Source organism: Brevibacillus borstelensis, from assembly GCF_037834415.1.
GTDB classification, from domain to species: domain Bacteria; phylum Bacillota; class Bacilli; order Brevibacillales; family Brevibacillaceae; genus Brevibacillus; species Brevibacillus borstelensis_A.
On sequence record NZ_JAUMSJ010000007.1, the window covers coordinates 1 to 56,821 of the forward strand.

Annotated in this window: 57 protein-coding genes, 1 other RNA gene, 1 riboswitch and 1 other annotated feature (1 of these 60 cut by a window edge); of the genes, 36 read left to right on the forward strand and 22 right to left on the reverse strand. The window is 53.1% G+C overall.

What is annotated here, in order from left to right:
• The 3 genes from Q3F21_RS08465 to Q3F21_RS08475 all read left to right on the forward strand — a co-directional run.
• On the forward strand, positions 1 to 355 hold a 355-nt coding region (locus tag Q3F21_RS08465), incomplete at its 5' end, for a hypothetical protein (RefSeq protein WP_340251320.1).
• 41 nt (positions 356 to 396) lie between these two features.
• Positions 397 to 1,125, forward strand: coding sequence for a DUF3109 family protein (locus Q3F21_RS08470; RefSeq protein ID WP_340251322.1), 729 nt, complete (start codon positions 397 to 399; stop codon positions 1,123 to 1,125).
• Between the two features lie 111 nt (positions 1,126 to 1,236).
• Positions 1,237 to 1,746: an acyl-CoA thioesterase gene (locus Q3F21_RS08475; protein WP_340251324.1), complete on the forward strand. Its 510-nt coding sequence runs from the start codon at positions 1,237 to 1,239 to the stop codon at positions 1,744 to 1,746.
• A 46-nt stretch (positions 1,747 to 1,792) separates the two neighbouring features.
• Here the strand turns inward: Q3F21_RS08475 and Q3F21_RS08480 are convergent, their stop codons facing one another.
• The 4 genes from Q3F21_RS08480 to uvsE form a co-directional block, all read right to left on the reverse strand.
• A complete protein-coding gene (locus tag Q3F21_RS08480) occupies positions 1,793 to 2,209 on the reverse strand; it encodes a thiol-disulfide oxidoreductase DCC family protein (RefSeq protein WP_340251326.1) in 417 nt (138 codons plus the stop codon).
• 103 nt (positions 2,210 to 2,312) lie between these two features.
• Positions 2,313 to 3,818 carry a histidine ammonia-lyase gene (gene hutH, locus Q3F21_RS08485; protein ID WP_340251328.1) on the reverse strand — a complete coding sequence of 502 codons (1,506 nt, stop codon included), beginning with the start codon at positions 3,816 to 3,818 and terminating at the stop codon, positions 2,313 to 2,315.
• Positions 3,819 to 4,158: 340 nt separating this feature from the next.
• The gene (locus Q3F21_RS08490; protein ID WP_340251330.1) at positions 4,159 to 4,554 is read right to left on the reverse strand and encodes a hypothetical protein; all 396 of its coding nucleotides are present in this window, start codon (positions 4,552 to 4,554) and stop codon (positions 4,159 to 4,161) included.
• Positions 4,555 to 5,006: 452 nt separating this feature from the next.
• On the reverse strand, positions 5,007 to 5,927 hold the full coding sequence (gene uvsE, locus Q3F21_RS08495; protein WP_340251332.1) for a UV DNA damage repair endonuclease UvsE: 921 nt from the start codon (positions 5,925 to 5,927) through the stop codon (positions 5,007 to 5,009).
• Positions 5,928 to 6,118: 191 nt separating this feature from the next.
• Between uvsE and Q3F21_RS08500 the strand changes: the two genes are divergently transcribed.
• The 5 genes from Q3F21_RS08500 (at position 6,119) to Q3F21_RS08520 (ending at position 8,869) form a co-directional block, all read left to right on the forward strand.
• The gene (locus Q3F21_RS08500; RefSeq protein WP_340251334.1) at positions 6,119 to 6,445 is read left to right on the forward strand and encodes a FlxA-like family protein; all 327 of its coding nucleotides are present in this window, start codon (positions 6,119 to 6,121) and stop codon (positions 6,443 to 6,445) included.
• A 71-nt stretch (positions 6,446 to 6,516) separates the two neighbouring features.
• Positions 6,517 to 6,861, forward strand: a complete 345-nt coding sequence (locus tag Q3F21_RS08505; protein ID WP_340251335.1) for a carboxymuconolactone decarboxylase family protein — start codon at positions 6,517 to 6,519, stop codon at positions 6,859 to 6,861.
• Positions 6,862 to 6,949: 88 nt separating this feature from the next.
• Positions 6,950 to 7,210: an EAL domain-containing protein gene (locus tag Q3F21_RS08510; RefSeq protein WP_340251651.1), complete on the forward strand. Its 261-nt coding sequence runs from the start codon at positions 6,950 to 6,952 to the stop codon at positions 7,208 to 7,210.
• Between the two features lie 77 nt (positions 7,211 to 7,287).
• Positions 7,288 to 8,091 carry an ABC transporter ATP-binding protein gene (locus Q3F21_RS08515; RefSeq protein ID WP_340251337.1) on the forward strand — a complete coding sequence of 268 codons (804 nt, stop codon included), beginning with the start codon at positions 7,288 to 7,290 and terminating at the stop codon, positions 8,089 to 8,091.
• Between the two features lie 88 nt (positions 8,092 to 8,179).
• Entirely contained in the window at positions 8,180 to 8,869 is a 690-nt protein-coding gene (locus Q3F21_RS08520; RefSeq protein ID WP_340251339.1) for an MBL fold metallo-hydrolase, read from the forward strand.
• Positions 8,870 to 9,006: 137 nt separating this feature from the next.
• On the opposite strand, the gene Q3F21_RS08525 is transcribed toward Q3F21_RS08520, so the two are convergent.
• Entirely contained in the window at positions 9,007 to 9,693 is a 687-nt protein-coding gene (locus tag Q3F21_RS08525; RefSeq protein WP_340251341.1) for a hypothetical protein, read from the reverse strand.
• Between the two features lie 78 nt (positions 9,694 to 9,771).
• Positions 9,772 to 11,790, reverse strand: a complete 2,019-nt coding sequence (locus tag Q3F21_RS08530; RefSeq protein WP_340251343.1) for a beta-propeller domain-containing protein — start codon at positions 11,788 to 11,790, stop codon at positions 9,772 to 9,774.
• Positions 11,791 to 12,030: 240 nt separating this feature from the next.
• On the opposite strand from Q3F21_RS08530, the gene Q3F21_RS08535 reads away from it, so the two are divergent.
• The 7 genes from Q3F21_RS08535 (at position 12,031) to Q3F21_RS08565 (ending at position 18,328) form a co-directional block, all read left to right on the forward strand.
• Positions 12,031 to 13,557: a FumA C-terminus/TtdB family hydratase beta subunit gene (locus Q3F21_RS08535; protein ID WP_340251344.1), complete on the forward strand. Its 1,527-nt coding sequence runs from the start codon at positions 12,031 to 12,033 to the stop codon at positions 13,555 to 13,557.
• Positions 13,558 to 13,678: 121 nt separating this feature from the next.
• Positions 13,679 to 14,218, forward strand: a complete 540-nt coding sequence (locus Q3F21_RS08540; RefSeq protein ID WP_340251346.1) for an RNA polymerase sigma factor — start codon at positions 13,679 to 13,681, stop codon at positions 14,216 to 14,218.
• Positions 14,181 to 15,671, forward strand: a complete 1,491-nt coding sequence (locus Q3F21_RS08545; protein ID WP_340251348.1) for a DUF4179 domain-containing protein — start codon at positions 14,181 to 14,183, stop codon at positions 15,669 to 15,671. The genes Q3F21_RS08540 and Q3F21_RS08545 overlap by 38 nt, the downstream gene beginning before the upstream one ends.
• A 181-nt stretch (positions 15,672 to 15,852) precedes the next feature.
• Complete coding sequence (locus Q3F21_RS08550) at positions 15,853 to 16,629, forward strand: HipA family kinase (protein WP_340251350.1); 777 nt, start codon at positions 15,853 to 15,855, stop codon at positions 16,627 to 16,629.
• A 158-nt stretch (positions 16,630 to 16,787) separates the two neighbouring features.
• Entirely contained in the window at positions 16,788 to 17,099 is a 312-nt protein-coding gene (locus Q3F21_RS08555) for a LysM peptidoglycan-binding domain-containing protein (protein ID WP_340251352.1), read from the forward strand.
• 146 nt (positions 17,100 to 17,245) lie between these two features.
• Complete coding sequence (locus Q3F21_RS08560; protein ID WP_340251355.1) at positions 17,246 to 18,040, forward strand: carbon-nitrogen family hydrolase; 795 nt, start codon at positions 17,246 to 17,248, stop codon at positions 18,038 to 18,040.
• 99 nt (positions 18,041 to 18,139) lie between these two features.
• Complete coding sequence (locus Q3F21_RS08565) at positions 18,140 to 18,328, forward strand: hypothetical protein (RefSeq protein WP_340251357.1); 189 nt, start codon at positions 18,140 to 18,142, stop codon at positions 18,326 to 18,328.
• A gap of 75 nt (positions 18,329 to 18,403) precedes the next feature.
• Here Q3F21_RS08565 and Q3F21_RS08570 read toward each other — a convergent pair whose 3' ends face one another.
• Entirely contained in the window at positions 18,404 to 18,655 is a 252-nt protein-coding gene (locus tag Q3F21_RS08570) for an alpha/beta-type small acid-soluble spore protein (protein ID WP_340251359.1), read from the reverse strand.
• Between the two features lie 29 nt (positions 18,656 to 18,684).
• Positions 18,685 to 19,800: a radical SAM/CxCxxxxC motif protein YfkAB gene (yfkAB, locus tag Q3F21_RS08575; protein WP_340251361.1), complete on the reverse strand. Its 1,116-nt coding sequence runs from the start codon at positions 19,798 to 19,800 to the stop codon at positions 18,685 to 18,687.
• A gap of 76 nt (positions 19,801 to 19,876) precedes the next feature.
• On the opposite strand from yfkAB, the gene Q3F21_RS08580 reads away from it, so the two are divergent.
• Positions 19,877 to 20,563 carry a DUF1385 domain-containing protein gene (locus tag Q3F21_RS08580; protein WP_340251363.1) on the forward strand — a complete coding sequence of 229 codons (687 nt, stop codon included), beginning with the start codon at positions 19,877 to 19,879 and terminating at the stop codon, positions 20,561 to 20,563.
• Between the two features lie 34 nt (positions 20,564 to 20,597).
• On the opposite strand, the gene Q3F21_RS08585 is transcribed toward Q3F21_RS08580, so the two are convergent.
• Entirely contained in the window at positions 20,598 to 21,128 is a 531-nt protein-coding gene (locus Q3F21_RS08585; protein ID WP_340251365.1) for a gamma carbonic anhydrase family protein, read from the reverse strand.
• A gap of 165 nt (positions 21,129 to 21,293) precedes the next feature.
• On the opposite strand from Q3F21_RS08585, the gene rnpB reads away from it, so the two are divergent.
• Positions 21,294 to 21,677: RNase P RNA component class B (rnpB, locus tag Q3F21_RS08590), an RNA gene on the forward strand.
• Positions 21,678 to 21,754: 77 nt separating this feature from the next.
• Here rnpB and asnB read toward each other — a convergent pair.
• On the reverse strand, positions 21,755 to 23,608 hold the full coding sequence (asnB, locus tag Q3F21_RS08595) for an asparagine synthase (glutamine-hydrolyzing) (protein ID WP_340251367.1): 1,854 nt from the start codon (positions 23,606 to 23,608) through the stop codon (positions 21,755 to 21,757).
• Positions 23,609 to 23,746: 138 nt separating this feature from the next.
• Between asnB and Q3F21_RS08600 the strand changes: the two genes are divergently transcribed.
• From Q3F21_RS08600 to Q3F21_RS08635, 8 genes are all read left to right on the forward strand, one after another.
• Positions 23,747 to 25,498: a LytS/YhcK type 5TM receptor domain-containing protein gene (locus tag Q3F21_RS08600; protein ID WP_340251369.1), complete on the forward strand. Its 1,752-nt coding sequence runs from the start codon at positions 23,747 to 23,749 to the stop codon at positions 25,496 to 25,498.
• Positions 25,498 to 26,235, forward strand: a complete 738-nt coding sequence (locus Q3F21_RS08605; RefSeq protein ID WP_340251371.1) for a LytR/AlgR family response regulator transcription factor — start codon at positions 25,498 to 25,500, stop codon at positions 26,233 to 26,235. The genes Q3F21_RS08600 and Q3F21_RS08605 overlap by 1 nt, the downstream gene beginning before the upstream one ends.
• A gap of 152 nt (positions 26,236 to 26,387) precedes the next feature.
• A complete protein-coding gene (locus tag Q3F21_RS08610; protein ID WP_340251374.1) occupies positions 26,388 to 26,738 on the forward strand; it encodes a DUF485 domain-containing protein in 351 nt (116 codons plus the stop codon).
• The gene (locus tag Q3F21_RS08615) at positions 26,735 to 28,261 is read left to right on the forward strand and encodes a solute symporter family protein (RefSeq protein ID WP_340251376.1); all 1,527 of its coding nucleotides are present in this window, start codon (positions 26,735 to 26,737) and stop codon (positions 28,259 to 28,261) included. Before Q3F21_RS08610 ends, Q3F21_RS08615 begins: the two co-directional genes overlap by 4 nt.
• Positions 28,262 to 28,340: 79 nt before the next feature.
• Positions 28,341 to 29,897 (forward strand): solute symporter family protein, encoded by a 1,557-nt coding sequence (locus Q3F21_RS08620; RefSeq protein ID WP_340251378.1) that lies wholly within the window; start codon positions 28,341 to 28,343, stop codon positions 29,895 to 29,897.
• A 45-nt stretch (positions 29,898 to 29,942) separates the two neighbouring features.
• On the forward strand, positions 29,943 to 30,251 hold the full coding sequence (locus Q3F21_RS08625; protein WP_340251381.1) for a hypothetical protein: 309 nt from the start codon (positions 29,943 to 29,945) through the stop codon (positions 30,249 to 30,251).
• A 120-nt stretch (positions 30,252 to 30,371) separates the two neighbouring features.
• Complete coding sequence (locus Q3F21_RS08630; RefSeq protein WP_340251383.1) at positions 30,372 to 31,436, forward strand: HD-GYP domain-containing protein; 1,065 nt, start codon at positions 30,372 to 30,374, stop codon at positions 31,434 to 31,436.
• Positions 31,437 to 31,577: 141 nt separating this feature from the next.
• A complete protein-coding gene (locus tag Q3F21_RS08635) occupies positions 31,578 to 32,432 on the forward strand; it encodes a universal stress protein (protein ID WP_340251385.1) in 855 nt (284 codons plus the stop codon).
• A gap of 94 nt (positions 32,433 to 32,526) precedes the next feature.
• Here Q3F21_RS08635 and Q3F21_RS08640 read toward each other — a convergent pair whose 3' ends face one another.
• Positions 32,527 to 33,801: an MFS transporter gene (locus Q3F21_RS08640; protein ID WP_340251388.1), complete on the reverse strand. Its 1,275-nt coding sequence runs from the start codon at positions 33,799 to 33,801 to the stop codon at positions 32,527 to 32,529.
• A gap of 64 nt (positions 33,802 to 33,865) precedes the next feature.
• Entirely contained in the window at positions 33,866 to 34,459 is a 594-nt protein-coding gene (locus tag Q3F21_RS08645; protein WP_340251390.1) for a TetR/AcrR family transcriptional regulator, read from the reverse strand.
• A gap of 243 nt (positions 34,460 to 34,702) precedes the next feature.
• On the opposite strand from Q3F21_RS08645, the gene Q3F21_RS08650 reads away from it, so the two are divergent.
• Together Q3F21_RS08650 and Q3F21_RS08655 are read left to right on the forward strand one after the other, a co-directional pair.
• Positions 34,703 to 35,563 (forward strand): deoxyribonuclease IV, encoded by an 861-nt coding sequence (locus Q3F21_RS08650; RefSeq protein ID WP_340251392.1) that lies wholly within the window; start codon positions 34,703 to 34,705, stop codon positions 35,561 to 35,563.
• 68 nt (positions 35,564 to 35,631) lie between these two features.
• Positions 35,632 to 36,030: a hypothetical protein gene (locus tag Q3F21_RS08655; protein ID WP_340251394.1), complete on the forward strand. Its 399-nt coding sequence runs from the start codon at positions 35,632 to 35,634 to the stop codon at positions 36,028 to 36,030.
• Positions 36,031 to 36,187: 157 nt separating this feature from the next.
• Here the strand turns inward: Q3F21_RS08655 and argS are convergent, their stop codons facing one another.
• From argS to Q3F21_RS08675, 4 genes are all read right to left on the reverse strand, one after another.
• Complete coding sequence (gene argS, locus Q3F21_RS08660) at positions 36,188 to 37,903, reverse strand: arginine--tRNA ligase (RefSeq protein ID WP_340251396.1); 1,716 nt, start codon at positions 37,901 to 37,903, stop codon at positions 36,188 to 36,190.
• Between the two features lie 57 nt (positions 37,904 to 37,960).
• Positions 37,961 to 38,208, reverse strand: a binding site (T-box leader).
• Positions 38,209 to 38,251: 43 nt separating this feature from the next.
• The gene (locus Q3F21_RS08665; protein WP_340251398.1) at positions 38,252 to 38,731 is read right to left on the reverse strand and encodes a hypothetical protein; all 480 of its coding nucleotides are present in this window, start codon (positions 38,729 to 38,731) and stop codon (positions 38,252 to 38,254) included.
• 95 nt (positions 38,732 to 38,826) lie between these two features.
• Positions 38,827 to 39,687: an effector binding domain-containing protein gene (locus tag Q3F21_RS08670; RefSeq protein WP_340251401.1), complete on the reverse strand. Its 861-nt coding sequence runs from the start codon at positions 39,685 to 39,687 to the stop codon at positions 38,827 to 38,829.
• Between the two features lie 161 nt (positions 39,688 to 39,848).
• On the reverse strand, positions 39,849 to 39,953 hold the full coding sequence (locus Q3F21_RS08675) for a YjcZ family sporulation protein (protein ID WP_340251403.1): 105 nt from the start codon (positions 39,951 to 39,953) through the stop codon (positions 39,849 to 39,851).
• Positions 39,954 to 40,152: 199 nt separating this feature from the next.
• Positions 40,153 to 40,253, forward strand: a riboswitch (SAM riboswitch).
• Between the two features lie 103 nt (positions 40,254 to 40,356).
• On the opposite strand from Q3F21_RS08675, the gene metH reads away from it, so the two are divergent.
• The 3 genes from metH (at position 40,357) to Q3F21_RS08690 (ending at position 46,458) form a co-directional block, all read left to right on the forward strand.
• Positions 40,357 to 43,803, forward strand: coding sequence for a methionine synthase (metH, locus tag Q3F21_RS08680; protein WP_340251405.1), 3,447 nt, complete (start codon positions 40,357 to 40,359; stop codon positions 43,801 to 43,803).
• Positions 43,804 to 43,836: 33 nt separating this feature from the next.
• Positions 43,837 to 45,702 carry a bifunctional homocysteine S-methyltransferase/methylenetetrahydrofolate reductase gene (locus tag Q3F21_RS08685; RefSeq protein WP_340251407.1) on the forward strand — a complete coding sequence of 622 codons (1,866 nt, stop codon included), beginning with the start codon at positions 43,837 to 43,839 and terminating at the stop codon, positions 45,700 to 45,702.
• 234 nt (positions 45,703 to 45,936) lie between these two features.
• Positions 45,937 to 46,458, forward strand: coding sequence for an AAA family ATPase (locus Q3F21_RS08690; RefSeq protein WP_340251409.1), 522 nt, complete (start codon positions 45,937 to 45,939; stop codon positions 46,456 to 46,458).
• A 146-nt stretch (positions 46,459 to 46,604) separates the two neighbouring features.
• On the opposite strand, the gene Q3F21_RS08695 is transcribed toward Q3F21_RS08690, so the two are convergent.
• Together Q3F21_RS08695 and Q3F21_RS08700 are read right to left on the reverse strand one after the other, a co-directional pair.
• Entirely contained in the window at positions 46,605 to 46,868 is a 264-nt protein-coding gene (locus Q3F21_RS08695; protein WP_340251411.1) for a hypothetical protein, read from the reverse strand.
• A 4-nt stretch (positions 46,869 to 46,872) separates the two neighbouring features.
• A complete protein-coding gene (locus Q3F21_RS08700; protein WP_340251413.1) occupies positions 46,873 to 47,376 on the reverse strand; it encodes a hypothetical protein in 504 nt (167 codons plus the stop codon).
• 381 nt (positions 47,377 to 47,757) lie between these two features.
• Here Q3F21_RS08700 and Q3F21_RS08705 point away from each other — a divergent pair, with 381 nt between their 5' ends.
• From Q3F21_RS08705 to Q3F21_RS08715, 3 genes are all read left to right on the forward strand, one after another.
• Entirely contained in the window at positions 47,758 to 48,198 is a 441-nt protein-coding gene (locus Q3F21_RS08705; RefSeq protein WP_340251415.1) for an Rrf2 family transcriptional regulator, read from the forward strand.
• Positions 48,199 to 48,367: 169 nt separating this feature from the next.
• The gene (locus Q3F21_RS08710) at positions 48,368 to 49,009 is read left to right on the forward strand and encodes an NAD(P)-dependent oxidoreductase (protein ID WP_340251417.1); all 642 of its coding nucleotides are present in this window, start codon (positions 48,368 to 48,370) and stop codon (positions 49,007 to 49,009) included.
• A 69-nt stretch (positions 49,010 to 49,078) separates the two neighbouring features.
• On the forward strand, positions 49,079 to 49,630 hold the full coding sequence (locus Q3F21_RS08715) for an NADPH-dependent FMN reductase (RefSeq protein ID WP_340251419.1): 552 nt from the start codon (positions 49,079 to 49,081) through the stop codon (positions 49,628 to 49,630).
• A 172-nt stretch (positions 49,631 to 49,802) separates the two neighbouring features.
• On the opposite strand, the gene Q3F21_RS08720 is transcribed toward Q3F21_RS08715, so the two are convergent.
• The 3 genes from Q3F21_RS08720 to Q3F21_RS08730 form a co-directional block, all read right to left on the reverse strand.
• Positions 49,803 to 50,369 carry a mismatch-specific DNA-glycosylase gene (locus Q3F21_RS08720; protein ID WP_340251421.1) on the reverse strand — a complete coding sequence of 189 codons (567 nt, stop codon included), beginning with the start codon at positions 50,367 to 50,369 and terminating at the stop codon, positions 49,803 to 49,805.
• A gap of 277 nt (positions 50,370 to 50,646) precedes the next feature.
• Complete coding sequence (locus Q3F21_RS08725) at positions 50,647 to 50,793, reverse strand: hypothetical protein (protein ID WP_340251423.1); 147 nt, start codon at positions 50,791 to 50,793, stop codon at positions 50,647 to 50,649.
• 153 nt (positions 50,794 to 50,946) lie between these two features.
• Positions 50,947 to 52,464, reverse strand: coding sequence for a carboxypeptidase M32 (locus Q3F21_RS08730; protein ID WP_340251425.1), 1,518 nt, complete (start codon positions 52,462 to 52,464; stop codon positions 50,947 to 50,949).
• Positions 52,465 to 52,621: 157 nt separating this feature from the next.
• Between Q3F21_RS08730 and Q3F21_RS08735 the strand changes: the two genes are divergently transcribed.
• The 3 genes from Q3F21_RS08735 (at position 52,622) to Q3F21_RS08745 (ending at position 56,306) form a co-directional block, all read left to right on the forward strand.
• Positions 52,622 to 54,217, forward strand: a complete 1,596-nt coding sequence (locus Q3F21_RS08735) for a peptide chain release factor 3 (protein WP_340251427.1) — start codon at positions 52,622 to 52,624, stop codon at positions 54,215 to 54,217.
• A 177-nt stretch (positions 54,218 to 54,394) separates the two neighbouring features.
• Positions 54,395 to 55,036 (forward strand): hypothetical protein, encoded by a 642-nt coding sequence (locus Q3F21_RS08740; protein WP_340251429.1) that lies wholly within the window; start codon positions 54,395 to 54,397, stop codon positions 55,034 to 55,036.
• Between the two features lie 124 nt (positions 55,037 to 55,160).
• Positions 55,161 to 56,306: an MFS transporter gene (locus tag Q3F21_RS08745; RefSeq protein ID WP_425341232.1), complete on the forward strand. Its 1,146-nt coding sequence runs from the start codon at positions 55,161 to 55,163 to the stop codon at positions 56,304 to 56,306.
• Here the strand turns inward: Q3F21_RS08745 and Q3F21_RS08750 are convergent.
• On the reverse strand, positions 56,256 to 56,821 hold the 3' portion of the coding sequence (locus Q3F21_RS08750; protein ID WP_425341235.1) for a DUF817 domain-containing protein. Its footprint extends 196 nt past the window's final position; the window shows 566 of its 762 coding nt (coding positions 197-762); the start codon falls outside the window, past its right edge; its stop codon occupies positions 56,256 to 56,258. The two genes, Q3F21_RS08745 and Q3F21_RS08750, sit on opposite strands and share 51 nt — an antisense overlap.

Genomic DNA, 56,821 nt, shown 5'->3' on the forward strand with positions numbered 1-56,821 from the left:
AGAAAGAGAAATGAGCATGGTGGAGGGAATTTTCATGGACATCCATAAACACGATCAGCTTCTCAGCTTGATGGAAGAGCATTTTTCCAAGGGGCAGATTGACGTACAATTTACCCAGTGGGACGGAGACAGCGACGATGAAGAAGTGACCCAGCTACGAGGCTCGCTCACCAGTTGGAAGCTGTCCGACAACGAATTTGCGGAAAAGGATTTGCTGATCGTCCTGGAATCAGAAACGGAAGGACAAGTAGAAATTTTGATGGAGATCCCTGCCGATGAGGAGAATCTTGGGGTTTTTGCGGATGAACGCCTCTCTGTCTACGGAACGGAAGCGGAGCTCATCTTGTCCAGATGAACGGCAGACGTCTTTTTCGCTATCTGGGGACGCCAGAAAAGATGAATGAACGTGAGGTCTACGCCTGCAAAAAGTACATCAGGAAGCATCGGGCCGCAATGAAAGAAGTGGGGAGAGTTCTTCTCGACCTGCCAGCGCTTCTGACACTGTTTCATTTGGATTGCGAAAATTGCCGTCTCGTTCATCGCGAAACTTGCTGTGAAGGCGGACAACCTTATGCCGTGGAAAACCGGCAAGCCGATCTGCTGGAGCGGGAATCGGGAGCCATCGCACGCCAGCTGTGGAGCGAACGCGACCAGCGAGGCTGGGCTGCCGAAGGGATCTGGGACAAACATTACGGCCTGGGCACGATTCGGATGGACCACGGGAATTGTTTATTCTATAAGGAGATAGACGGGAGACATGGGTGTTCCATCCACGCGTATGCCGAGAGATCGGGGGCGGATGTCGTTGCCCTCAAGCCGTTCAGCTGCCAGCTTTACCCTTTGGAAGTGATCGATATGGGCGAGGCCATTCTTTTGACTGCTTTGACCGAGGAAACGGCTCCTTTCTCCAGATGGGGCACCGATTATTTGGAGCATTTTTATTGTGCGAGCATACAACGGCGGATGGCGGCTGCGCATTTGGATGAACATTTTTTTGCGCTGACTGGCTATAAGCCAGCCTATCAATGGAATATCCCCCTGCTGCATGCACTGCTCGGCTCGGATGCGGGCCTTGCTCTGGACTTTCTGGGTAAGCGGAGCAGGAGGGAAACTGTCGTCACATAAGGACAACGGCAAGTTCCAGGCGTATGTTTCCGGGAGTTTTTGAACATCCTCTAGTAACGATATGGTATGATGGCTACGTCAGATAAGTAGATTGGCAAAGGAGCAACAGTGATGAACGCAAAGACGACAAAAGAATCCCGTACGATCCAGGCTTCCCTCGTACAGCCTTCAGACACCAACTTTCACGGCACGATGTTTGGAGGAAAAATGATGGCCTATATTGACGAAGTGGCTGCCATAGCGGCGATGAGGCATTCCCGCCGTCCGGTTGTCACGGCGTCCATCGATTCGATCGATTTTCTTACTCCCGTAAAAATGGGCCATTCCATATGTCTGGAAGCGATCATCTCCTCAACGGGAAAAACGTCTATGGAAGTTTTTGTAAAAATCATTTCGGAAAACTTGCGAACAGGGGAGCGAACCCTGACTGCCACCTCTTTCCTCACATTTGTAGCCCTTGGTGAAGACGGCAAGCCGACGCCAGTACCGCCCATCGTCCCGGAAACCGATGAGGAGCGCTATCTGTTCGAAACGGCAGAGGAACGCAAAAAAATGCGCAAGGAACGGAAGCGAAGCACGGAAGCTTTCGTCAGCCAATTAAATATTACAAAGAACATATAGCGTGAAAAACAAAGAAGAGGCGATGCCGCAATGGCAAGCCTCTTTTTTAGTCCAAAAAACGCGCCCGTATTTCAGCGGTGGGGAGCAGACAGGCGGCCGATCGGCCGAACCAGCGATAGCGGTTGCGAGCGAGGAACCGATACAGCCCATCCCTGAAGAACCTTGGAAATAGATAGCCGAGCACCGAGAAGATCGGCCAGGCTCCGTTCAAAAGCCGGCCCACACGCAAGACGGCATCGGAGCATACGAATGCTGTGCCCTGGTCGATCAGTACGACAGATGACAGGTCGTGGGCGGACAGTCCATGCTCCTGCAGCAAGCGTTGTCCTGTGGCTGACTGCAAGGAAGCGAAGCGGATGCGGCCCGCCGGATCACGTGGAATGATAAAGCGTACGGCGCTGTTGCAGAAATTGCAGACGCCGTCGAATAAAAGGATGGTGTCTGAAGGAGAAGCGTTTGACATGGCGGACACTCCTTGTCGAAAAGCAGACTGGCATATCGCTTACCTTCATCATAACAGGGAGAGCCGCCAGGTCAAGACGGCCAGGTGCTTGGCCAAGCCGGATTTAAGGGACGAGGCAGCCGCTTGCGACCAGTTCTGCTGCTTTGGCCATATCGAGGTGCATTTCCCGGTCTTCTGTTAGAGGCGGAATGACCTGACGGATTTTCGCATAAGCTTTTTCCGTTCCTACACCCAGTTTTCCCTTGCCGAACTCGATGGCCTGGGCAGCTGCGAGATATTCGATGGAAAGCACCTTTGCGGTGTTCGCGATGACGGTTCTCAGCTTCCGGGCGGCCGTCGTTCCCATGCTCACGTGATCTTCCTGGTTGGCGGAAGAAGGGATGGAATCAACGGAAGCAGGATGACACAGCACCTTGTTTTCCGAGACGATGGAGGCAGCGGCGTATTGGGTGATCATAAAGCCGGAATGCAGGCCGCCTTTTTCCGTTAAAAAGCCGGGCAACCCGCTTAATTGCGGATTGACCAGACGCTCGGTCCGCCGCTCGGAAATATTGGCAAGCTCGGCGATGGCAATCGCCAAAAAGTCAGCTGCCAGTGCCATCGGCTGGCCGTGGAAATTGCCTCCGGAGATGACGTCCCCAGTCTCCGTAAAGAGGATCGGGTTGTCAGTTACACTGTTGCATTCTCTCGTAGCGGCAGCGCGGACATATTCCCAGGCATCGCGGGTGGCCCCGTGCACTTGGGGAACGCATCGGAGGCTGTAGGCATCCTGCACGCGAAGTTCTCCTTGTGCTGTCGTCCGCTGGCTTCCCGCCAGATGGGAAAGCAGCTTGCGGGCGGATTCCTGTTGGCCGGGATGTGCGCGGACGAGGTGGAGTTGAGGATCGAATGCTTTCGGAATGCCGTGCAACGCTTCCACGGTCATAGCCGCGATGACATCCGCGTTTTCAATCAGAGCGTAGGCATCCGTCACAGCCAGGCAAAGGAGAGCTGTCATCGCCTGCGTCCCGTTGATCAGGGCCAAGCCTTCTTTGGCTTCCAGCCGGATGGGAGCCAAGCCGGCGGCCTCTAAAGCGGCTTTGCCGGGCATTCTTGTTCCGTTCATTTCCGCCTCGCCTTTTCCGAGCATGACGAGAACCATATGGGAGAGGGGAGCCAGATCGCCGCTCGCCCCCAAAGAGCCTTGCTGCGGAACGATCGGATGTACGCCGCGATTGCACATCTCGATCAAGAGGTTGATCGTCTCTTCCCGGATGCCCGAATAACCCTTGGCCAGTGCGTTAATCCGCAGTGCCATCATTGCGCGGACAACTTCAGTCGGATAAGGCTCACCCATTCCGCAGGCATGGCTCATAATCAGATTTTCCTGCAGCTGGCTGACGTCTTCCCGGGGAATGACAACGTCGGAGAACTTGCCAAAACCGGTGGTAATCCCGTAAACAACCTGTTGGTTCTGAACCATTTGCTCAACCATGGCGCGGGATTGCCGTATTCTTTCAATTGCCTCCGGTGTCAGTTCGATCTGTTCAAACTGCCTTGCAATGGCAGCTACCTGCTCGATCGTAAGCTGGTTTCCGTCCAAGCGGATGGACATGGTGCGCTGATTCATGATCATTTTCCTCCTTTAGCATAGCAGAGGACAAAAAGGAAGAGGGGCTAGGATTTTTATCCTAGCCCCTCTTCCCTTGCGGGTATGTGATTGTCAAAACGATCAAGCGTCAAGTTCTGCATCTTCTTCCCCGCTTTCCGTCCGCCTTATTCAGATGATTTATTCTATTCCCTATTGTAATACTAGTTTGCAAGCTGTCAAGTGTAAACGTTATCATCAGTGTCCGTATTCTTCGGCTGATTGCTTGCCTGGGAAAAAACGGGCGCTTATTTTTTCGATAAATGGGCAAGTGCGGTTTCTCGAAGCGGGTGAATGTCATACCATGTACTGTGCGATTTCACTAGAAAGGACGTGTGAGTTTGGAAAGACGCCGAAATATGCCTCCTATGCCGCCAGCCCTGCCAATGCCTTCGCGAAGGCCCAAAGAGATGCCAATGCCATCACCGAATATGCCGTCACCGAATCTGTCGCCCAACATGCCATCGCCAAATCTGTCGCCAATAATGCCGTCGCCAAATAGGCCGTCACCGAATATATCGCCCAACATGCCGTCGCCGAGCAGACCGCATCGGATGATGCCAAGACCGAGCAGGCCGAATCGAATGATGCCATCGCCGAACATGCCAAGGCCGAACAGACCGTCGCCGAACATGCCGTCACCAAATCTGTCGCCCAATATGCCATCGCCAAATTTGTCGCCAATAATGCCGTCGCCGAGCAGACCGTCGCCGAACATGCCGTCGAATCGCAGGCCCCCGGCTCCTTCGAGAAGACGGTCCCACCGACCAAGAGCCAAGGCTCATGCAGATTTTGAAATGCTGTTGTTTAAATATCGCATGCATATGGAGCGGATGCACCACTACAAGCAAAAATGCGAGCAGTACCGACATCACCGGAAAAAATACAACACGTACTATCGCCACTACGATCATCATAAAAGAAGAATGCGCCACTACTATGACATCTGTTATCCTCAGGATCATATGGGCAGCAGCTCTTCGGGATACGGTTCTTCCAGATGCGGCTTGACCGGATATGGCTCGTCAGGACATGGTTCGTCTTCCGGAGGATGCAATTGTGGCGGACCATGCTGCCAATAACAGAATACGCAAGGACGCTGTTCACGGTGAGCAGCGTCTCTTTTTTTACACAGGAGCCCGGGTGTCGTTTATTGCCTGTTTTTTAAACCTATAGACCTTCGGGAGAAAAGCCCGCCTTCTTCATTTCTCGCCGCAAGGTAAGGAGCGCGTCATCCTTGTTTTTGCATTCCAGCATGACATCGAAGCTGTAGTCGCTAAGCCTGGAGACCCATTCCATAAATCGTTCGGGATCAATATGATCGGCATGTGAGCGGAAATCGCTTTCACATTTTGGAGAGGAGAAATGAAACTTCGGGGTACGTGTTCCCCATGTATCCAGTATTCGGGGAATGTATTCGTACAAATCCTCGCCATTGTTGAGGCAGTCGTGGTGATGGACATCGAGAACCATCGGAATGCCGATCTGCTCGCACAGGGTCAGGACGTCGATCATGGAAAAGGAAGTGTCGTCATTTTCGACCACCAGCCGACGCTTTACATTTTCAGGCAATAGCTCGAAATGTTCAGCGAATCGTTGAAGTGAAGCTTCTTTGTCGTTGTAGACGCCGCCTACATGGGTAACCAGGACAGAGTTGTCATCGAGACCCATCAGATCAAAAACCCGTGCATGGTAGGAGAAATCCGCTATGGTTGATTTCAGGACATTCGGATTGTCTGTATTCAGGATACTGTAGTGACCCGGATGCGAGGTCAGGCGGATTCGATGCTTTTTCATATAGGCACCCGCCTTGTCGAAATCCCAGGTGAACTCCTTGGCCCAATCCCAATCTTCTGTGATCCGGTGAGTTGCCAGCGGGACGAACTCGGATGGAAGACGGTAGAGAAAAATACGATTTTCTACGTTGTAGGCAAAAATGTCCATCAGGTTAAAAAAGTTGGTCTGCAAAACTTGCCGCAGTTTTTTGAGCCTTGCTTCGGGGGAAAGCTTTTGCAGCTGGGCCACCGTCGTTTTCTTATTGGGATTGTTCGGACTGTCAAGGCGGATGCACGCATATCCGAGTCGTATCATCCGGAACCCTCCATTTCCGTATCTGGTTTCTCCTAGTATTTCCCCGAATGTCGGTTTCCACATGCTTGAGAACAGAATGCCTGTTACTGGGACCAGCGTTGTAGCTGTCAATCTCAAGTATCTTACAGAAATTCCGATAATATGAATAAGTTTCATTTCAATCAATACTTGTATGAATGGGAGAATTGCAAATGAATATAAGTCCAATTAATAGCCATACTTCATTATCATCCAAGGGAACGGGTAACGTAATGAAGAATCTGTTAGCGAAAAAGAAAGCTCTGCTTGAAGAAATTCAAAAAGTTTCTAAACGGGAAGATATGACCGAAAAAGAAAAGCAACTAGTCATTACCCAACTTATGGAACAAATAAAACAAATAGACAAAATGATGACGCAGCTTCAGGATAGTGAAAACACGGTGCAAGGCAATAAAAAGGAAAATTTCTACGAAGTGTTTATGGATGTGAAAAAAAACCGTACCCTTCGTGATCGCTTTGCAAATGATCCCGTGATGTAAACAGCAGCGATGCATGATCGTTTCCTTTTCGTGGAAAGCTAACAGCGATATTCTTTCAGGAGGAGACAAACATGGAGCACTATTTGGCAGAGCAGTACCGGGAAGGGCTGCAGGCGTTTGGGCACATGATGCCGGACGCTTTGCAGGCGTATAACGACTTTACCAGCAAGTGCTTTTCTTCCGGTTCCCTGTCCTCCAAGCAAAAGCATCTGTCAGCATTGGCGATCGCTTTGTACGTCGGCAATGAGCACTGCATCGTTTATCACCTGGAAGCATTGATGAGTGAAGGCGTATCCAAGCAGGAGATCGCCGAAACGGTAGCCGTTGCGGGGGCTTTTGGAGGGGGAGCGACACTCTCTCACGGCGTCATTTTGATCCAGGAAGTGATGGAGGAAAAGAATCAAGAGCTTCAATAAGCAGTCCTTTCGCCTCCCTTCCCGCTCTCGTGGGAAGGGTTTTTATTTACCAGATGAAGCAGGCCGATTCAAAAATCAAATTTTTCCGATCAAGCGCTTGAAGATTGACCAGTCGTTCATCCGCGGAATCCCTGACCGGGCGGATGATGCGGCGATCGCGTCCTCGATCATTGTCATGGCCCATAGCCTCGGGCTGCAGGTGCTGGGAGAAGGGGCGGAAACGGAAGAACAGCGGCGTTTCCTCGAAGAACGGGGGTGCGACGAAATGCAGGGATACCTGTTCAGCAAACCGTTGCCGGCCAAGCAAGCGGAAGATCTTTTAAAGAAACAGACTGTGATGAACAGTTGAACTCGTGCCATTTTTCTGAACTCCATGTATACTCGTAGTAATCATTTTAAATGATAACCAAGGAGGAGTGAGGGGACATGCGAGATCAGTTGGTCATCGATATCAGCGATGTTTCCTGGCAGAGAGAAGAGAGATACATCCTGCAGCATGTCGACTGGCAGGTAAGGAAGGGGGAGCATTGGTGCCTGGTCGGCCAAAACGGCTCGGGAAAAACGAGCCTGCTGAATCTGATTTGCGGCTACACATGGCCGACCAAGGGACAGGTTTCGGTACTGGGGCATCGCTATGGCGAGGTAGACCTGCGCGATCTGCGAAAGTCCATCGGCTGGGTCAGTTCTTCGCTGATGTCAAGGCTACATGAGACCGAGACTGCCGAGCGGGTCGTGCTGAGCGGGCGAGAGGCTACGATCGGCTTGTACACGAAACCGTCAGCGGAAGATGAGGACAAGGCAGCCGGTTTGTTGCAGGAATTCGGCTGTGGGCATCTGCGACATTCGCCGTTTCGGACACTTTCCCAAGGGGAGCGGCAGAAAGTCCTGATCGCCCGGTCTTTGATGGCTTCGCCACGCCTGCTGATTCTGGACGAGCCTTGTACCGGTCTTGATCTGCTGGCGAGGGAACAGCTCTTGTCCATGATCGCCCGGGTTGCACAGCAGCCGGATGGGCCTACCCTGCTGTATGTGACGCACCATATCGAGGAAATCCTCCCCTGCTTCAGCCATACCATGCTGTTAAAGGAAGGACGCGTGGTGCGTGCCGGGCAATCGCTGGAAGTATTGACCGAAGAAGAATTGAGCCGATTCTTTGGTGTTCCCTTGGAGCTTCGCGAAGCCAGCGGACGCGTGTGGGTAAGTCTGGGCGAGACGGCCCCTGCAAAGTAAGCGCGCTTTTTCAGCCACACCCCTGAGGCAATCGTGTATAATAAGAAGAAGAGGAATACACTCTTGGAAGGAGAGGAGAGATGGTAGCTTGACGAATGTAACCGAACAAATCGCCGAATCCACGTGGGCGATCCTGACCTATGAGGAAGCGTGGAAAAGCTATATCAACAGCTATGTGATAGCGAAAGACGATGCGTTTGTGCTGGTGGACTCCCATCTTCGCAAGCACCGCCCTTACTTCCAGCAAGCTCTTGTGGAGATCGGAGTCAAACCGGAGCAGATTGCCTATGTGTACTTCACGCATCGTCATGCTGACCATATCGGCAATGCCGACCTGTTTCCCTCTCGGCATAATTGGATTCATCTTGACGATTACTACGAGTTAGACGACTTTTCCCAGACTTTTTTCGGCCATACCTTTACTGGTGCAGGGGGAGACCTGCGGCGGCTTAAATTTCGCCAGCTTCCTTTCCATACAGAGGGATCCGTCGCTTTCTTTGATCCGGATACGAAAATATGCTTTGTCGGGGATCACATCCATTTTGGCGATACGCCATGGGAAGAACTCGTAGGCTACGGAACCGTGCAGCGGGACGCTTGCAGACAGTTCATCCGGCGGTATAAGGATGAGGAGCCGGAAAAGGCAGCCGGCTTTGCGGAAGGGCTGGAAATCCTGCTGGCTTGGCCGATTGAGTATCTGGCGACAGGGCACGGACCGATTTTGCGCGGCGATATCGCCCCTTTTTTCCGTGAATTGATCGAGCTTGTACGGGCGTAGGGGAAAACATGCGCCAGCGACCTTCCGAGAGGACATCGAACGAACGAGAAACCAATACAGCCAGGAAATAAAGAAGAACCGCACAACGGTAAAGTTTGTGCGGTTCTTCTTTTTCACAAAAGTCTATCTTTATCCGGCTATCCCGCTTGAGTCGAAGCTTTCGTCCATTCTTCCAGGCGTTTCTCCAGTTCTGTGCGATTCAGGCAAAGCGATAGACCGGATTTTGTCATAAGCTGATGCAAATGGGTGATGGCTCGCTCGTAGTTGCCCTTGGCCGCTTCGATTTCGGCCAGGCAGAGGAGCTTCCATTCCCGGTTGGAACGCTTGCCGGGGATCAGACTGTAGGCTTCGATCGCACTTTCGATCTCTCCCAGCCGGGCGTGCGAACAGGCAATCAGTCCAAGCGAGTCGGTCATGCCTTGATCCCGCTGATAAACGCGGAAGGCGATCTCCAGAGCCTCTGTATACTTGCCGCTTGTAAAATAGACAAAAGCCAGGTTGTAAAAAAGGTAGTGCACCATTGCCTGATTAAACAGGGAAGGGCGTTCCTTGCATACATTCAGCCCTTGGACAATGTATTTTTCGGCCAGTTCGTAGTTTCCCGAGAGGATCTCAGAAGTGGATTTATCGAGCATGGCAACCGTCCGCGTGCGATTGCGCCGATAGGATGCGTCCAGCCAGCGCTTGCGCCTTTCCGGGTTTTGCTTGAAAATATGTCCGATATATTGGTAGCGAAATGGCCAGTGCAGCCGCAAAAAAGCAACCAGCAATACGACGGCCACGCCTGAAAGCGTCGATGTCAGATTAAGGTCCAAATATTCCAAGCGGGTGACACCCTCTCTCTTTGCTGCGTCTCTCTTTCATCTTAGCACAGAATTGATGGCCTTGACAGATGGTTGCGTTCATTTGGACAACAGCAGAGTGCGAGTTTCGGACAGTGTTTGCAAATCGTTTGCTTTTACCTGGCTGCGTGAGAGCGTGTACAGCGTATCGCCGATATACACGATCCTCTCCACGTTTTTCGCGCTGTCGTACCAATCCTGGCCGGCTTTTTTCAGGTCATCCGGGTTCAGATGAGTAATGGTTCCTCGCAGGACAAATCCGTCCTGTTCGCTCAGTCGGTATACGTAGGCCCCTTGGAAAGCAAAGCTTCCGTACGCGCGAATATCTTTCGCCGCTTTTTGTTCTGCCGTGAGCTCGTAAACAGACACCGGGAAGGCCAGCAGTTCTTTCTCTTTGGAAAACAGCAGCGCTTTGTGATTGGACAGCAGCTCGGAATCCGTCCCGCGATCTCCGATGACGGTGTGAAACTTCTCTATCGGCCTGGTCACATCGGTCACGTCGAACAAAGCCAGCTTCATTCCCTGGTAAAAGGCGGTCTCCTTGTCGGCAGCAGCGTCTTTGCCAAACCCGATGACATGATGTTCATCGTAGGGGTGGAGGTAGTCGCTGTAGCCAGGGATTTTCAAGGCACCCAGGACCTTGGGTGAATCGGAGCGCTCGAGATCGATTACAAACAGCGGGTCCACTTGTTTAAAAGTTACCATGTAGGCTCTGTTGCCCATAAAACGAACGGAGTAGATTTTCTCGCCGGGAGCGATTCCTTCCAGCTTTCCGGTTTCCTTCATCTGCGAATCAAGCACGTACAGGTTGTTTTTCGAAGTCCCCTCGTCTGTTCGCCACATGTCGCCGGACGTTGTAGCGATGCGGAAAAATCCATTGTGCTCATCCATCGAAAACTGGTTGAGCACGCGGCCCGGTACCGTCCCTTTCCCGGTATAGGCAAGGCTGCCGTCCTTCATCGAAAAACGGTAGAGCGACGTCTCGCTCTTCATGGCCGGTGCGGGATGGGGGGCGACCAGCGATTTTTCCGCCTTGCCAGCTGCTGCAACCTCCTGCTGAGTGACTGCCACGTACAGGTTTTTTTGCGAAGCGTAGACGTTTTCTCCGGAACCGAGATACGTATGGATAGAGACGGCCTGCTTGGGATCATCCAGGTTGGCGCCTGCGACGATCAGGTAGTTCGGCTGGATCGCTTCGGGAAAGTAGCGGATGGCCGAATAATCAACGGTTTTGTACTGCTCCGATAGTGCCGTATCCCGGTAGAGCGGTCCAGGCACTTCCTGGGACTGGTGGGACAGCGTGTACCAATCAAGCGTCTTGTTGGTCACGAGATAAAAGCTGGAGCCGATCTTGCGCGAGGTTACGTAGTAGCCGTCAGCCTCCAGCTGTCTCGTCAGGCGTGGAGAACGCTTGTCAGAAATATCGTAGATCAGCGCTTGCGCCATCGTGTTCGAGTGTCCGGGCATGAAACGTTTGCCGTTTGCAACGATACGGTCGCGTACAGCTTTCGGATGGGACTGTCCGATCACGACCAGCCGCTTTTCATCCACGTACATCTCCTGTGGTGTAAATTCATCGCTTGCAAAGGTTAATCTGCTGACGAGCTCCATACTGCTTGCAGGGCGTGCGCGAATGATTCGGACTTCGTCAGTGGTCGCCTGGTACAAAAACGTCCCGTCCGTTTTGACGACATCCGCTTCGTCCACCCCCTGAACCTGCACGTTGGTAGAGGAGTAGGCAGGCGTATCGGCGGCTGGAGCGTTGACTGTTTTCGCGTTGACCATTGGCGCTCCTCCCCTCACCTGCAGCGCTTCCGCAAGTGCTGGCTCAGCTACGCCATACTGGAGACCATTCGTTTCCTCATAGTCCTTCAACAGCTTTTTGAGATGTTCATAGGAACCGACGACCGGAAGAGACTGGTCTTGCTCCGCAGTGGCCGCCGTGTTATTGACAGCGGCTGCATATTCTTTTGCCGAAACTGCGGTTTCCTTTCCGACCATACTCCCTGCACCCATCCAAACAGGTGCAGCAGCCAAGACGAGCACGCTTGCCAATAGCCCGCCAATCCATTTTTTCATGCGTATACGCCTCCTTGTGTACGACAGGAAGGAATCCTTTCCAGCCTGATCCGCTTTCCTGTAAAGAATACTCGATCAAACCGGCAGAGCCAGATTTTTCTATCTCTAAGACGGCAGGGGGACGAAAATGTTTCACGCTGCGAAAGCGCACATTCTACGGACGAAAGCGAAGCGGGTATGATATAATGAGAGGCGGTTTAGGATATCGACACTACACATGGGTAAAAAGGAGCGACAAAGATGGATACATTGAAGCAAAGCATCCTGGAGCTGATTACCGAAACCTCGACGAACCTGCCTCCGGACGTGCGCCGCGCCATCAACGACGCAAAAGCAAAAGAAGACATGGGCACCCGCGCTGCTCTGTCATTGTCAACTATTGCCAAGAATATCAAGATGGCGGAAGACAACGTTTCCCCCATTTGCCAGGATACCGGAATGCCGACGTTTGAAATCAAGACGCCAGTGGGCGTAAACCAGCTTGTCATCAAGAAAGCGATTTACGAAGCAGTCGTGGAAGCGACCAAAACCGGCAAGCTGCGTCCCAACTCCGTAGACTCGCTCACCGGAGCAAACAGCGGGGACAACCTGGGACCGGGAACTCCCGTCATTCACTTCGAACAGTGGGAAGAAAACGAAGTCGAAATCAAGCTGATCCTCAAGGGTGGCGGCTGTGAGAACAAAAATATCCAATACTCCCTCCCCTGTGAGCTCGAAGGCCTCGGAAAAGCAGGCCGCGATCTAGACGGCATCCGCAAGTGCATCCTGCACGCCGTTTACCAGGCGCAGGGACAAGGCTGCAGCGCCGGCTTCATCGGAGTGGGCATCGGCGGCGACCGGACGTCCGGCTATGCGCTGGCCAAGCATCAGCTGTTCCGCCGCGTCGAAGACGTAAACGAACTTCCCGAGCTGGCTGAACTGGAGAAATACATTATGGAAAAAGCCAATGAGCTCGGCATCGGGACGATGGGCTTCGGCGGCGTTTCCACGCTGCTCGGCTGCAAAATCGGCGTTGAAAACAGATTGCCGGCCAGCTTCTTCGTATCTGTCGCCTACAACTGCTGGGCGTTCCGCCGTCAAGGTGTCCGCCTCAACGCGGAAACGGGCGAGATCATTCGTTACCTGTACAAAGATGAGCCGGTTGCCATGAATCTGGATGCGGAAAGCGACCAGCCTGCGGCGGAGCGTCGTGAGGTTGTGCTTCAGGCGCCGATCACCGAAGAGCAAATCCGCAGCCTGAAGGTAGGGGATGTAGTCATCATCAACGGCATCATGCATACCGGACGCGATGCGCTGCACAAATACCTGATGGACCATGACTGCCCGGTTGACCTGAACGGCGGCGTCATTTACCACTGTGGTCCTGTCATGCTGAAAGACGAGCAGGACGAGTGGCACGTAAAAGCAGCCGGACCGACAACCTCCATTCGCGAGGAGCCCTACCAGGGCGATATTCTCAAAAAATTTGGCATCCGCGCCGTTATCGGAAAAGGCGGCATGGGGGCAAAAACGCTGAAGGCGCTGGGAGAGCACGGTGCAGTATACCTTAACGCAATTGGTGGAGCAGCGCAGTATTATGCAGACTGTATTGAAAAGGTGGAAGGTGTCGACTTTATGGAATTCGGCATTCCAGAGGCAATGTGGCACCTGCGCGTGAACGGTTTTGCCGCGATCGTCACGATGGACTCCCATGGCAACAGCCTGCATGCCGATGTGGAAAAGAGCTCGCTGGAAAAATTGGCCCAATTCGCAGACCCTGTTTTTTAAATAAGCCGAATACAAGTACGTGACAAAAAGTCACTGGCACTGGAAACGCTGCCGGTGACTTTTTTTTGATTGATTGGGAACCGTTTGGCAGTTCCTTGCATCATACAGGCAGAACAAGGAGGTGAGACATCTGAATGATCAACAGTTTGACGAGTGGGTGGAGCGGTATGCCGATCGGCTCGTTCGCTTGGCCTACACGTACGAGCGAAATTGGCAAACCGCGGAGGATCGCGTGCAGGACGCATTTGTAAAAGCGTATAAACAGTACCATCAGCTGCGCAGCCAGCACGAGCCATTCCCCTGGTTGGCCAGAATCGTCATCAATGAATGCAAGATGTCGTGGAGAAGAACATGGAAGGAAGTTGTCACGGCCTGGCTCCCGGAGACGAAGCCACAGGACAGTGCAGAGACGCTCTTCATCAACAAGCTGGAGGCAGATGATCTATACGGGCATGTGCTGAATCTTTCCGAGCCTTATCGCACGCCGATTATCCTCTACTATTTTGAAGAGCTGTCGGTAGAAGCGATCAGTCATGTTCTCGCGGTCAGCAAGGGTACTGTCAAATCCCGACTGGCGAGAGGACGAGAACGACTATATCGGGCACTGCGAAAGGAGGACAGTCATGGAGCATCGGTGGAAAAATGCAAAACGACAGTATGAAAGCCATCAATTAGATATGGTTGTTTTTAAGAAACGCCTGTACAGCAAAATCGAAGACGAAAAAAAGGGGGGACTGTCCCGTAAAAGGGATGGGTGGACAATGAAAAAAATCGCGCTCGCAACGGCTGCTGTTCTGGGAATCGGATTCTCGGTAAGTGTTGCCGTCTCACCGACTATGGCCAATTACGTTTCGTCGTTCTTAAACCGTCATTTAGACAACGGTGTCCAGAATGCGGTTGACAAGGGATATGCTAAATGGACCGGAGCAAGTGTCACTGACCAGGGCATCACCATAAAAGTGGCGGATGTCATGGCTGATCCGGCCCGCCTGGTCGTGTCTTTTCAGCTCGAAGACGGGAAAGGTGAAAAATGGGTGAAGCATCTGATCAAGCACAAGGAAAACAAAATGTATGTGACGGATGAAAACGGACAGGTGCTCACCGAACACTTCAGCCAATATGTACGGAGAGATGACTACGGCTACTACCAGTTTGTACTCGGCGAAAATACACCTAAGAAGCTGCAGTTGCACATGGAATTAAAGAAAATGGAAACAAGATTTGGAGAGGGGGCAAACGATTTTATAGACGGCGACTGGAAGCTAACCGTGCCGATCGACATGGATAAGAGCTTGACCGTTTCCAAAACGGTGCCGCTCGAAAAAACGATCGAAACAACTCCAGGATTGACAATAAAAGCCAGATCAATTGAGTACACGCCAAGCGCGGCTCGATTGACGCTGGAAGCAACATGGACAGAGGAAGCCCGAAAACGCTTGGAGGGTTTTGGCAAACAGCTCAACGCGACCGAGACAGACATGAAAAAGCTGAAAGCCTACGATTTGAACTACCGGATCAAGGATGCCGATGGAAATGAGATCGTCTCTTCCTCGCGCAGCATGGCAGAAGGGGGAGGTCCGCTCTTGGAATCGTTCAGAAAAGGAATAGAAAACGGCGTAGAAAAAGACGTTTACGACATCGTCTTTCTTCCGCCCAAACAGCACGGGGAGATGACGTTCGAGCTTGATGGCGTCACTCTGCAGGAACCATCTCTTTTGACCATTCCAGTCTCTGCCGATACACTGGCAAAAGGTCCGGTCTCGAAAGAGGGGGAAGGGCTTCGTGTAACCGTTGAGAGCATGTCTATGGAGCAGGAACCGGAATCGAAAAAAACAATGGTAGCTTTGCATGTGCGAGAGGAATATAAAGTTAATCCCAATTTGGAGTGGTATCTGACCGATGAGAAGAACCGATCGTACGACTTGAAAAATGAACCTGTGCCATGCCAGGTTGAAGCCGATTCGAATGGCGATGCCTTGACAGTCTGCGAGAGAACGATGTTCGTCAAAGGAATGGAGAAGCTGCCGAAAAAGGCCGAGCTCAAGTTGAGAATGGAACCGAAATACTACGGTCACTTGAACTCGCGTCTTTCATTGCCGATGGCGAAAGAGTAGGTGAGGGCAAGCGCCTCCTGATCTAAACTGGTTTTTGCCGTTCAACACCCGGGTCAATAGACTCGGGTGCTTTTTGAGATGTATGCCCGGTGCAAATCGAAGTCATTTCCATATTCTGTATCAGGACCTATCAAAAGGAGAAAGGGACATTAACAGAATGCGGTGGAAATATGCAAGAGGCATGACGAGAGAAACGAGAAAAAAAGTCTGGAAAGTTCGCGATAAACGAGGAAACATCGGTTATTTTAAGTATCCTTACAATACCTCCAAAAAACGCAGGAAATATCGCCAAATGATCATGAACGAATACCTAGCGATTTCCCTTGCAAAAAGCTTGGGACTTCCGGTAGCAAAGTTCAAACCGGCAATAGTGCTGGGACCCGACAGAAAAAAAGTGAAAGGCTATATTTCAAGGCGTGTTGATGCAAAAGAAGTCATTACGTGGCAGCGGGCAAAAAAAGAGGTGCAACGCTGTCCTGAGTTGTTTGTAAACGATATCGAGCTGTTGGCTCAAGTGATCGTGTTTGATGCGTGGATTTTGAACAAGGATCGCACCAGTGTCAATCTCGTACTCTATCGGGATAGTCCAGAGGAAAAATACAACTGGTATTTAATTGACCATGGAAGCGCACTGCTTGGCTCGCCTAACAATTCTCCTTTTGCTCGTGTAAAGGGGATCAAGCACCCTCAGCTAAAAAAACGCATGAGAATCCCTTCCGGCATGCAGAAGCTCGTTTTACGCAACAGGCCGGCTGTAGACGAAATGGTAAAAAGGATTCAAGGGCTGCCGGCATCCGAAATTAATCGGGCTATCAGCACTGTTCCCAAGCAGCTCGCGTTGACGAAACGAAAAAAGGAAGTCCTGCGAACATTATTACAATATCGTCAAAAATGCATAGATATGATCATGCTGGATATTCTCGAACCAATCAAGCGGAACAAACTTGGTTTGCTGTAACCCTGTAAGGTTCTGAAACTGTTTTATGGAGAAGAGCCTGTCACGGCGGATAGCGTAGGTGTTTGACTAATCTTGGGAAAATGGGTAATCGTTTATTTCGCCGGCAGGCGGGCGGGCATAGGTTAATAACGAATCAAATACAAGAAGGAGTGGTTTACGTGAATTACGTAGTCCAACCCGGGGATACATTAAATGCGATAGCCGCCCGCTTTGGGGTTCCCGTACAGGAACTGATTCGAGTGAACAACATTCCCGCCCCGTACTACATTTACATCGGTCAAACGATCTGGGTGCCCGTTCGACAGCCAGGCCCGCCACAACCGCCTCGTGACGACGTCGATCGTCGCATCCGCCGCCTCGATGAGCGCATGGATCGGGCTGAACGCAACATCCGGGAGCTGGACCGGCGCGTCACACGACTGGAGACGAGAGTAACCCGCTTGGAGGCTCGTCCGCGTCCACGTACGTAATCTTACACCCGGCCCGGGGAAAGCCCTCGGGCTTTTTTATGTCCTTTCGCCAATTCGGCCAAAACCGTGGCGGAAATCGACTTTTGTGCTTGAACTCCTGCCGAGTGGGAGCTACGATTAAAAGAACAAAGACAGGGGGGAAACAAATGAAGTGGAATGTTGCCTTGCTGCAAATGGACGTTGCTTTCGGACAGCCGGAAAAAAATATGGAAGCGATTCGGAATTTTGTCGAACATCTTCATGCATCGGAGGAGAGAGCGGATGTAATTCTCTTGCCGGAGCTGTGGGATACGGGGTATGACTTGAAGCGACTGGACGAGATTGCCGACAGGGACGGAGAGCGAGCCAAGCGATTGCTGAGCGAATCGGCGAAAAAGCTGCAGGCCCACGTGATCGGGGGTTCTGTCGCGGAAAAAAGAAATGGCCAGGTGTACAATACGACCTACGTGTTTGATCGCAGCGGGGTGCTTGCAGGCAGCTATTCCAAGGCTCATTTGTTTCGGCTGATGGAGGAGGATAAATACCTCGCGGCCGGAGACCAGCCTGGCATGTACATATTGGACGGTCAGCCTGTGAGTTCCGTCATTTGCTACGACATACGCTTTCCGGAGTGGGTGCGGGTTCACGCGCTCCAAGGAGCGGGCGTTTTGTTCGTCTCAGCCCAGTGGCCCCATCCCCGGTTAAACCACTGGCGCCAGCTGCTGATCGCACGCGCCATCGAAAACCAGATGTACGTCGTCGCCTGCAATCGCGTCGGAGAAGGAGCGGGGACTACGTTTTGCGGGCATTCCATGGTGATCAACCCTTGGGGGGAAATTGTTGCCGAGGGAATGCAGCAGGAAGAGATCATCCGAGCGGAAATCGACCTTGCTCTCGTAGATGAAGTCAGAGGGAGAATTCCAGTGATTGCCGATCGGCGGCCGGAATTGTACCAACTCTAGAAATGATCAAAAATTGGGCGAATGGACTCGTGTTTCCCTTTCTCCGTTGCCGCTCGTGCCGCATACGGTGGTAGGAGAGGAACAGAGGAGGTGCGGTTCATGTTTCGGCTGAATGGAAAAAACGTTCGTCACCATTTTGACGGTGTCTATGGAAAAGTGGTGCAGGTACGGGAGCTGATCGAGGTCTTGGACCAAATGTTTGATTCGTTTCACAGAGTAAACAACATCAGCCGCTCCATGCTTGGGCCGAGAAAATCAAGCCCCAAGCAGTTGGATCGGCTTCGCTGAAAAGCTGATAAACGAAAGCAGAACAAGCAGTAGAACCGCATCGGCAAAAGATGCGGTTCTTTTTGTTCAGCCAGGCTATTTTCGGGGAAGCTGCTCCATTGCCATGCGAACCAATTCCTTGACCATGCCCCCGCCCAGCTGACCGCCGATCCGCCCGGCATCATGAGCAGTCAACTGTCCGTTGTACCCGTTTTTGAGAGGGACATGCAGTTCATTCGCCACCTCGTATTTCGCCTGCTCGGGCTGCTCTACCCCTGCCACCCTGGCTTTCAATTGATCCAGCCCTGTCTGTGCTTGCGGCACGAGAGGACGTCTTCGTCTGCTCATGCGAAATCACCTCAAAGGTAGTTTGCCCATTAAATCAGCGCTTTTCGCTCTTTAAAGCTTTCATTTGCATAGTAGGTATTGGCAACCAGCAAATTGGGACCTGCGCAAGAGGCAGCCGGACAGTAGCAGTTGATGTTCTGGTTCAGCGGATGGGCCTGCCAGCGTTCGAACATGGCGTCTAAACGATCGCTCTGAATGTTGCCCAAAGGAGCGACATCTCCGAAGTCAGTGACAATGACGTCGCCTGTAAAGACGTTCACGTTGAGTCTGTTTCGGCCGTCCGGGTCGTTGCGGACCGTTATGTTTTTTGCTTCCCGCAGTTTGCGGATCAGCTCTCTGTCAGCCTCCAGAGGGCTGCAAGCAAAAAACGGCAACGTACCAAACAGCATCCACAAGTTCTCGTTTCGCACCGTCAGCATGGACTCAATGGCCTCACGCAGCTCATCGAGAGTCAAAACATCCAGCTCGCGCGCGAAATCGCTGGCGTACATGGGATGCACTTCGTGACGGCGGCAGCCCATTTCTTGAATTTGCTTGTGAAGCACATCCAGTTTTTTGTGTGTTCGGGGGTTTAGCATCGTTTCGGCAGATACAAAAACGCCGGCGTCCGCAAGCTTCCGAGCATTGGACCGCATCGTGTCAAACTGCTGCTCAGCCTGTTTGGAAGAAACCATCTGCCTGCTTTTTGCGTAAACAATGGTACGGAACTCTTCGGGCGTCGCCCAGTTCCAGGACATATGCATCACATCTATGTAAGGCAATATCATTTCATACCTGGAAAATGGCATCGACAGATTGGAGTTGATCTGGGTGCGAAGCCCTCTATCCGTCGCATAGCGAAGCAGCGGAAGGATGATTTCCTTGACCGTGCGCTCGCTGTACATCGGTTCTCCGCCTGTTATACTGAGGGTAGCGAGGTCCTGCGCTTCATCCAGACGATTCAGGATGGTCTGGATCGGCAGGGCAGGATCGTCTTTGAAACGAAGGGTGTCACCAACTGCACAATGCTCGCAGCGGAGGTTGCACAGATTGGTAACCGTAAACTCGACACTTGTCAGCTTGTAGGCAGGCGGCGTCGCATGAAAAAGCGGCTCCCACGGGTCGTGCTGAGGTGTAAGCGGTGTAGTTGGTACCATACGGATCATGGATTGACCCCTCCTTCATTCTGCGTACATTCCTCTAATTATACTGATGATGGAACGGAAGGAGAATAGATAAAACATGATTATGGGGATTTCTTTTGCTCGCGGTGTCCTGTTTCATGATCGGAACGTCCTGGCTTGTGCGGAAGTGAAAAACGGCGTGATTGAGGTGTGGGCTGAAAAAATCAGCTTGCGAACAATCGGCAAGCTGTGGGTGCGGATCTTTTTCTCTTTTCCCTGGTATTATCAACTGTTGCATCTCGGACTTTTGCTGTATGTGCTGGCTGCGGTGGTGTACCCGGAAACAGCTATCGTCGACCCATGGTGGGCAGCCATATACGTCGCAGGCTTTCATTTTGTGTTTCCACGGGAATTAAAAAAGTTCCACGGAGCTGAACATAAGGTTTTCAGCTACAGGGGAGAGAAGCGGCTGGAGTCTTGGGAGGAAATCGCCCGGGCGGACATCGTGAACGCCGGCTGCTCGACCAATCTCGTCGTTTGTTTTTTTGCCGGTTTTTTGCTGGCTGTTCCGTTCGTCCCGCTCGCTTTCAGCGTAGCGGCCGGGTGCTTGGGAATTTTGCTCGGGATGGCGGGAGACAGGCTGCTGCGCAAATACTGCGGCTTTTTGTATCGAATCTCGGCCTTTTTCCAGCGGTACGTGACCACCAAGGAACCAAACCGGCTTCATTTGGAGACTGCCATCCGCTCGTATCGCCAATTTGAATATATTCGGAGCAAGGAAGCGAAAACGACAGAGGCAGCGTAAAAAGCGTAAAAAAAGACCGCTCTCCGGCAGTCAATCATCTAGAGAGCGGCCGTTCTTCCAATTTGCGGTAAATTTTCCCTTTGTCCACATAGGACTGGCGGATGCGCTGAAGCTCCTTGAAGTCGTCTTCAGTCAGCTCGCGCTTGATTTTGGCGGGCGAGCCGATGACAAGTGTGCGGGGAGGCACTTTCATTCCCGGCGGAACGAGCGCACCTGCTCCGACCATCGCTTCCTCGCCGATCTCCGCACCGTCCATCACGATTGAGCCCATGCCGATCAAGGCGCCGCGCCGGATCACGCAGCTGTGCAGGACGACATTGTGTCCGATCGTGACTTCGTCTTCGACGATCAACGGATTTCCCGGGCTTTGATGCAGCGTGCTGTTGTCCTGTACGCTGACCCTGCGGCCGATGACGGTGGGAGCAATGTCGCCGCGGATGACGGTATTGTACCAGATGGACGTATCCTCGCCAATCGTTACATCGCCGGAAACGACAACGCCTTTTGCCAGAAAGACGGACTCATGAATGCGGGGGATGTGATTCTCGAATGGAAGCAGCATCATCGATATATCTCTCCTGTCTCAAGGTTTTGCTCATAAAATGACACCCTATATTGTACTACAACGCTGGTACTTTAACAATTTTTCCAGTGTTTCCAGCGGCTTTCGGTTGACCAGGAAACACAGATATGGTATATTATTTCTTGCTGATTCATACGAGTGGGCAAGGAATGCGGGTAGTCGCTGCCGCGGCCTTCATGGTCGGCGGTAGAGGAAAGTCCAGGCTCGCCCAGACTGAGATGTCTGGAGTGTTCGTACCTGGTGCAAACCAGGGCAGCGAGGCATTCGCTTCGCTGACGGCGCGGAAAGGGTTCTCTCGGAGACCCGAGTACGCTGAAAGTGCCACAGAAACGTAGCTTCCCTGGCGACAGGGGAGATGGAACGCGGTAAACCCTGCGAGCGAGAAACCCAAATTTGGTAGGGGAACCGTCCCGAAGGAACTGAACGGAGGGACGGATGGCATCCCGGATGCCATAGATAGATGACTACCGCTCTTGGTGCGAGGAGCAGATCCGTTTGCAGCACGGGAGAGACAGAACCTGGCTTACAGCATTTCTTGCTTCTAACGAGACAACGAAAACCGTCTGAGTACATTCAGACGGTTTTTTTGGCGTTTGCAATCCTTTAATTTACGAAGAAATCGTAATGTTGTACTCTCTCATCCACAGATCAATGGACGCGAGGTAGGCAAACATCTGCGGGCTGCCCATGAGCTGCCCGAAATAGGGCTTTCCCGATGCTTCCGCGTCTGACAGCGCGAAGGCTCTGACCTTGCCCTGGTCAATGATGTGATGCAGAGGCGATGAGCCGTCCTCCAACACCTCGAGCAGCCAGGAGCGCGTAGCTTTCGTATAAGCCGGGTTATGCGTTTTGGGGTAAGGACTTTTCTTTCTGTACAGCACTTCCTCAGGGACGATTCCCTCGAGTGCCTTTCGCAGGATGCCTTTCTCTCGATTCCCCCAGTTCTTTATGTTCCAAGGGATATTCCAGACGTACTGCATCAGACGATGATCGCAAAAAGGAACGCGGGCCTCCAGGCCTGCCTTCATGCTCATCCTGTCTTTGCGATCGAGCAGGGTATTCATAAACCAGGTGAGGTTCAGGTAAAACAGCTCCCGCCGTCTGGCATCGAGCGGGTTTTCGCCCGGCAAGCGGGGCACCTCATCCAGAGTTTCCTCATAGCGCTGGGCTGCGTATTCCTCGGGCTTGATCCAGTCTCGCATCTCGGCGGAAAGCCAGTCAGCGCGTTCACGTGTAGCCTGTGCCCAGGGGAAGGTGCCCGCGTTGAACAGCTGTTCCCGATGAAACCACGGGTACCCGCCAAACATCTCGTCGGCGCATTCTCCCGACAAGACGACGGTAGTCTCCTTCTTGATTTCGCGGCAGAACAGGTACAGAGAAGAGTCGACATCAGCCATCCCTGGCAGATCGCGGGCGAACAGGGCAGTATGCAGGGCGCTGACCAATTCAGGGGTATCAAATTCGAGGGTATGGTGAAGGGTGCCAAACCGTTCGGAGATCAAGCGGACAAAAGGGGCGTCATCAGTCGGCTGGAAGTCGCTTTGCCGGAAATGAGAGGCATTGTCCACGTAATCGATGGAGTACGTATGGAGCGGGCCTCGTCCCTCCTCCTGAAACACACCCGTAGCGATTGCCGTGATCGCGCTGGAATCAAGGCCGCCTGACAACAAGGTGGCGATCGGCACATCGGAGACAAGCTGGTGTTTTATCGAGTCAGCCAAAAGCTGGCGAACAGTGGCTGCAGTCTTCTCCACATCATCCTCGTGCGGCTGGCTTTCCAGCCGCCAATAACGCTTGATCGAAACGCCATCGCGCGAGACTGTCAAATGGCAGCCGGGCCGCAGTTCTTGAACCCCTTGAAAAACGCCGTGCCCCGGGGTGCGCGACGGTCCGAGCACAAAAACCTCCGCGAGTCCTTCCCGCGACAAGACGGGCTTTACCGCAGGGTGGGCCAACAAAGCCTTCAGCTCCGAAGCGAACAAAAATACGGGTCCCCTTTCGGCGTAAAAGAGCGGTTTGACCCCAAGGCGATCACGGGCCAAAAACAACTGCTGCTTCCGTTCATCCCATACGGCGAAGGCGAATATTCCATTGAGCTTGTGCACGCAGTCCGCTTCCCATTCCATGTAAGCGGCGAGCAGAACCTCCGTTTCCGAGTGGGAGCGAAAGGAATGGCCGCAGGCGATCAGCTCCCGGCGGATGTCCTCCGTGTTGTACAGCTCCCCGTTGTACACGAGCGTATACGCCCGCCCGTCTCGCTGGCGTGACATTGGCTGACGGCCACCGGCAGGGTCGACAACGACCAGACGGCGATGACCAAAGGCCGCGTGCTTGGAGTCAGCGTGCCAAAAACCTTGTTCATCAGGCCCCCGATCCGTTAAAGTCTGTGTCATTGCTTCCAAAACAGCTTGTTCGTGGGTAACGTCCTTCTCCCAATCGATCCAGCCGGTAATTCCGCACATTCGTCTTCACCCTTCCTGCTGTAGAAAAATGTAGGCAAAAGCTATCATATGCAAAACAGCCGGTCCGTTTGTCTGTCCAGCAGGGAAAGCGAAAGAAAAAGCGGAATTGTTAGAATATAACTTTTCGGAGGTAGGGCCTTGGAGCATTTGACGCTGCTATTGATCGAGAGGATGGGCATCCTGCTGACCATCGCCTTTATCCTGACGAGAATTCCGCTGTTTCGCCAATTGCTCGACCGTGAACTGCAGTGGTGGACGTCGGTGGCGTACTCCTTGCTGTTCGGTCTGTTCGGCATTGCGGGCACGTATGCAGGAGTAGTAGTCCACGAGCAGACATACAACCCGTCTTTCTGGATTTTCCCCCTTCAGGAAAGTGAAGTCGTCGCCAATTCCACATTGGTTGGTGTCGTCATCGGCGGCTTGTTGGGAGGACCGCTCGTCGGCCTAGGGGCCGGGCTGATCGCCGGCTGTCATCTGTTCAGCCTGGGCGGTCTGGGAGTCTGGGCGTTTGGCTTGTCCAGCCCGATCACCGGACTATTGGCTGGATACGTAGCCCGTTTTTTCTCGCAAGAACGCGTAATTTCGCCGGCAAAGGCACTGTTTATCGGGATGTTCGCTCCGATCATTCAGATGTCGCTACTGCTCATTTTGGCTCAGCCCCCCGAGCTTGTTCGAACGATTGTCAATAGTGTCGGGATCCCCATGGTGCTGACCAACAGCATCTCGATCGCTATTTTTACGACGATGATCCGAATCGCGCTGCGGGAAGAGGAGCGCTCTGCAGCAATGGAGGCGGAACGCGCCTTTACGATCGCCGAACGCATCCTGCCCCACTTGAAGATGGGCCTGACACCGCAGACGGCCCAATCCGTGGCCCACATCCTGCTCAAGGAAGCGAAAGCCAGCGCCGTGGCCGTGACAGACAGAGAGCAGCTGCTCGCCCACGTTGGAGCCGGATCGGACCACCATTTGGCCGGGGAGCCGATTCGCAGCGAGCTGGCCCGCCGCGTCATTTATACGGGAGGCTTGCAGACGAGTCTTTCCCGCGATCAGCTTCCCTGCGAGCAAAAAAACTGTCCGCTGCAAGCCGCTATCGTCGTTCCGATTAGAGAAGGAGAAAGTGTCGTCGGTCTGATCAAGCTGTACTTCAAACGACCGCAGCAGATCGGCAAGATTCAGGAAGCGCTGGCAAAAGGTCTGGGAAACCTGCTGTCCAACCAACTGACGATGATGCTTGCAGAAAAGATGAAAGGTTTGATGAAGGACGCCGAGCTGCGAATGCTCCAGGCCCAGATTCATCCCCATTTTCTCTTTAATACATTAAACTCGATCGTTACCTTAATTCGGATTGATCCCGATTTAGCCCGCCATATGACGATTCAACTCGGGGTTTTCATGCGGCTCAGCCTCAAAATGACCTCGACACCGCTCGTATCCGTCGGCCAGGAGCTGCAGCACCTGAATGCGTATCTGGAAATTATCGGCATTCGCTTTGCAGATCAATTTACGGTCTCTTGCGAAGTAGAGCAGGGAGTGGAGCAGGCGTTGATTCCATTCGGTACCCTGCAGTCGCTGGTCGAGAACAGCATCCAGCACGGCCTCAGCGGAAAGCCAAGCGGCGGCCGGATCGCGATCGCTGTAAGAGAGGAGGGGTCCAGTATCGCTGTCCTGATCGAAGACAACGGAGCAGGCGTTCCGGAGCCGCTCTTGAACAAACTGGGCAGTACGCCGCTTGAGAGCAAAGAAGGCAACGGCATCGGCGTATACAATGTCAACCAGCGTTTGATCAGCCTGCTCGGCCCGGAAGCGAGACTTCAATTTTTCAACCTGCCGGATGGAGGCTGTCTTATCCGATTTGCCATTCCACACAGACGAGGAGAAGATGCCTGATGCAGATCCGTATCATGATCGCCGAGGATGAAAGGCTGGCGAGGGAAGAGCTGGTCTATTTGCTGGAGCAGGAAAGCAATGTAGTGGTTCTGCCATGTGCGACCAATGGCCGCGAGCTGCTGCAGCTGGTAGAGGAATACGAACCCGATGTCGTGTTTCTCGACATCAGAATGCCGGAGCTGGAAGGCGACCAGGCTGCACGTATGCTGGCCGCGCGCAAGAAACAGCCGCTGCTCGTATTTTCCACGGCTCACGAGGATTACGCAGTGGAAGCGTTTAAGTTGAATGCGGTCGATTACCTTTTAAAGCCAACGGAGCCCCACCGGCTGAAGGAAACGCTGCAACGGCTGAGGAAACGGCTTGCGGAAGCGGCCCCGCCCTCTGCTCCGCCTCCTGCCGCGAAGGTAGCGAAGATGATCATCGAGGACAACAACCGCCTGGTGGTCATTGATCCGAGCACCGTGATGTACGCTGTCCGGGACGAGCGGGTCGTTCAGATCTGGACAGAGGGGGACGTCTATACGACGAGGATGACGCTGCAGCAGCTGGAGGAGAAGCTCCAGGCTTACCCGTTCTTTCGGACGCACAAGAGCTACCTGGTTAATTTGCAGTATGTAAGCGAGCTTCAGCCGTGGTTCAACGGCGCGTACAATCTGATCCTGAAAGGACCGAACCCGGTCAAGCTCCCGGTCTCTCGGACAGCTGCGAAAGACCTCCTGAAGCGTCTGGAAGGGTAATAGCTTGACTTTGATCCCGTATTTTTTGCTTTTGACGCGCAGCTTTTTGCATGTCGCGCGCGAATGTAAACAATATTGGGAATTTTTTTGTAAAATAAGGAAGCGCTTTCAAAAGGCGCGGCAACACATTTTTGACAAGGGGAGATTCCACAATGGGAAAGACAAGCCCGACAGCGAAGGCCATGTCTGAGAAGCAGACGCCTGTCCAGTACTCGTCTATCATCCGGTCGGCGACGTTTCAGGAACTGCTAAGACGCAAAAAAGCATTCATCGTGCCCTACTCCATTTTCTTCTTCTTGTTTTACTTCACTCTTCCCATCATGACCTCCTACTTTCAAGTGTTGAACAAACCGGCGTTCGGAGCGATTACCTGGGCCTGGGTATTTGCCTTTTGCCAGTTCATTATGACCTGGGGACTGTGCATCATCTATTCGAAGAAATCGCGGCAGTTTGATGAGCTGGTCGAAAAGATCAAGCAAGAGACAGGAGGCAAAGGCGTATGAATGTGATGGCATTTTTACTCTTTTTGGGAATTGTTGTGCTGACGCTCGTCATTACGTATTACGCCTCCAAACGGACCAACAACACGAGCGAGTTTTACACGGCGGGAGGCGGATTGACCGGCTGGCAGAACGGGCTTGCCATCGCCGGCGACTACATGTCGGCGGCCTCTTTCCTCGGGATTGCCGGAATGATCGCCCTCTCCGGCTTCGATGGCTTCTTTTACAGCATCGGCTTCCTCGTCGCTTACCTCGTGGTGCTGTACATCGTAGCGGAGCCGCTGCGCAATCTGGGCAAGTACACGATGGCGGACATGATTGCGGCCCGCTTCGAAAACAAGCAGGTGCGCGGAGTGGCCGCGCTAAACTCCATTGCCATTTCGATTTTTTACATGATCGCCCAACTGGTGGGGGCTGGCGCTCTGATCAAGCTGCTGCTCGGTCTTGACTACACCACCTCTGTTCTGATCGTAGGCGTGCTGATGACGATTTACGTCGTGTTTGGCGGCATGACGGCAACCTCCTGGGTGCAGATCGTCAAGGCGGTTCTGCTCATGGCCGGCACCTTCATTATTTCCGTAATGGTGTTTGCCAAGTTTGATTTCAGCGTGGCCCAGATGTTCGAGCAAATGAAAACGGCAACGCCGCTGGGAGAAAAGTTCCTGAATCCCGGGAACAAATTCAAGGACGGCCTCGATACGATTTCGCTCAATCTGGCGCTCGTTCTCGGTACAGCCGGACTGCCGCACATTCTGATGAGGTTCTTTACGGTTAAGGACGCCCCTACGGCCAGGAAATCCGTTGTGCACGCGACCTGGATTATCGGCCTGTTCTACGTCATGACGATTTTCCTCGGGTTCGGTGCGGCCGCATTTGTCGGAGCGGACAAAATGGACCCGGCCGGCAATATGGGAGCGCCGCTGCTTGCGCAATTTTTGGGAGGCAATTTCCTCTTTGCATTTGTATCCGCCGTCGCCTTCGCTACCATTCTGGCGGTGGTGGCCGGGCTCGTACTGACTGCCGCCTCAGCGTTTGCGCATGACTTCTACGGCCATGTCCTTCGCCAGGGAAAGGCTACGGAAAGAGAGCAGATGGTCATGGCGAAATGGGCTTCCGTCGGTGTATCGGTGATCTCGATCCTGCTTGCCCTGTTTGCCCAGAAGCTGAATGTGGCATTTCTGGTTGCTCTTGCCTTTGCGGTGGCGGCCAGCGCGAATTTGCCGGTCATTATTTTCACCATCTTCTGGCGCCGATTCAATACTACCGGGGCTGTCGTCGGCATGCTGGTCGGTTTGTTCAGCTCGCTCATTCTGGTTTTCCTCAGTCCGAACATCTGGAATCCGGAGGCCGGAAAGGCGATTCTGGTCGGAGAAGCGCTGTTCCCGCTCTCCAACCCGGGAATTGTCTCGATCCCGCTCGGCTTCCTCGCGGCTTGGCTGGGCACCTTCTTCTCGAAGACAACCGACAATGCCAAATACGAAGAAATTGTCGTCAAAGCCAACACCGGCATGAAGGAATCCGCGTAGTCTCTGTACAATTGTAAAAGCAAAATGAAAGATGTCGGGGGCGCCTCCGGCATCTTTCCTATGAAACGGGGGAGCGGCGATGTCATCGGTCATCTTCTTTTGCAGCGTCATTATCGGCACGCTGTTCATCACGTATTCAGCGGCAAGCCGAACATTCAATACGAGGGAGTTCTACGCCGCGGGAAACCGGATGACCGGCCTGCAAAACGGGGTGGCCATCGCCGGCGATTACATGAGTGCGGCCTCGTTTTTGGGCATCGCCGGGACGATTGCGATCTACGGCTTTGACGGCTTTTTGTACGCGATCGGCTTCTTCGTATCGTATTTGGTCATGCTGTTTTTGATTGCGGAGCCGCTCCACAATCTCGGGAGATATACGCTCGCGGACGCGATTTCCGTCCGGTTTGAAAGCAAACGGCTGAGAGGGGCGATTGCCGCCGTCACGCTCTTGATCACGGTTTTTTACATGATCGCCCAATTGGTTGGCGCGGGGGCGCTGATCCACTATCTGCTCGGAATCGATTATGCCGCGGCGGTGATGGTCGTCGGAACGCTGATGACGATTTACGTCGTATTCGGTGGTATGGAGGCTACCTCGTGGGTGCAGATCATCAAAGCGATACTGCTGCTGACTGGAACGCTGATCGTCTGTCTGATCGTGCTGTCACGCTTCCACTGGAGCATGCCGGAGCTGTTCGCGCATGTCAGCGAAGCGACACCGATGAAGGAGCGTTTTTTGCACCCGGGAAACAAATTTCATCAGCCGCTGGACATCCTCTCGCTCAATCTGGCACTGATATTGGGTACGGCCGGTCTGCCGCACATCATCGTCAGGCTGTTTACGGTAAAAGACGCACCGACGACCAGACAGTCCATCGTGACCGCGACATGGGTCATGGGCGTGTTTTACCTGATGACGATTTTGCTTGGGTTCGGCGCGTCCGCTTTCATCGGATGGGATTTTATCCAGGATGCCGGATTCGGGGGAAATCTGACGGTGACGATGCTCGCGGAAGCGCTGGGCGGAGAATTTTTGATGGCCTACATATCGGCTGTGGCTTTTGCAACCATTCTCGCAGTCGTCACAGGTCTTGTGCTGTCTGCCTCATCGGCATTTGCCCACGATTTGTACAGCCATATTATCCGCAACGGGATGGCTTCCGAACGAGAACAGGTATGGGTCGCAAAAATATCCTCGGTAGGGGTTGGAGCGGTGTCCATCTGGCTGGCGATCGGCGCTCAAAAAATGAACGTGGCCATCCTCGTGGCGTTGACTTTTGCCGTCGCGGCATCAGCCAACTTTCCACTGATTTTCTTTACCATCTACTGGCGGCGCTTCACGCTTCAAGGAGCGTTGACAGGGATTGTTACCGGTGCCTTCTCTGCCCTCATCCTCGTTTGCCTCGGGCCGTCCGTCATGGACCCCGAGAGTGGAATGATTCTCGCCGAGCCGTTGTTTCCGCTCGCCAATCCGGGGCTGGTGTCAATCCCTCTCGGCTTTCTCGGAGCGATACTCGGCTCGCTGGCAAGCAAACCGGCGCCTGGCGCGTCTGAACACTACGATGCCGTTTTGTTTCAGGCGCACACCGGCAGGCGAGGTGGGCTGCGGCAAAGGGGACTTTCGAAAAGCGAATAATCGGCAGCCCTTCGGACAACTCTATAAGTCAGGAGGGGAAGCGAAATGAGTACGGAAAAAGAGACTCAGGCATCGACTGAGTTGGATGTCTACGAGCAGACCCGGATTTCTTTGGAAGCGTTGGTCCGAGAGCTGTGCGATGCGCTGGATGAGGCCGATGTGGAGGCCTACAAGAAAAAAGGATACGAGATGATCGGCCACTATTACAAGAAGCCAGTACATACGGGTGAACTGACGCTCACTTTGGCTGCGGTCCTGGAAGACATTTTGCACAAATTGGAAATGACCCAGCAGGGCGACCAGGTAACAATGGTCAGGGGGTCGTACAGTATCATGAAGATGGATGAAGAATGAAAGAGTGGGAAGACCCGTATGGCGGGTCTTTTTTGCCTTCTGTTTTCTAGACTACCGCCCGTTCATTTCATGGTAAGATAAGGGGAAGAGCAGCAGGGGAAAAGGCAGGAGGAAGACCCCATGAAATATGTGAGCATCGATCAAGTAGAGCCGGGCGATGTCCTGGGCAGAAGCATTTATACGAGCGAAGGTCTGACCTTGTTGCAGACCGATGTTCAGCTGACCGTTGGCATGATAAATAAATTGCGTCGTTTTGGCGTTACGATGGTCAGCCTCAAGGACCCCAACCTGCAGGATGTCAATACGGAAGAGGTTCTGAGCGAAGCGACGAGAAAGGACGCGATCCGCAATTTGTCCGCGGCAATCCAATGCGTGCAGGCGGGAAAAGGGATCGATGTGCGCGGAGTCCAAAAGTCGGTTAACAATATCGTGGATGAGACCTTGCGAAACCGTCGGGTGCTTTTGAATCTTGGCGAAATTCGCACGAATGACAATGCCTTGTACATCCACTCGCTTAATGTTTGCATGATGGCTGTCGTCATGGGAGTCGGCTTGGGATATTCCGTCAATCAGCTGAAGGAGCTGGCGATCGGCTCCTTGCTTCATGACATCGGGAAAGTGATCAAAGACGAGGAAGACGCTTCTCCCTACAAGCAAAACAGTATCGAGAATCACCACACGTGGACGGGATTCAACCTGCTGCGGAAAAAGCATGAGATGAGCATCGTTTCCGCGCATGTCGCTCTGCAGCACCACGAGTGGGTAGATGGCAGCGGCATTCCCAGAGGCTTGATGAACCAGGAAATCCATGAGTTTGGGAAAATCGTCGCGATTTGCAATGCGTACGACAATTACATCTCTCCGTTTTCCGAGGAAGAAGAAACACTCCCTCCGTATGAAGCCTGCGAGCGGATCATGGGGCTGGCTGAGAAAAGGTTTGATCACAATATGGTCATTCAGTTTTTGCGGACGATTGCCATGTACCCGACAGGGACTTCCCTGAAGCTGAGTACGGGAGAGGTAGGGATCGTGATCGATCAAAACAGGGGATTGCCCTCGCGGCCGGTGGTCAGAATTATCCGGAAAGACAGAGCGGCCAACGAGCGCATGGGGGACGATCACGAGATTCGGGATGTCGACTTGAGCGAAGAGACGACGATCTTTATTACAGGCGTTTTGGAATAAGGAGAACAGACAGAAATCAGGGAAAAGTTTGCCTGATATAGGGGAGTTTCCCTACATACACCATCCTTTGTTTTCCCTAGAATGAAGTCAGAAGAGGGCAGGTGGCCTTTGCCCGATGACGAGGAAAAGGATGGTGCAATCATGTCTATTCTGGTGCCGGTAGATGCTACGCCACAGTCCATGCAGGCTGTGAAGTTTGCTTTGGCTTTTGCGAACGGAAAAAACGAGATTTGTCTCCTGCATGTCATTCCTCCGTTTTCGTCCAGATTTGCTGTCAATCAATTGGGAAACAAGACCGTGCAAGAATTTCAACTGGATGAAGCGAAAGAGGACTTGAAGGGTATCGTCGAACTGGTCGAGCAGGCAAAAGTGCCGTACAAACTGAATATTCAGTTTGGAGAACCGCATGAAGTCATCGTGTCCTGCGCTCGCGAAGGACATACGGCTGTTGTCATGGGGACTCATGGATACGGCAGAATGACTGGTTTTCTCATGCAGAGCGTCAGCTACCCAACGATTCACGATGTGGAGATTCCTGTATTTCTGGTGCCTGAAGAAGCGGTGGTCAGAGACAAGTGGAAAACGGTGCTTATCGCGGTCGACGGCTCCGAACACGCCATGAAGGCAGCACGGCAAGCCATCCGGATGGGAAAAGAGGATGGCACCCGGTTTGTTCTTCTCACGGCCGTGATCCCTCCTGTGGCTTACGCGGGCGTATACGGAATCGGCTGGGAAGACAGTGCCACGCTGGAATCCTGGGGGAAACAGACGCTCCGTCCATACGAGGAGCTTTTCGAGCAGTCGCAGGTTCCTTATGTGAGCAAGGTATTGATAGGAGACCCGGCTACGCTGATCAAGGAAGTTGCCCAAGAGACAGGAGCAGATGTAATCGTCCTTGGCCACCATGGTATGGGCGGTATTGCAGGGACACTGATGGGCAGCGTCACTTTTAAGGTGATATACCGGACGAAAACGCCGCTTTTGGTCGTGAAATAAGAGAGAAGACATTTTAAAAATCGCAAAGAAGCGGAAACAGACAGACTGTCCGGGGAGCATATCCATATCGGACAGTCTGTTGTGCTGACAGCGATTACCACTGCTCGGTTTCGAGGGACGGCTGCCGTTTCGATTCCGACAGGAGAAGGCTTTCTTCTTTCAGAGATTGCGGCGGTTCTGCATCCATGATTTTGTTGACACCGAGGCAGCCCAGCAAGAGGAGGACACCAGACACGGAAAAGACCGTGATCAGAGAAGTCAACTCCATAAAGGGGCCGGCCACAAACGAACTGATCATCACCAGTCCCACAAAGAGCGGTGTCATTGTTCCGTTCACGCGCCCCACGTAATCTTTTGCTACCAAATGAATCATTTTCATGCTGAGCACAATTTGCAAAAATGCCAGCAGCACACCCGTAAGCAGCCGCATTGTCGCAGTCAATGGAACAGCGGTGGAAAGAGCCTCAACGACGACCGAGATTGCAAAAAAGACAATGGCGCCGTGGATGACCAGCTTTCCATTTAACTGCTTGTGCAGGGCGGAGGCGAGGACGCCCCCGAGCAGCATGCCGACACCCTCCAGAGCTGTAAACCACTGGATGGATTCTTTCGGAAGCTGCAAGCGGTCTGTCACGAGAAAGACCTCCAGCGGATTGATCAGACCAGAGCTGAGGCCAAGCATGGCAAACATCCAGACGATGCCCCGAAGATGCGAGTGGCGTCGGACATAGCGAATGCCATCCTTGATTTCAGCCAAGAGCGAGGCCTTCTCACGAGATTCACCATCGGAAGAAGCGCGCTTGGACGAGGGCAACCCCAAGAGCATGAACGCAGACAAGAGGAACAAGAGCGCCATCGCGAACAAAGAGACATAGACGCCGGATGCCTCATAGACAAACGTTCCCACGATCGGGCCAAAGAGGATAAAGAGAGAGCCCATGCTTTGGGAAACAGAGATGGCAGCCCCTACCTGTTGTTCTGGAACGTGGATTTTAAAGACTTTGGCAGAAGCCGGCTGCGAGAATTGGGAAACGACAGCTGAAACGAAGGTTGCGAAAAAAACGGCGGACCAATAGCCTTTCCAAAGCAGTACGGCAATCACGCAGACGGAGAGCGAACTCATGAGATTGGCGGAAATCATGGTGCGCTTCGGATCCCAACGGTCTGCCAGGGCGCCGCCGATCACAGAGAACAACAGAATGGGAACATACTCGATGGCAGTCAGCAGCGAAACAGCGGTCGGGTTGTTGCCGCTGATTTCCATGACGAAGAAGAGCAGCGCCATGTTACGGATCCAGATGCCGATATTTTCCAAAAGGTCAGAAGTAAAGACGATGAGAAATACGCGATTGCGCCAAAGTTCCTTCACCTAGAATCCTCCTATTCATCTTGTAAACCGAACGGTCGGTCTAATAAAACCGTAAAAAAAGGGGCTATTTTTTCCCCGTCCCCTTTATGAACACGTCAACAGACTTGCGGATGTAAGATTGAAGCTTGTCTGGATGGTCGTAGTACGCTGCGCTGCAAACTCCGCCAAGAAAGCCTTCCAGAAGATAGGCCAGGGTTGCAGGATCTTCCGCTTCAAATTCACCTGCCTCTATTCCCTTTTGAAAGATGGGAATGTAGACGAGATGAGTTGTTTTCGTCAGGTTGATCACTTGCTCCAGAATCCCCGGATCGGCCAGCTTGCTGCCGCTGAACTCCTCGGCAGCCTTTTTCAAGGGATGATTTAAAAAATCGTCAACGTAAAAATCAGCCAATGCATACAGCTTCTCGGTCGCCGTGGAATAAGGAGCGGAGTATTTTTCCCATTTCTCTTCCCATTCCTGCTGATTCTTTTCCAGCAAATAGAGAAATAGCTGCTCCTTGTTCTTGAAATGGTAGTAGAGGCTTCCTTTGCTTGAGTTGGCTGCATGACAAATATCCTCGATTGAAGTGGCGGCATACCCCTTTTGGGCGAATAGTTCCGTTGCTTTTTCGGCGATATGTCGCTTTGTTTTTTCGCCTTCGAGACGGCGGCGTGACATGGCGGTTGCTCCTTTTCTAGACTGAACGTTCGGTTTATATTAAAGGTACAACATATTCGCGTGTTTGGCAAGGGAGAGACATCTTTTTCCTTTCATCCGCAGTCAAGGTCAACATTTTCAGCTACATATAAATGGATCAAACAGTTAACCGCTTCACTAAGCTTGCCAATCGAGGCGCAGCCGACTGAAAAACCGAAGGCGGGGGAAACTGGAACTAATCAGCGGGGAGGAAGGAGATGCTACATGTTTGTCGGTTGTCACGTAAGCATCAGAAACGGGTATCTGGGAGCCGCCAAGACAGCCTTTGCGATCGGAGCCAATAGTTTTCAGTACTTTCCGAAGAACCCGAGGAGCATGGGGGTCAAGGCTTTTGACGCAAAAGATGCGGAGGCATGCCGGCGCTTTGCCCAGGAGCGTGGACTGGTCTCTATCGGCCATACTTCTTATCCGACAAATCTAGCGGTCGACGAGGAGGATATGCGCGAGCGGACTGTCAAACACCTACGGAATGATTTGGAGATCGCGGAAGCGTGCGGCTCACTCGGTGTCGTCGTTCACTTTGGGCATGCAAAGGGCGGAGAGCCGCTGGAGGGGTACAAGCGGATGATCAGGCTGTTGGATGAGCTGCTGCACGATTGGCGGGGAGAGGCCAAAATCCTGCTCGAGAACAATGCGGGGCAAGGAAGCAGGATGGGAACGACGATCGAGGAACTGGTCCAGGTGCGCTCCTTGCTGGCGGCGCCTGACCGCGTAGGATTTTGCCTCGATACCTGCCATGCTTTCGCCAGCGGACTATGGAGGGGGAGCAATTGGAAAGAAGTCGCGGCCCATATGCGAAGCTCCGGCTATTTTTCATCCCTTGCCGCTGTTCATTTAAATGACTCGGTGTATCCAAGCGGCTCCTTTCGCGACAGACATGCTCCTGTCGGCAGGGGAGAGATTGGTCTGGAAGCTTTTTCCGAATTCCTGCAAACGCCGGAACTAGCCGAAGTCCCTATCATCCTGGAGACCCCTGCGCCGGCAATCGGAGGCCATCGGGAGGAGATTTTATTGGTGCGGAAGCTGGCAGATCGGCAGGAAGGCGTCTTTGATCTGGAAAAATGACCGATCCCTGTGGTAGAGTGAGGGATGGAGATTTGTGTGTCGAAGTGTCGAACCAAGGAGGAACATTAGTGAAACGACGAGTAAAGGTAACGATCCAAGATTTTTCCTCATTGCAGGAAAACCTGAACAATCCCGAAGAGCTCGCCCTCTATCAGGGAGCCAACGGACATACATACGATGCGGAAATTGAGCACGATGGCTATGCCATCATCGATTTGACGGAGGATGACTATATCGAGCTTGCCCCTGGCGAATATCAGATCATGATTGAAGAGTGGACGAAGGCAGGGACATTGGGAGCCTATACGCTGGAAACCAAGTCGGACCCGGCCGACAACAAGGCGATGCTGTATCGTCTCGTGGATGCGTCCGGAAATGAGAAGGAACAGCCGGTGTCGCTTTCCAAACAGGTCGTCGAGCTTCTGGCCAAGGTTTGGTTTGGGAAAAAAGCAAACAAGGAAGAATAAAAAAGACACGTTGACCGATCAAAGCCACCCGTGTTGAAGGCTGCAGGCAGTTCAAGATCACTCCGGCCAGAAACCGGCCTGACAAGCGGGATGGATGGCCAGCAAACAAAAAAAACGCCGATGCATCGTGAAAGCGCATCGGCGGTTTTGCTGATTTTTACATTTCTTCCGGAGCTGCGATCCCGAGGATGCGGAGCCCTTCCTTCAAGACAGAAACAACAGCCGCTACCAGCTGGAGACGCGCATTTTTTACAGCGTCCTCTTCGGCCAGAATGCGAACGTTCGCGTAGAACTTGTTGAAGGCCTGCGCGAGGTCGATCACGTACTTCCCGATTTGGGAAGGGTCGAAGCCGCTTGCAGCGCGGTCTACCACTTCCGGGAACGCATTCAGCAGGGTAACAACAGACCAGGCTTCTTTGCTGTCCAAAGCTTCCTGCGGCAAGTTTACGGAAGCGGAAGGCACATAGCCGCCTTTTCTAAGCAGGGAGCAAGCCCGTGCGTGCGTGTATTGTACGTATGGCCCTGTTTCCCCTTCAAAGGTGAGCATCTCTTCCCAGGAGAAATTGATGTCATTGAGGCGGTAGTTTTTCAAGTCGTGGAAGATGACAGCGCCGACGCCAACCTGACGGGCGACTTCTTCCTTGTTGGCGAGCGCAGGATTTTTTTCCTCGATCACTTTTTTGACATCCTCGATCGCCTGTGACAGCACTTCTTCCAGCAGGACGACCTTGCCCTTGCGCGTAGACATTTTTTTGCCGTCCTTCAGCATCATGCCAAACGGGATATGGTACATTTCTTTTGCCCACTCAAAGCCCATTTTCTCCAGTACCTTGTAGAGCTGCTGGAAGTGGAGGCGCTGCTCGTTTCCGACTACGTAGAGGGCCTTGGCGAAGTCGTAGGTTTCATGGCGGTAGAGGGCTGCGGCAAGATCACGCGTCGCGTACAGGGTGGCGCCGTCCGATTTTTTGATCAGGCTTGGCGGCATGTCGTATTCATCCAGCGTCACGACCAGCGCGCCGTCCGATTCCGTCAGCAGGCCTTTTTCCTCCAGCATGGCGACGACGCGATCCATCTTGTCGTTGTAGAATGCTTCGCCGTGCGTAGAGTCAAAGGAAACATTCATCAGCTCGTAAATCTTCATGAACTCCTTCAAGGATTCATCGCGGAACCACTGCCACAGATGGAGCGCTTCCGCGTCTCCGTCCTCCAGCTTTTTAAACCATTCGCGGCCCTGGTCTTCAAGCGACGGATCCCTCTCGGCCTCTTCGTGGAAGCGCACATACAGGCTGAGCAGCTCCTTGATCGGTTCCGCTTTTACTTTGGCTTCGTCGCCCCAGAGGCGATACGCGACGATCAGCTTGCCAAACTGCGTTCCCCAGTCGCCCAGATGGTTGATGCGGACAGGCTGGTAGCCGTGCTTTTCCATGATGTTGGCAATGGCGTTTCCGATCACGGTCGAGCGCAGGTGCCCCATGGAAAACGGCTTGGCGATGTTGGGGGAAGAAAGGTCGATCGGAACCTTCCGTCCTTTGCCGATGTCGCGGCTGCCGTAAGCGGCTCCTGCGGAGAGGATGGTTCCTACTACTTCGGCAGCGACACTCTGTTGATCAAGAAAGATATTGACGTACGGACCGGCCGCTTGGACTTCACGAATGGGCGTGCCCGAGATCAGCGGTGCCAGCTCGGCTGCAATCGCGGGAGGCGCTTTGCGCAGAGCCTTTGCCAGTTGAAAGCAAGGGAAGGCGATATCGCCCATGGCGGGATTGGGAGGCGTCTCCAGCATATTTTGTACTTGCTCGGTGCCGAGGGTATCTACTCCCTGTTTGGAAAGGGCTGCCGAAATCATCTCAGCCACTTTGTGCTTGTAACTCATAGTGATGCAAAACTCCTTTCATGTAGAAAAAATAAAAAACCTCTCAGTCTCTGTATATCAAGAGACGAGAGGTGTTCTCCCGCGGTGCCACTCTTTTTGCCATGCTGCCCGTAAGAGGCAGACAACACAGCCGCTTTGTCCTGCGATAACGGGCAGACCCGGCTGTCTTACTTGCTCCGGAGAAACCGGACAATCAGACAGCATCTCCGAGGTGCGATTCCTGCCGCCATCCTGCACCGGGCTTCCACCATCCCCGGCTCGCTTGGGCAACTTTGACGAAGTACTTTCCTCATCATCGATCATCATGATTTCCATACATTATAGCGAAAAGAACGCGGTTTTCGCAACTCATTCATCCGTTTTTTTTATGATGGCGTCCAGGTCGCGGAACAGGTCGCGGGTCAGCGATTCCTTGTCTTCCGTGGAGTTCCATTGCTGCTTAAACTGCTGCAGCTTCTCGAGCAAGGCGAGCTCCGCTTCGGCGTCCTTTTCCAGACCGTGGTTTTCGCTCGGATCGAATGGCATCAGCCGCTCATCCGTGCCGCTGCGAAGATAGGGCGTTTTCCAGTTGTCGGGGAAGTGATAGTCCTGCTCGCTGAACAGAATCGCCAGGACATCGTCCGATTCGAGCGGGAGGAAGTGTTCGAATTCGTCCCGCCTGCCCCCTTCGGACAGATTGATATGTGTAAACGAATACCGGAGATAGTGTTGGCCGTCTTCCCGATCCTTCACGACGGAGTAAGCCTCGAAGTCGGTTTGTTCCAGCTCTTTTACGGTTTCAATTCGCGACAAAAAATCGTGTTTGTCACAGGGAAGTAATGGATCCAAAGCAGTTCGCTCCTTTGCTTGGCTTCGACCTCATCATAGCAAAAGGGGCATGGATTGACAATGAGACGGGACAGCAGGCATGGGAGAGCTGGATACTAGTCGATCGGGATGTAGATTTTTATTTTCATTTGGTCCGGGTACACCGACTGGCGGACATCGGTTATTTCAAAATCGGGTCCTTCGCGGCGCTCGTAGTTGGAGTTGGGAAGCCATGTGCCGTATATATAGGTTCTGGTGCTTTGGACAGAGTCGCTCACCTTGAATTCCGCGTATTTCCCCGCCGGAAGCAGATAATGGACAAAACCGTCCTCCAGCTCGCAATCCAGGTCTCCCACCTCTTCGCCGACGATGAATGTAAAATCGCCGTTCTCGCGGAAATCGCACGAGATGCCGTAGGCCATGTCAGGCGCGACCTTTTTGGGAATCCGGAGATAGTAACCGTTCTTCCCGAAATCGGCATAGAAGCCGGGAATTTCCTCATAGTATTTTTCGTTATTCAAGTTTGTCTTATAGGCGTATCCGACAATGGCAATGCTGCTTAATTGGACGATGGCAGGCTTGTTCATGCTGATTTCTCCCTTCACGTTTTTTTGATATTCAAGAAAATCCAGTTTCTTTTGCGCCGCGATATGTATGTCCGCCTTCCGGTACTTGGCCGGGGTGATGCCAAAAGATGCTTCAAATGCCCGGGTAAACGCCTCCTGAGAGCCGTATTGGCAGGCGATCGCCAAATCAAGGATGCTCATCCTGGTCTGTTTCAGCAAAACAGCGGCTTCGCTCAGCCTTCTTTTCCGGATGTACTCATGCACCGAAAAACCGGAAATTGCCTGGAACAGCCGTTGAAAATGGAAGGCGGAAAAACAGGCTTTGGCGGCGATGTCCGCAATGGCCACCTCCTCGTGAAGGTTGTTCTCGATAAATTCGATGGCGCATTGGATTCGTTCGTAATAGTCCATACACGACCTCCAGTTCCCACACATGTGATACCTGTATTGTACAGCTCGAGCCACAACTTTTTTTGATTTTCCGTGCGGAATAGCGGATGAATGCAACAAAAACAGGCCCCAAAAACGAAAAAAGAAGCCTGAGAGACCAGGCTCCTTTTTCGAACCGTATCTTAGCAGTCGTTATTGCACCCTACGATGACCAGCAGGATAAACAGAACGAGCACCAGGGCGAAGTTGTCACCGAAGATGTTGTTTCCGCAGTAGGATGTACTCATGTCGTTTTCCTCCTTTCCTGTATGCTTTAGTCTATACGCGGACGAGGAGAAGAGTGTGGGCGATTGACTATGCAGGGGAAATATGGGCGCGGGTCTCGCGTGGATACGGACAATTTCTTCATTGACGTGGGGAAGGGGGGGTGTTAAGATACTTTCAAACATTGCAATTACTGGAACGAACCGAATAAGAAAGCGACATCTCTTATCCAGAGAGGCAGAGGGACTGGCCCGATGAAGCCTCGGCAACCGGAAATTTCAGGTGCCAATTCCAGCAAAGCCGTGTGCTTTGAAAGATAAGAGGATGCGTCAAGCGTGATTGTATTCGCGGGCAAATCCTCTTCTGCACACAGGAGAGGTTTTTTTATTGATCTGAGATGATCTGCTTTGGGAAAAGGAGTCTGCCATGAAACCGAATTTTCGCGAACAGCTTTACCGAAAAATTCTGATACTGGACGGCGCGATGGGGACGATGCTCCAGCAGGCCAACCTGACTGCCGGGGACTTCGGAGGCGAGGAATACGATGGCTGCAACGAGCTGTTGAACCTGACCCGCCCTGACGTCATCCGCTCGATTCACGAGAAATATCTCGAGGCGGGGGCGGATATCATCGAGACCAACACATTTGGCGCGACCTCCATCGTCCTGGCCGAGTACGACGTGGCGGAAAAGGACCTGGAGATCAACATCGCCGCTGCCAAAATCGCCCGGCAAGCCGCAGATGCCTATTCCACGGAAGAGTGGCCTCGCTTTGTGGCGGGGGCAATGGGCCCGACGACCAAAACGCTCTCGCTGACGGGCGGGGTCACCTTTGACGTGCTGGCTGAATCGTATTATCGCCAGGCAAAGGGACTTCTGATCGGCGGAGCGGATGTGCTGCTCCTGGAAACCTCGCAGGACACGCTGAATGTCAAAGCGGGCGGCATCGGCATTCGCAAGGCGTTTGACGAGCTGGGAACGGAAGTCCCGGTCATGCTCTCGGGGACGATTGAACCGATGGGCACGACACTGGCGGGACAAAACATCGAAGCATTCTACGTCTCGCTCGAGCACCTCAAGCCTGTCAGCATCGGGCTGAACTGCGCGACAGGACCGGAGTTCATGCGCGACCACATCCGTACGCTATCCTCTCTTGCAGACTGCGCTGTGAGCTGTTACCCCAATGCCGGCCTCCCGGACGAGAACGGCCATTATCACGAAACCCCGCAGGGACTGGCGGCAAAGGTCAAGGCATTTGCCGAGCAAGGGTGGCTGAATGTGGCAGGGGGCTGCTGCGGAACCACGCCTGAACATATCCGGGCGATGGCGGAAGCGCTGAAAGATTGCAAGCCGCGTCCCCGCCAAGAGAACGCAGTGAGCGCCGTATCCGGGATCGATGTCGTCTACGTGGAGCAGGACAACCGTCCGCTGCTGGTCGGAGAGCGGACAAACGTCATCGGGTCCAAGAAATTCCGCGATCTGATCGCAGCCGGACAATATGAAGAAGCGTCCGATATCGCCAGGGCCCAGGTCAAGCGCGGCGCTCATGTCATCGACATCTGTCTGGCCGATCCGGATCGCGACGAATACGGCGATATGGAAAAATTCCTGCAATACGTTGTCAAAAAAGTAAAGGCTCCGTTGATGATCGATTCCACGGACTCGCGGGTCATGGAGCTCGGCCTGAAGTACTCCCAAGGGAAGGCCATTCTCAACTCGATCAACCTGGAAGACGGGCTGGAGCGTTTTGAACAGGTCATGCCCTTGATCCATAAGTACGGTGCCGCGGTGGTCGTCGGAACGATTGACGAGATCGGTATGGCTGTCACGGCAGAACGGAAGCTGGAAGTGGCGAAACGCTCCTATGATCTTTTGGTCAATCAATTTGGCTTAAACCCGCGGGACATCATTTTCGACCCGCTTGTGTTCCCTGTCGGTACAGGAGACGAGCAGTACATCGGTTCGGCCAAGGCGACAGTCGAGGGAATCCGCCTGATCAAGGAAGCGATGCCCGAGTGCAAGACGATTCTCGGCGTCAGCAACGTATCGTTTGGTCTGCCCCCGGCGGGCCGGGAAGTGTTGAACGCCGTTTTCCTCTACCATACGACTGTGGCCGGCCTCGATTATGCCATTGTCAACACGGAGAAGCTGGAGCGTTACGCTTCCATCCCGGAGGAAGAGAGAAAGCTGGCCGAAGCGCTCCTGTTTGAGACGACGGACGAAACGCTGGCAGCCTTTACGGATTTTTACCGGCAAAAGAAAAAGGAAGCCAGGGTGGAGGCGTCTTCGCTTTCACTGGAAGAGAGACTCGCGAGATATGTCGTGGAAGGCTCCAAAGACGGACTGGTGGACGATTTGAAGCTTGCGCTCAAAAAGTACACACCGCTGGAGATCATCAACGGACCGCTGATGACGGGGATGGAAGAAGTGGGCCGGTTGTTTAACAGCAACCAGTTGATCGTGGCGGAAGTGCTGCAGAGCGCTGAAGTGATGAAGGCGTCTGTGTCGTTCCTGGAGCCGTTTATGGAAAAAACCGAATCGGCGGCAAAAGGGAAGATTTTGCTGGCAACCGTGAAAGGCGACGTCCACGATATCGGGAAAAACCTGGTGGAAATCATCCTTTCCAACAACGGCTACGAAGTCGTCAATCTGGGCATCAAGGTTCCGCCGGAGCAGCTGATCGCCGCTTGCCGCGAGGAGAAGCCGGATGCGATCGGTCTGTCCGGTCTGCTGGTCAAATCGGCACAGCAAATGGTCATCACGGCACAAGATTTGCGCGAGGCCGGTATCGACGTGCCGCTGATGGTGGGCGGAGCGGCTCTGACGCGTAAATTTACCTCGAACCGGATCGCCCCGGAATACAAGGGAATCGTGCTGTATGCCAAGGATGCGATGGACGGTCTGGAGCTGTTCAATCGACTGCAAGACCCGGGAGCGAGAGCGCAGCTCCAGGCAGAGCAGCAGGAGGCCAACGAAGCGGCGGCTTCGGTCCAGGCATCCCCGGAGGTTGAAAAACCGTCCAAGCCGAAGCGCTCCGCGGTCAGCCGGACGCAGCCTGTATACCTTCCGCCGGATTGCGAGCGGCATGTGCTCCGCAACTATCCGCTCAGCCATTTGCAGCCGTATCTGAATTTGCGGATGCTCCTCGGGAAGCATCTCGGCGTGCGTGGGAATGTCGACAAATTGCTGGAGAGCGGGGACGAGAAAGTGACAGAGCTGCACGATCTGGTGCAGGATCTGCTTGCCGAAGCGGTTCAGACAGGCTCGATTGTCGCAAACGGCATCTACCAGTTTTTCCCCGCGCAGGCGGATGGCGACGAAATCTTGATCTACGACGCCCAGGATCATTCGCGTGTCCTGGAACGCTTCCAGTTTCCGCGCCAGCCGGAGGAACCATACCTCTGTCTGTCCGACTTCCTGCGCCCTGTGGAAAGCGGGGAAATGGACTATGTCGGATTTCTCGCGGTCACGGCGGGCAGAGGAATCCGCGAGCAATCCGAACGTTTGAAGCAGCAGGGAGATTATCTCCGTTCCCACGTCTTGCAGGCGCTCGCGCTGGAGCTGGCCGAGGCGTTTGCCGAGCGGGTCCACCACGTGATGCGGGACAGCTGGGGCTTCCCGGACCCTGCCGAAATGACGATGCTGGAAAGATTCGGTGCGCGTTATCAGGGCATCCGCGTTTCCTTTGGATACCCGGCTTGCCCCAACCTCGAGGATCAGGCCCAGCTGTTCCGCCTGCTTGCGCCGGAGGACATCGGCATTCAGTTGACGGAAGGCTTCATGATGGAACCTGAGGCTTCTGTGACGGCGATGGTGTTTTCTCACCCGGAGGCGCGGTATTTCAATGCGGGCCCATCCGTTTTTGAGATGTAAGGTCTAGATGTGAATGGAGAGAAGGGATGGATTTTGTCAGCGGATAAAAAAGATTTGCGCGCGTATTTGCAAGACAACCTGCTGATCGGGGATGGAGCGATGGCGACGCAGCTGTACCGCACAGGCGTGCCGGTCGGCGTCAGCTTCGAAGAGCTGTGCCTCTCCAACCCCAGGCTGGTGCATGATGTGCACAAGGCTTATTACGACGCCGGTGCGAGGCTGTTGGAAACAAACACGTTCGGCGCCAACCGAGATGCGTTGTCCCGTTACGGCCTGGAGCATAAAGTGACGCGGATCAACCGGGCAGCTGTGGCGATTGCCCGCGAAGCCGCGAAGGAAGACGCCTTTGTGGTCGGCAGCATCGGCTCGATCCTGGCGGGGCGGGTCCGCCAGAAGGCGATGGATGAGTTCCGCGACCAGTTTGAAGAGCAAGCGATTGCGCTGATCCATGCAGGGGTCGATGGACTGATCCTGGAGACGTTTCTCGATGTCGAGGAAATGCTGCTGGCGATCGAAGTCATCCGGCCGCTCACAGGCCAGCCATTGATTTGCCAGTTGGCAACGTTGGAGGTCGGGCGGACGCGAGACGGCTACACCTTGACCGAGGCGTTCTCGCTCCTGCAAAAGGCGGGAGCCGACATCGTCGGTTTGAACTGTCGCCTGGGCCCGGCTGAAATCCTGCGCTCCTACGAGCAGGTCCAGGTGCCGGAGGGGGCCCTGCTGTCCGCTTTCCCCAACGCCGGACGGCTCGGATTGACGGATGGAGAGTACGCCTACAAGTCTTCGCCGGAATATTTTGCGGAAAGCGCGATGCGGCTTAGAGAACAAGGCGTCCGACTGCTGGGCGGCTGCTGCGGGACGACGCCGGACCACGTCGAAGCGATGGCCGACGCGCTGAAGGGACTCGCTCCGCAGAAGCGGGTGAATCCGTCGGCGACCGAAAGGGAACCGTCCCACTCGTCTTACAATGTCAGGGACAGACAAAAGCCGAGCATCGTCGAACGGGTTAAAACGGGGACGACAATCATCGTCGAGTTCGACCCGCCAAAAGACCTTGATACCGAAAGCTTCTTGCAAGGATGCTGCGAATTGCACAAGGCGGGGGCCGATTCGATTACGCTGGCGGACAATTCTTTGGCCAATGTACGGATGAGCAATATGGCGCTTGGCGCGATCATGAAAAGCCAGTACGGCATGGACCCGCTTATTCACATAGCTTGTCGCGACCGCAACCTGATCGGCCAGCAATCGCATCTGATGGGCCTGCACGCGCTCGGCATCGACCAGGTGCTCGTCGTGACCGGCGACCCGTCCCGGTTCGGAGATTTGCCGGGGGCAAGCTCCGTGTTTGACGTCACTTCTTTTGACCTGATCCGGATGGTCAAGCAGCTGAACGAAGGCATATCCTTCTCGGGACGTCCGCTGAAGCAGAAGGCCCAGTTTATCGTGGGCGCTGCTTTCAACCCCAATGTTCGCCAGATCGACGCGGCGATCAAGCGGCTGGAGAAAAAGGTGGAGGCCGGCGCTGACTTTATCATGACGCAGCCGGTCTATGACGCGGAAGCGATTCGGCTCGTTTACGAATCGACCAAGCACATCAACATTCCTGTCTTTATCGGCATCATGCCGCTAACCAGCCAGCGGAATGCCGAGTTCCTGCACAATGAAGTGCCAGGGATCAAGCTCTCGGACGAAGCGCTGGAGCGCATGCGCAAGGTGAAGGGCGAAGAAGCCAGACAAGAAGGGATCAAGATGGCAAAGGAACTGCTCGACGCGGCTATTCCGGTTTTCAACGGCATCTATCTGATCACGCCATTCAACTATTACGCGATGAGTGTAGAGCTGATCCAATACGTCCGGCAAAAAAGCAGCCTGCTGCAAACGTCAGTCCAAGTCTGACAGCAGCGGATCATGCTAACACGAACCCTTGTTTGACTGCCGAAGATGATTTCGGATGACGTCAGCAGGGGTTCTTCTTTTTGTCAAACTTCGCCGGAACCGTGCGGATGGCCAAGCAGTGCTGTTTTTTCGAGAAATCCGTTGGAGCCAGCGGACGGTTGGTGTTAAGCGATAGAGGAACCAATGAGACTAGCGGAGAAGTTAATCAAAAAATGCAGAACGGGTGGTCGTCGCATGGATAAAATACGTCCGTCCAGAATCCATATTATCGGCTCCGTAGGAAGCGGTAAAACTACTTTGGCAAAAGTGCTTTCCACGAAACTGAATGTTCCGTTTTACGAATTGGACAACGTTGTCTGGAAACGGTTCAAAACGGGAGATGTACGAAGAACGGACGAGGAAAGAGACGAGCTCCTGGGCGAAATAACGAGCGCGAACGCCTGGATTGTCGAAGGCGTTCACCACAAATGGGTACAGCCCAGCTTGCAGCGTGCCGATTTGATCATCTTCCTGGATACCGGCTACTCTACAAGGACATTTCGAATCATCAAGCGGTTTATCATGCAGAAGCTTGGGCTGGAGCGTGCAAACTACACGCCTACTTTTCAGATTTTCCGCAGGATGTTCGTCTGGAATGCCCAATTTGAAAACGAGAGCAAACCGGAAATCGAAAAAATGTTGGGGGGCTACAGCGAGAAATTGCTCGTTCTGAAGGATAACAGCGAGATGGAAAAAACATTCGGCTACCTGAAGTAACTACTTTTCAGAATTCAGGTGGGAGACGATGAGAACCAAACAAATTAAAAGGGGAGAATATCGTCATCGGAACTCACGGCAATTTGATGGTGTTGATCATCCTTGAATGTCCTCTCTCGCAAGAGGAGGAAGATTAAGTCGATCAGCTACTCCACTTTTCTCGAATATATTTCTTTCCCTTCATGTGTAAACACACCCATTCGTTTGATGCCTGCTGTTGTGTATTCAATGGCAACTGTCTCATTTCTGGGAGGCGAGAGCAGTTTGTGCGGAGCCGGGAATGGCTTTTGATTCGCTGTGTCCGCCACGATGTGTGTATCCGTATGATACAGCTTGCCGTTCTGATTCAGCTGTTTCAGCTCTTCAGGCCGATCCAGCCTGTAACGGAGCGGGGAGGTTGGCTTGTCCATTGCATTAATCTTTTGAAAATGGCTTGCAGGTAACGTTTCCATGTAAATCTTTCAATCCGAATTTGTAAGAGGTAATCATACCATTGCTTTTTTTATATTGAACAAATGGGTAATGCTGAATATCGAATGCTATCTTACCCGTATATTGGTCGGGGATACTCCACCATTGTTCCTCACCGGCAAGCCGGATGGAAGTTTTGGTACGGGCATTGTAAAGGTAAGACTGTCCAGCTTCTCGCTGATATAAAAACAATTCGCCGGCAAGCTGCGAGAGGGAATTGTCGTAGCAGCTCAGTTTCTGGATGTTTCCTTGCTTGTCGTAAATAATATACTCACTGAACTTGAACACATCTCCTGTTTTAAAGAAGCCGTATCCATTTCGAAACGGACTGATATAGCCAGGCCAATACGCAGGTTCCTGATAAGCTATTACTTTTCCGGCCGGGGATACGAGTGCGAAAGACAGAAACGGCTGACGTTGTTCTTCTCCCTGCTGCAGCGGTCTCATAAATGGAACAAAGAAAGGCTATGTCAAACCGGGGGGTACCCGTATCTCCTTTTCTGTCGGAATATCAGCACTCATCGTGGCGACCTGTTGTTTCGCTTGTACGACAGGGGAGCAGGCAAAACAGTGAGGCACAAAGCAAGTAAGATTCTGAAATGGTTCGAAGATGTCATCGTAAGAGGTCCTCTTTTCTAAGTAAAGGCTCGTATTTTGTTCTCAACCAATGAATACGTCTTGTATTTGCTGATTTTCACACTTGAAAGAGAAAAGAAAGGAGATGAACCGTCTACGCAGTCTACAGTTTTTTCGCAGAAGAAGATGATCTGCAGTTGACATCGACTTTTCGTTGTAGCTATAATAGTTACAACGGAAGGATGAGACACAATGAAAATTAGCAGTCGATTCAGCATAGCTGTCCACATCTTGTCTTTGCTGGCGATCGCCAAGGACGCTCACGGAACTTCAGAATGGATTGCAGGGAGTGTCAATACGAACCCTGTAACGATTCGCAGGATTTTGGGACAGCTGAAAAAAGCGGGATTGGTCAATGTTCGCGCCGGAACTGGCGGAGCGTACTTGTTAAAAGGTTTGGATGAGATCAGTTTGCTGGATGTCTTCCGTGCGGTTGACGTAGTGGAAGAAGATCAGCTGTTTCACCTGCATGAGCAGCCAAACCCGGATTGCCCGGTCGGGGCGAATATACAAGCAGTCCTGCAGCTGATTTTCAGCCGCGCCCAAAACGTGATGGAGCTGTTCCTGGCAGATATAACAGTAGACGAGGTAGTGAATCAGCTCACGCAAAAAATAAAAAGCGGTGCGAATTGATTTTTTTTTAGAACAGTTGTAATGTTGTAAGCTACAACGATACAACGAACAATTGTCAATCGAATCTTCCTTTCGTTCCAACTCAGATGGTAATGCTGATGGCAAATTCCCGTCTGCAATAATCATCTTTTTATGGTTACGCTAATAAAAAATGGTAGGAGGAAACAGGATGAAAATCGGAGTAATCGGTGCCACAGGGAAAGCAGGGAGTCTCATTGCAAAGGAAGCGATTGAAAGAGGCCATGAGGTTACCGCGATCGTTAGGAATCCATCCAAGCTGACAGAACCAAAGGCAAACGTTTTGGAGAAAGATGTTTTTCAATTGACCACAGATGACCTGAAAGCCTTCGATGTAATCGTCAATGCATTCGGCGCAGCCCCGGGCAACGAGCATCAGCATGTCGAAGCAGGCAGAGTATTGATCGAAGCGCTGAAAGGCGCGCCATTTACAAGACTGATCGTCGTTGGCGGAGCAGGGAGCCTGTTCGTCGACGAAGCGAAGACCATGCGGGTCATGGAAACGCCGGATTTCCCGAAGGAATACTTGGCAACTGCCCAAAACCAGGGGGAAAATCTGGAGGACTTGCAGCAATCTGCAGGCATCCAATGGACGTTTGTCAGCCCATCCGCCTTTTTCGATCCGCAAGGGAAGAGAACCGGAGCCTACCAAAAAGGAAAGGATCAGCTCTTGGTGAATGCCAAAGGGCAAAGCTATGTAAGCTATGCCGACTTTGCCATTGCCGTGCTGGATGAAATCGAAAATCCACAGCATAGAAAAGAGCGCTTTACAGTTTCGTCCGAATCAGAGTGATGGGTCTGCGGCGGAACCAATCCGCTCAACCGCTTTATCCAAGAAGAAAACCGTCTGGAGGTATCGTTCATGAAAGTAGTTGCACTCGTAGGAAGCATTCGCAAGGAATCCTTTAACCTGAAGCTCGCCAAATTTATGCAGAAACGCTACCATGGCCGTCTGGAGATCGAAATCTGGCCGATTCGGGATCTCCCGCACTACGACCAGGATATTGAAAATGACCCGCCCGAAGCCGTGAAGGAATTCAAAAGCAAGGTTGCCGCTGCCGATGCGGTTCTGTGGGTCACGCCGGAATACAATTACTCCATCCCGGGTGTGCTGAAAAACGCGATTGACTGGCTGTCGCGCGTGGATAAGGTCCTGATTGGCAAACCGTCCATGATCACCGGCTCCTCGATGGGGATCCTGGGGTCGGTACGCGCTCAGCAGCACTTGCGCGACATTTTGTTCTCTCCAGGCGTCTCCTCTCCGATCATGCCGGGGAATGAAGTCTACATCGGCGCTGTTCATGAAAAATTTGATGAAGCCGGCCATTTGAACCACGAGCCGACGATTGCCTTTTTGGATCAGGTCGTCGACAACTTTATTGCGTGGTATAAACAACTGCCATTGAAAAAATAAATGTGACGACACGGTAGCATACATCCGTATACAAGCGACGACAAAACCGCCCGCTGCGAAGAACGGCATTCCAATTGCTGGATACACTCGGCAATTAGGGACTGCTCGTAAGCGGGCGGTTTTTCTCACACGCAAAAACGAATGATTGCCATTGAAAGTGTTGCTATCCCTCCTACCGAAAGGGGTGCCAGCCTTTTTCCTGCAAAAAGGAACTCAGCTGGGAAAACATGGCCAGACGTTCCTCGCGGGAAAACGATGCGTTTGCGCCGCTGGTGGAGGGTATGACGAACACCCAGCTCCCGGGCCAATCCTTTGTGCTAAAGTATCGGTCAGGCTGGAGACCAAGCGGGACAGGCTCCTTTTTTCTCCGGGTAGCATGCCGAAAAGCGGTGATTCCGTTGAAGCAGATCACCCGGGGACGATAAACCCCGACCATGTGAACAAATTGCTCCGCACCGGCGTTGAAATCCGCGTCCGAAAGATCGCTGGAGGAGCGGGTGGGCCTGGAAACGAGGTCGGTAATGCCGTAGCCGAAATCGAGGAGGCAGGCGGTTTCTTCCGGCCTCAGCTGTCGGGGCGTCAATCCTCCCTCGAAAAGTCCGCGCCAAAACAAGTTGGCGGGGTTGGCGTAATGATAGCCCGCCGTAGCGGAGACTCTGCCAGGGTTGATTCCGCAAAAAAGGACGGTCAAATCCCGCCGAATATAGGTGGGAAGCCATTTTTCCGTAAAGGGAAGCAAGTGCGCCACTCCTTTTCGTTCGTTTTCCCTAATCGTTCTGAAGGCTCTGTTCTTTCATTATACGTGATCCTTGCTGTTGCCTAAAGGCCGGGACTCCGTTCGCCATGTTTGCAGCGGTCCGAGTAGGGCAAAGAAAAAAGCTGCCCGGAAGGCAGCGCTGGTATGTCAATATTCTGCGATTCAGTTAGAAGCCATGCTTCGGAAATACAAGCGGAAACGTTTTTTCATCAAGGGAGGTTATTGAACACCCGATGCCGCTTCCGTCTCGCTTCGCGTATTACAGCTGCGGATAAGGAAGCAGCTCCTCGTGATGGGCAGGCACGAATTGCTCCATTTCGTTCTTTACGTATTGTTTCCGCTCGAACGGTGCTGCATCTTCGTCGGTTACCATGCCCCACAGCCATTGGGTAAAAGTTGTTGTCATTGTGGACCCCTCGCTTAATCGAATGGTTTACACTTTCATCATAGACCAAATTCGTGTGGAAATTGTTGGGGGAATGTGAAGGAGCGGTGAAGAATTCATGGCACAACTGTGAACGAAAAAGCGCCTCTCCCAAAGGAAAGGCGCTTTTGCTGCTTAGAGCTTGTAGATTTCAGAGTATTTCTTCTCAAGGTAGTTCATCAGGTAGGCGGCGTTGGTGCCTTCGCCGGTGATGGCCTTGACGATTTCGCCCGGGCTCTTCATTTTACCGTATTGGTGAATGTTTTCTTTCAGCCATTGGCGGATCGGTTCGAATTGACCGCTCGCGATCAAATCGTCGTAGCCGTTGATTTGTTCTTGCATGACATGGGCAAACTGAGCAGCATATACATTGCCGAGCGAGTAGGTCGGGAAATAGCCGAAGCTTCCGCCGGACCAGTGTACATCCTGCAGCACGCCGACTTTGTCCGATTCTGGTACAATGCCCAGATACTCTTTCATCCTTTCGTTCCAAATCGTCGGCAAATCGCCTACCTCAATTGTCTGGTTGATGAGGCCTTTTTCGATTTCATAGCGGATCATGACATGCAGATTGTAGGTAAGCTCATCCGCTTCGGTGCGGATGAAGGAAGGGGTCACCTGATTGATGGCGCGGTAAAATTGTTCGACGCTGACCCCTGCGAACTGGGGCGGGAACGCTTTCAGCAAGTCGCCGTAAAAATGCTGCCAGAACGGCAAGCTTCGCCCAACCATGTTTTCCCAATAGCGGGACTGCGATTCGTGGATACCCATGGAAGTGCCGTCGCACAGCGTCGTTCCGAGCAGGCGAGGGTCGATATTTTGCTCATACATCGCGTGACCGGCTTCATGAATGCAGCTGAACAGAGCAGAATTGAAATCATTCGGGTCAAAGCGGGTCGTAATCCGGACATCACCGGGGTTGAACGAAGTGCAGAATGGGTGAACGCTGCGGTCCATCCGGCCTGCCTGGAAGTCGTACCCGATTTTTTCCAGGATGAAGCGGCTGAAAGCTTCCTGCTGCGCTTCCGGAAAATGCTTGGTCAAAAACGAAGTGTCGGGCTTGCCGGGGGAGTCGGCGATGGCGGCGACCAGCTTCACTGTTTTTTCGCGCAGCGTAGCGAAGATCGGGTCGAGCTGATCTACAGTCATCCCCGGCTCGTACAGATCGAGGAGCGTGTTGTACTTGTTCTTGCCGTCATGTCCCCAGTAGTCGATGAACTCCAGCTGGAAGTTGACGATTTTCTCCAGATAGGGACGGAACATGGCAAAATCGCTCTTGGCCCGCGCTTCCTCCCAGACGGTTTCGGCCTGAGAAGTCAGGACTACGTACTCTTGGTAGCGGTCGGCTGGAATTTTTTTGTTTCGCTCAAAATCTTTTTTGCAATCAAGCACGGTCGCGCGTGTAACATCATCTAACGCATCCAGCATTTGCGGGTCGCTCAGCGCTTCCAGATGCTCTTCCATTTCCTTGGAGGTGGCAAGTCTGAACCGCTCTCCTGCGAGCACGCCGATCACTTCAGAGCGCGCGTCCATCCCTTTTTTCGGCGCCTGCGTGCTTTTGTCCCAATAGAGGACGGAGATAGCCTGATTGTAGCTCACCATTTTCTTCACGTACGCGCGAAAGGCAGCCGAACGGTTTTCGTTTGTGGACATGGGTTACCTCCTTACGGTATGTACATACAGTCAAAAAATTTTTACAACTAACATTATACCCGTTTGTAAAAAAAATACTAGGTGGATGACGGGTGCATTTGCCGTTATAATCGTAACAGTGAAAGATGACAGAGACGCAAGCGACAGGAGAATGAAAATGAGTCAAGTGAACCCCCAATGGGAACAAGAAATTGCAAAACGGCGTACCTTTGCGATTATCTCCCACCCGGACGCGGGTAAAACGACCATGACCGAAAAGCTGCTGTTCTTCGGCGGAGCCATCCGCGAGGCAGGCATGGTAAAAGGGAGAAAAAACTCCAAGCACGCCACTTCCGACTGGATGGAGATCGAAAAGAAGCGGGGTATTTCCGTAACGTCCAGTGCAATGGACTTCGAATACAAGGGACACCACATCAACATTTTGGACACCCCGGGTCACCAGGACTTCAGCGAAGACACGTACCGTACGCTGACCGCAGCCGATGCCGCGGTGATGATCATCGACGTGGCCAAAGGGGTCGAGGCGCAAACCATCAAGCTGTTCAAGGTGTGCCGGATGCGCGGCATTCCGATCTTTACCTTTATCAACAAGCTCGACCGCCACGGGAAAGACCCGTTTGAGCTGTTGGAGGAAATCGAGCGCGTCCTGGGTATTCGCTCGTATCCGATGAACTGGCCGATCGGGATGGGGAATTACTTCAGCGGCGTGTTCGACCGTGCGAAGTCGCGCGTTGAATTGTATCAAAGCGGCTCCGAGCACCAAGAGATCAGCTTTTTTGAAGTAAGCGGGGCAGACGACCCGATGATCGGCGAGCGCGTCGGCCAGGACTTGTGGCAGCAATTGCAGGATGAAATTTCCCTGCTTGACGTGGCGGGAGACGACTTTGATAGGGAATTGATCAACAAGGGCGAGTTGACGCCAGTGTTTTTCGGAAGCGCCATCAACAATTTTGGCGTGCAAACATTTCTGGATAACTTTCTGCAAATGGCGCCGCCGCCTTCGCCGAAGAAGAGCAACATCGGCTTGATCGAGCCGAGCCAGCGCCCGTTCTCCGGCTTTATCTTCAAAATCCAGGCCAACATGAACCCGGCCCACCGCGACCGCGTCGCCTTTTTGCGCATCTGCTCGGGCCGCTTCGAGCGGGGCATGACGGTCAAACACGTCCGTCTCGGCAAAGACATCAAGCTTGCGCAGCCCGTTCAGTTCATGGCACAGGACAGGGAGATCGTCGAAGAGTCCTTTGCAGGCGATGTCATCGGCCTGTTCGACCCCGGCATCTTCCAGATCGGCGATACGCTGTGTGTCGGCCAGCCGCTGGAGTACGAGGAAATGCCGCACTTCTCGCCGGAATTTTTCTCCCGCGTGATGGTAAAGGACGCGATGAAGCACAAGCAATTCCAGAAAGGCATCTTGCAGCTTACTGAAGAGGGGACGGTCCAGCTCTTCCGCACCTATCCGATGGAGGACCTGATTCTCGGGGTAGTAGGCGTTCTGCAGTTTGAAGTGCTGGAATACCGGCTGAAGGCAGAGTACGGCGTAGATATCGTCCTGACCCGGATGCCGTATCAGATCGCCCGCTGGCTGGAGGGCGAGAAGGCGGCGCTGGATGCGCTCAAGAACAAGACTGTGTCAGACCGTTACGGCCGTCCAGTGATGCTGTTTGAAAGCGAATACCAGCTCCGAATGGCGATGGAAAAATATCCGAACATCAAGTTTCATGAGAGTTCGCTGGGACTAAAGTCTCAGGTTTGACATCAACAGTCAACACGCGAAAGAGGGTCTCGCCGCATTGGCCGGGGACCCTCTTTTTCCTTATGGTTGCCGACAAATTCCGGCAAAACGTGACCTGAGCAGCAAGCGTTTCGTATATAAACGAGAGGATATCGCTTGCAAATGTTTCTGCGCAAAGAGGGGGAGGAGAGCTTTTTCATGTTTGGACGCAAGTGGCGATTCATGCTCGCGGCCATTTTCCTGTTTTTTCTGGCCTGGATCCTGAACGCACGGTTTCCCCATGAGCAGCAGCTGGTAGACTATCTGTTTCAGGCCATCGGTGTTCCTGCATGGTCAAATGGAACATCGGGTATGCACTACGCCGCTTTTTTACAGTTGGGACTGATGGCTTTGGCATACGGACTGATGGTGAATGTAACCAATCGGCCAGGAGTGATGCTGCTTGTTTTATTGCTTGCCGTGGGCCTTTTGCCAAAGCAGCAGGAGCTGGTAAGGTGGTACCAGCGGACGCTCGCGGACGGGATCTACACGCTGGAGTACAGGGAAGAGCGGTCCCGCTGCACCGCGAAAACGTCAGCGGAGGGGGTAATCAACGGATCGTGCGAGGTTGTGCTGAAAAATCACGGAGACAAGCCGGTTCAGTTCGAAATAAGCGTATACGGACCTTCAGGGCAAAAACGAGCGCCGGTTCTATCGGGGTACCCGGTTGAAGTGAAGAGCCAGGAAAACGTGCGGCTGGAGCTTCCCGTCGAGCAAGGCGGACAGGGGGATGTCGTGTACGAAGAATGGAGCGCGCCGCGAATATCGATTTCAAGTGCAGGCAAACGCCGGGACCTGTAACGAGCTAACAGCATGCCCGCTTACTGCTCAACGGAAGACTCTCCCCTTTTGGAGAGTCTCTTTCTATTGGGACGACTCCCGACATATACATGGGACAAAAGAGACCGGAGGGAGTGGGCAGTCATTGCGGATGCTTTTGTTTGTGATCCTGTTTCTCGTCTCCTTTGACATGCATGCGCAGACGCCGCTATTGGCCCCGTACATGCATGTTCTGGGAGCCTCGGCGGCGATGATTGGATTTATTCTCGGTGCCTATGGCATCAGCAATCTGACAGGCAACCTGATCGCCGGGCCGTTTTTGGACCGTTTTCCGAAAAAGTGGTTTATCGCGTGTTCCCTGATTATCTCCGGGTTCATTTTGACCGGACAAGGAATCGTGACACAGACGGAAGCGTTTCTCGTGCTGAGGCTTTTGCTTGGCTTTCTGATGGCCTTTGTCTCGCCTGCCTGTTTTGCCATGCTGGGTGAAACCGGACGGACACGGTCCGAGCAAGGCGAGCTGATGGCGAAGAACGGGATGGTCCTGACAGCTGCGGCAGTCGTTTCGCCAGCCGTCGGGAGCTTTCTGGGTGTGCAGTTTGGCTACGGGCCCTCCTTTGTGATATTGGGGGCCATCATGTGGGTGACAGGCGTGTTTGCCCTGATCGTACTTCCGGGGGGACGCAAAAAAGCGGAGGGAGAGGAGCAAGCCATTCGCCCCGCCTCTCTCAAGCTGACCAGTGTGCTGGAGAACCGCTATTTGTACCTGGCCTTTCTCGGAGGCTTTGCCTTGATGTACGCCCAAGGCACGATTATTTACGAGATCCCGCTCTACATCCAAAGAGAGAACCTCTCTCTGTCCGTAACAGGCATACTATTCAGCCTGAAGGGGCTGGGGGCGATGGCGACCCTGAGCCAATTCTGGCTCGCGCGGATCGCGCCGGAAGAGAGGACGCTTGTCGGGCTTGGCCTCTTGAGCGTGATGATGTACATGTTTGCGATCGGTCTGGATCTTTCCCTGTATATCTCGATGTTTTTGCTCGGGTCCTGTGTAGGCTTGCTGTTTCCGGCGCTGTCCACGATATTGACGGTTCATGCCCCGCGGGAGCTGTACGGCAGCGCGTTCAGCATCTACTCCGCCGTGCTTTCCGTGGGAGCGATACTGGCTCCCATCGTGGCAGGTCTGATCGGAAACTGGCACCACTCGTTTTTCATCGTCTTTTTTGTGACCGGCGGGGCGCTAGTCCTGGGAGGCTTCCACCGAATCGCGATGAGAGGAGCGCCCAACTAGCCGTTCCTTGACGTGCTTCAGCTCGGCTACGATGATAAAGCTGACGATGACAAGCAAAAACCAGGAGCTGATTTTGCTCAGATGCACCAGCTGCCAGCCCTCGTTCTGATTGGGATAGCGCCACGCTCCGAAAAAGGTGGCGATATTCTCGGCAATCCAGATGAAAAAGCCGATCAGGATGTAGGATACAGGCACTGGCATCCACAGTCGCTCCCGGTCCACGCGAAAGTAGACGCGGCTCTTCCAGAACAAGAGAAATATAGCGGTCGTCAATACCCAACGGATATCCCAGGCGAAATGATGGGTAAAGAAGTTCAGGTAGATGGCGGCGCCCAGCGGCACGACAAAACTATGGCGCGGCCAGCCGACGAGCGAGACATCCAGCCGGCGCCACGCCTGGCAGAGGTAGCTGGCCACACTGGCGTACATGAATCCGCTGTAGAACGGGACTCCGAAGACCTTGGAGTAGGCGGCTTCCGGATAAGACCAGGAGCCCATATGCACCTTGAAAATTT

Coding starts and splice junctions, on each gene's coding strand:
- Q3F21_RS08470 (WP_340251322.1), top strand. CDS start 397: ATGAATGAACGTGAGGTCTACGCCTGCAAAAAGTACATCAGGAAGCAT.
- Q3F21_RS08475 (WP_340251324.1), top strand. CDS start 1,237: ATGAACGCAAAGACGACAAAAGAATCCCGTACGATCCAGGCTTCCCTC.
- Q3F21_RS08480 (WP_340251326.1), bottom strand. CDS start 2,209: ATGTCAAACGCTTCTCCTTCAGACACCATCCTTTTATTCGACGGCGTC.
- hutH (WP_340251328.1), bottom strand. CDS start 3,818: ATGAATCAGCGCACCATGTCCATCCGCTTGGACGGAAACCAGCTTACG.
- Q3F21_RS08490 (WP_340251330.1), bottom strand. CDS start 4,554: ATGTTCGGCGACGGTCTGCTCGGCGACGGCATTATTGGCGACAAATTT.
- uvsE (WP_340251332.1), bottom strand. CDS start 5,927: ATGATACGACTCGGATATGCGTGCATCCGCCTTGACAGTCCGAACAAT.
- Q3F21_RS08500 (WP_340251334.1), top strand. CDS start 6,119: ATGAATATAAGTCCAATTAATAGCCATACTTCATTATCATCCAAGGGA.
- Q3F21_RS08505 (WP_340251335.1), top strand. CDS start 6,517: ATGGAGCACTATTTGGCAGAGCAGTACCGGGAAGGGCTGCAGGCGTTT.
- Q3F21_RS08515 (WP_340251337.1), top strand. CDS start 7,288: ATGCGAGATCAGTTGGTCATCGATATCAGCGATGTTTCCTGGCAGAGA.
- Q3F21_RS08530 (WP_340251343.1), bottom strand. CDS start 11,790: ATGAAAAAATGGATTGGCGGGCTATTGGCAAGCGTGCTCGTCTTGGCT.
- Q3F21_RS08535 (WP_340251344.1), top strand. CDS start 12,031: ATGGATACATTGAAGCAAAGCATCCTGGAGCTGATTACCGAAACCTCG.
- Q3F21_RS08545 (WP_340251348.1), top strand. CDS start 14,181: ATGGAGCATCGGTGGAAAAATGCAAAACGACAGTATGAAAGCCATCAA.
- Q3F21_RS08550 (WP_340251350.1), top strand. CDS start 15,853: ATGACGAGAGAAACGAGAAAAAAAGTCTGGAAAGTTCGCGATAAACGA.
- Q3F21_RS08560 (WP_340251355.1), top strand. CDS start 17,246: ATGAAGTGGAATGTTGCCTTGCTGCAAATGGACGTTGCTTTCGGACAG.
- Q3F21_RS08565 (WP_340251357.1), top strand. CDS start 18,140: ATGTTTCGGCTGAATGGAAAAAACGTTCGTCACCATTTTGACGGTGTC.
- Q3F21_RS08570 (WP_340251359.1), bottom strand. CDS start 18,655: ATGAGCAGACGAAGACGTCCTCTCGTGCCGCAAGCACAGACAGGGCTG.
- yfkAB (WP_340251361.1), bottom strand. CDS start 19,800: ATGATCCGTATGGTACCAACTACACCGCTTACACCTCAGCACGACCCG.
- Q3F21_RS08580 (WP_340251363.1), top strand. CDS start 19,877: ATGATTATGGGGATTTCTTTTGCTCGCGGTGTCCTGTTTCATGATCGG.
- Q3F21_RS08585 (WP_340251365.1), bottom strand. CDS start 21,128: ATGATGCTGCTTCCATTCGAGAATCACATCCCCCGCATTCATGAGTCC.
- asnB (WP_340251367.1), bottom strand. CDS start 23,608: ATGTGCGGAATTACCGGCTGGATCGATTGGGAGAAGGACGTTACCCAC.
- Q3F21_RS08605 (WP_340251371.1), top strand. CDS start 25,498: ATGCAGATCCGTATCATGATCGCCGAGGATGAAAGGCTGGCGAGGGAA.
- Q3F21_RS08610 (WP_340251374.1), top strand. CDS start 26,388: ATGGGAAAGACAAGCCCGACAGCGAAGGCCATGTCTGAGAAGCAGACG.
- Q3F21_RS08615 (WP_340251376.1), top strand. CDS start 26,735: ATGAATGTGATGGCATTTTTACTCTTTTTGGGAATTGTTGTGCTGACG.
- Q3F21_RS08620 (WP_340251378.1), top strand. CDS start 28,341: ATGTCATCGGTCATCTTCTTTTGCAGCGTCATTATCGGCACGCTGTTC.
- Q3F21_RS08625 (WP_340251381.1), top strand. CDS start 29,943: ATGAGTACGGAAAAAGAGACTCAGGCATCGACTGAGTTGGATGTCTAC.
- Q3F21_RS08630 (WP_340251383.1), top strand. CDS start 30,372: ATGAAATATGTGAGCATCGATCAAGTAGAGCCGGGCGATGTCCTGGGC.
- Q3F21_RS08635 (WP_340251385.1), top strand. CDS start 31,578: ATGTCTATTCTGGTGCCGGTAGATGCTACGCCACAGTCCATGCAGGCT.
- Q3F21_RS08645 (WP_340251390.1), bottom strand. CDS start 34,459: ATGTCACGCCGCCGTCTCGAAGGCGAAAAAACAAAGCGACATATCGCC.
- Q3F21_RS08650 (WP_340251392.1), top strand. CDS start 34,703: ATGTTTGTCGGTTGTCACGTAAGCATCAGAAACGGGTATCTGGGAGCC.
- argS (WP_340251396.1), bottom strand. CDS start 37,903: ATGAGTTACAAGCACAAAGTGGCTGAGATGATTTCGGCAGCCCTTTCC.
- Q3F21_RS08670 (WP_340251401.1), bottom strand. CDS start 39,687: ATGGACTATTACGAACGAATCCAATGCGCCATCGAATTTATCGAGAAC.
- Q3F21_RS08675 (WP_340251403.1), bottom strand. CDS start 39,953: ATGAGTACATCCTACTGCGGAAACAACATCTTCGGTGACAACTTCGCC.
- metH (WP_340251405.1), top strand. CDS start 40,357: ATGAAACCGAATTTTCGCGAACAGCTTTACCGAAAAATTCTGATACTG.
- Q3F21_RS08690 (WP_340251409.1), top strand. CDS start 45,937: ATGGATAAAATACGTCCGTCCAGAATCCATATTATCGGCTCCGTAGGA.
- Q3F21_RS08695 (WP_340251411.1), bottom strand. CDS start 46,868: ATGGACAAGCCAACCTCCCCGCTCCGTTACAGGCTGGATCGGCCTGAA.
- Q3F21_RS08700 (WP_340251413.1), bottom strand. CDS start 47,376: ATGAGACCGCTGCAGCAGGGAGAAGAACAACGTCAGCCGTTTCTGTCT.
- Q3F21_RS08705 (WP_340251415.1), top strand. CDS start 47,758: ATGAAAATTAGCAGTCGATTCAGCATAGCTGTCCACATCTTGTCTTTG.
- Q3F21_RS08710 (WP_340251417.1), top strand. CDS start 48,368: ATGAAAATCGGAGTAATCGGTGCCACAGGGAAAGCAGGGAGTCTCATT.
- Q3F21_RS08715 (WP_340251419.1), top strand. CDS start 49,079: ATGAAAGTAGTTGCACTCGTAGGAAGCATTCGCAAGGAATCCTTTAAC.
- Q3F21_RS08725 (WP_340251423.1), bottom strand. CDS start 50,793: ATGACAACAACTTTTACCCAATGGCTGTGGGGCATGGTAACCGACGAA.
- Q3F21_RS08730 (WP_340251425.1), bottom strand. CDS start 52,464: ATGTCCACAAACGAAAACCGTTCGGCTGCCTTTCGCGCGTACGTGAAG.
- Q3F21_RS08735 (WP_340251427.1), top strand. CDS start 52,622: ATGAGTCAAGTGAACCCCCAATGGGAACAAGAAATTGCAAAACGGCGT.
- Q3F21_RS08740 (WP_340251429.1), top strand. CDS start 54,395: ATGTTTGGACGCAAGTGGCGATTCATGCTCGCGGCCATTTTCCTGTTT.